The organism is Brevibacterium sediminis (assembly GCF_013623905.1).
Taxonomy (GTDB): domain Bacteria; phylum Actinomycetota; class Actinomycetes; order Actinomycetales; family Brevibacteriaceae; genus Brevibacterium; species Brevibacterium sediminis.
Genome location: NZ_JABKDD010000014.1, coordinates 1 through 57671 on the forward strand (window position 1 = coordinate 1; position 57671 = coordinate 57671).

General features: G+C 61.2%; 47 protein-coding genes (1 of these 47 running past the window's edge). 18 read left to right on the forward strand and 29 right to left on the reverse strand.

What is annotated here, in order from left to right; genetic code table 11:
• Positions 1–360 precede the first annotated feature (360 nt).
• A complete protein-coding gene (locus HK108_RS15175; protein ID WP_181272129.1) occupies positions 361–2163 on the reverse strand; it encodes a thiamine pyrophosphate-requiring protein in 1803 nt (600 codons plus the stop codon).
• Positions 2164–2386: 223 nt separating this feature from the next.
• Positions 2387–3076, reverse strand: a complete 690-nt coding sequence (locus tag HK108_RS15180) for an aminoacyl-tRNA hydrolase (protein ID WP_229664200.1) — start codon at positions 3074–3076, stop codon at positions 2387–2389.
• Positions 3077–3258: 182 nt separating this feature from the next.
• On the opposite strand from HK108_RS15180, the gene HK108_RS15185 reads away from it, so the two are divergent.
• Positions 3259–4320: an alpha/beta hydrolase fold domain-containing protein gene (locus HK108_RS15185; RefSeq protein ID WP_229664201.1), complete on the forward strand. Its 1062-nt coding sequence runs from the start codon at positions 3259–3261 to the stop codon at positions 4318–4320.
• Here HK108_RS15185 and HK108_RS15190 read toward each other — a convergent pair.
• Positions 4281–5165 (reverse strand): YihY/virulence factor BrkB family protein, encoded by an 885-nt coding sequence (locus HK108_RS15190; RefSeq protein WP_181272130.1) that lies wholly within the window; start codon positions 5163–5165, stop codon positions 4281–4283. The genes HK108_RS15185 and HK108_RS15190 overlap by 40 nt on opposite strands.
• Before the next feature lie 26 nt (positions 5166–5191).
• Positions 5192–6277, reverse strand: a complete 1086-nt coding sequence (locus tag HK108_RS15195; RefSeq protein ID WP_139468350.1) for an AI-2E family transporter — start codon at positions 6275–6277, stop codon at positions 5192–5194.
• 142 nt (positions 6278–6419) lie between these two features.
• Here HK108_RS15195 and HK108_RS15200 point away from each other — a divergent pair, with 142 nt between their 5' ends.
• From HK108_RS15200 to HK108_RS15215, 4 genes are all read left to right on the forward strand, one after another.
• Positions 6420–7505: a phosphatase PAP2 family protein gene (locus HK108_RS15200; RefSeq protein WP_229664202.1), complete on the forward strand. Its 1086-nt coding sequence runs from the start codon at positions 6420–6422 to the stop codon at positions 7503–7505.
• Between the two features lie 130 nt (positions 7506–7635).
• Positions 7636–9426: a DEAD/DEAH box helicase gene (locus HK108_RS15205; protein WP_181272131.1), complete on the forward strand. Its 1791-nt coding sequence runs from the start codon at positions 7636–7638 to the stop codon at positions 9424–9426.
• An 88-nt stretch (positions 9427–9514) separates the two neighbouring features.
• Positions 9515–10981: a cryptochrome/photolyase family protein gene (locus HK108_RS15210; RefSeq protein WP_139468348.1), complete on the forward strand. Its 1467-nt coding sequence runs from the start codon at positions 9515–9517 to the stop codon at positions 10979–10981.
• A complete protein-coding gene (locus tag HK108_RS15215) occupies positions 10978–11844 on the forward strand; it encodes a Rossmann-fold NAD(P)-binding domain-containing protein (RefSeq protein ID WP_139468347.1) in 867 nt (288 codons plus the stop codon). Before HK108_RS15210 ends, HK108_RS15215 begins: the two co-directional genes overlap by 4 nt.
• Positions 11845–11866: 22 nt before the next feature.
• On the opposite strand, the gene HK108_RS15220 is transcribed toward HK108_RS15215, so the two are convergent.
• Positions 11867–13411, reverse strand: coding sequence for an SDR family oxidoreductase (locus HK108_RS15220; RefSeq protein ID WP_181272132.1), 1545 nt, complete (start codon positions 13409–13411; stop codon positions 11867–11869).
• Between the two features lie 94 nt (positions 13412–13505).
• Positions 13506–14453 carry a baeRF2 domain-containing protein gene (locus HK108_RS15225; protein ID WP_181272133.1) on the reverse strand — a complete coding sequence of 316 codons (948 nt, stop codon included), beginning with the start codon at positions 14451–14453 and terminating at the stop codon, positions 13506–13508.
• A gap of 366 nt (positions 14454–14819) precedes the next feature.
• Between HK108_RS15225 and HK108_RS15230 the strand changes: the two genes are divergently transcribed.
• From HK108_RS15230 to HK108_RS18680, 3 genes are read left to right on the forward strand one after another with little or no spacing between them, the layout of a single operon-like run.
• Positions 14820–15278, forward strand: a complete 459-nt coding sequence (locus tag HK108_RS15230) for a DUF4383 domain-containing protein (RefSeq protein ID WP_139468344.1) — start codon at positions 14820–14822, stop codon at positions 15276–15278.
• A gap of 1 nt (position 15279) precedes the next feature.
• Positions 15280–15669, forward strand: a complete 390-nt coding sequence (locus HK108_RS18675) for an MBL fold metallo-hydrolase (RefSeq protein WP_219922482.1) — start codon at positions 15280–15282, stop codon at positions 15667–15669.
• Positions 15659–15985 carry an MBL fold metallo-hydrolase gene (locus tag HK108_RS18680; RefSeq protein ID WP_219922483.1) on the forward strand — a complete coding sequence of 109 codons (327 nt, stop codon included), beginning with the start codon at positions 15659–15661 and terminating at the stop codon, positions 15983–15985. The genes HK108_RS18675 and HK108_RS18680 overlap by 11 nt, the downstream gene beginning before the upstream one ends.
• 21 nt (positions 15986–16006) lie before the next feature.
• Here HK108_RS18680 and HK108_RS15240 read toward each other — a convergent pair whose 3' ends face one another.
• Positions 16007–16573 carry a hemerythrin domain-containing protein gene (locus tag HK108_RS15240; RefSeq protein WP_181272134.1) on the reverse strand — a complete coding sequence of 189 codons (567 nt, stop codon included), beginning with the start codon at positions 16571–16573 and terminating at the stop codon, positions 16007–16009.
• Positions 16574–16941: 368 nt separating this feature from the next.
• On the opposite strand from HK108_RS15240, the gene HK108_RS15245 reads away from it, so the two are divergent.
• Positions 16942–17217, forward strand: a complete 276-nt coding sequence (locus tag HK108_RS15245; protein ID WP_139468342.1) for a hypothetical protein — start codon at positions 16942–16944, stop codon at positions 17215–17217.
• A gap of 14 nt (positions 17218–17231) precedes the next feature.
• A complete protein-coding gene (locus HK108_RS15250) occupies positions 17232–17651 on the forward strand; it encodes a DUF6098 family protein (RefSeq protein ID WP_229664203.1) in 420 nt (139 codons plus the stop codon).
• A gap of 65 nt (positions 17652–17716) precedes the next feature.
• Here the strand turns inward: HK108_RS15250 and HK108_RS15255 are convergent, their stop codons facing one another.
• Positions 17717–17890, reverse strand: coding sequence for a hypothetical protein (locus HK108_RS15255; RefSeq protein WP_180345594.1), 174 nt, complete (start codon positions 17888–17890; stop codon positions 17717–17719).
• 290 nt (positions 17891–18180) lie between these two features.
• On the opposite strand from HK108_RS15255, the gene HK108_RS15260 reads away from it, so the two are divergent.
• Positions 18181–18927: a GAF and ANTAR domain-containing protein gene (locus HK108_RS15260; RefSeq protein WP_181272135.1), complete on the forward strand. Its 747-nt coding sequence runs from the start codon at positions 18181–18183 to the stop codon at positions 18925–18927.
• 103 nt (positions 18928–19030) lie between these two features.
• Positions 19031–19261, forward strand: a complete 231-nt coding sequence (locus HK108_RS15265; protein ID WP_139468339.1) for a hypothetical protein — start codon at positions 19031–19033, stop codon at positions 19259–19261.
• 12 nt (positions 19262–19273) lie between these two features.
• Here HK108_RS15265 and HK108_RS15270 read toward each other — a convergent pair whose 3' ends face one another.
• Entirely contained in the window at positions 19274–20275 is a 1002-nt protein-coding gene (locus HK108_RS15270) for an ABC transporter substrate-binding protein (RefSeq protein ID WP_181272136.1), read from the reverse strand.
• Positions 20276–20427: 152 nt separating this feature from the next.
• Here HK108_RS15270 and HK108_RS19140 point away from each other — a divergent pair, with 152 nt between their 5' ends.
• The gene (locus HK108_RS19140) at positions 20428–21153 is read left to right on the forward strand and encodes a helix-turn-helix domain-containing protein (protein ID WP_181272137.1); all 726 of its coding nucleotides are present in this window, start codon (positions 20428–20430) and stop codon (positions 21151–21153) included.
• A gap of 55 nt (positions 21154–21208) precedes the next feature.
• On the opposite strand, the gene HK108_RS15280 is transcribed toward HK108_RS19140, so the two are convergent.
• Genes HK108_RS15280 through HK108_RS15300 form a run of 5 tightly spaced genes read right to left on the reverse strand, consistent with a single transcriptional unit; the run spans position 21209 to position 27479 of the window.
• Entirely contained in the window at positions 21209–23008 is a 1800-nt protein-coding gene (locus HK108_RS15280) for an ABC transporter ATP-binding protein (RefSeq protein WP_181272138.1), read from the reverse strand.
• A complete protein-coding gene (locus tag HK108_RS15285; RefSeq protein ID WP_219922484.1) occupies positions 23008–23925 on the reverse strand; it encodes an ABC transporter permease in 918 nt (305 codons plus the stop codon). The genes HK108_RS15280 and HK108_RS15285 overlap by 1 nt, the downstream gene beginning before the upstream one ends.
• Positions 23922–24875 (reverse strand): ABC transporter permease, encoded by a 954-nt coding sequence (locus HK108_RS15290; RefSeq protein ID WP_181272139.1) that lies wholly within the window; start codon positions 24873–24875, stop codon positions 23922–23924. Before HK108_RS15290 ends, HK108_RS15285 begins: the two co-directional genes overlap by 4 nt.
• A 1-nt stretch (position 24876) precedes the next feature.
• Positions 24877–26424 carry an ABC transporter substrate-binding protein gene (locus tag HK108_RS15295; protein ID WP_181272140.1) on the reverse strand — a complete coding sequence of 516 codons (1548 nt, stop codon included), beginning with the start codon at positions 26422–26424 and terminating at the stop codon, positions 24877–24879.
• Between the two features lie 11 nt (positions 26425–26435).
• Positions 26436–27479, reverse strand: a complete 1044-nt coding sequence (locus HK108_RS15300; protein ID WP_229664204.1) for a TetR/AcrR family transcriptional regulator — start codon at positions 27477–27479, stop codon at positions 26436–26438.
• 698 nt (positions 27480–28177) lie between these two features.
• Here HK108_RS15300 and HK108_RS15305 point away from each other — a divergent pair.
• Positions 28178–29398 (forward strand): stealth family protein, encoded by a 1221-nt coding sequence (locus HK108_RS15305; protein ID WP_181272141.1) that lies wholly within the window; start codon positions 28178–28180, stop codon positions 29396–29398.
• A gap of 30 nt (positions 29399–29428) precedes the next feature.
• Here HK108_RS15305 and HK108_RS15310 read toward each other — a convergent pair whose 3' ends face one another.
• Entirely contained in the window at positions 29429–30895 is a 1467-nt protein-coding gene (locus tag HK108_RS15310; RefSeq protein ID WP_229664205.1) for a polysaccharide pyruvyl transferase family protein, read from the reverse strand.
• 215 nt (positions 30896–31110) lie between these two features.
• Between HK108_RS15310 and HK108_RS15315 the strand changes: the two genes are divergently transcribed.
• The 3 genes from HK108_RS15315 (at position 31111) to HK108_RS15325 (ending at position 37884) form a co-directional block, all read left to right on the forward strand.
• Entirely contained in the window at positions 31111–34524 is a 3414-nt protein-coding gene (locus HK108_RS15315; RefSeq protein WP_229664206.1) for a CDP-glycerol glycerophosphotransferase family protein, read from the forward strand.
• A 38-nt stretch (positions 34525–34562) separates the two neighbouring features.
• Entirely contained in the window at positions 34563–36374 is a 1812-nt protein-coding gene (locus HK108_RS15320; protein ID WP_181272142.1) for a glycosyltransferase, read from the forward strand.
• A 247-nt stretch (positions 36375–36621) separates the two neighbouring features.
• The gene (locus HK108_RS15325) at positions 36622–37884 is read left to right on the forward strand and encodes a tropomyosin (protein ID WP_181272143.1); all 1263 of its coding nucleotides are present in this window, start codon (positions 36622–36624) and stop codon (positions 37882–37884) included.
• 213 nt (positions 37885–38097) lie between these two features.
• Here the strand turns inward: HK108_RS15325 and HK108_RS15330 are convergent, their stop codons facing one another.
• The 5 genes from HK108_RS15330 to HK108_RS15350 all read right to left on the reverse strand — a co-directional run bounded on the left by HK108_RS15330 (position 38098) and on the right by HK108_RS15350 (position 44586).
• Positions 38098–39459, reverse strand: coding sequence for a polysaccharide pyruvyl transferase family protein (locus HK108_RS15330; protein ID WP_181272144.1), 1362 nt, complete (start codon positions 39457–39459; stop codon positions 38098–38100).
• A gap of 33 nt (positions 39460–39492) precedes the next feature.
• Complete coding sequence (locus HK108_RS15335) at positions 39493–40905, reverse strand: polysaccharide pyruvyl transferase family protein (protein WP_181272145.1); 1413 nt, start codon at positions 40903–40905, stop codon at positions 39493–39495.
• A 96-nt stretch (positions 40906–41001) separates the two neighbouring features.
• Positions 41002–42114 (reverse strand): NAD-dependent epimerase/dehydratase family protein, encoded by a 1113-nt coding sequence (locus HK108_RS15340; RefSeq protein ID WP_181272146.1) that lies wholly within the window; start codon positions 42112–42114, stop codon positions 41002–41004.
• On the reverse strand, positions 42104–42826 hold the full coding sequence (locus HK108_RS15345; protein ID WP_181272147.1) for an IspD/TarI family cytidylyltransferase: 723 nt from the start codon (positions 42824–42826) through the stop codon (positions 42104–42106). The genes HK108_RS15340 and HK108_RS15345 overlap by 11 nt, the downstream gene beginning before the upstream one ends.
• Positions 42808–44586: a CDP-glycerol glycerophosphotransferase family protein gene (locus HK108_RS15350; protein WP_229664207.1), complete on the reverse strand. Its 1779-nt coding sequence runs from the start codon at positions 44584–44586 to the stop codon at positions 42808–42810. The genes HK108_RS15345 and HK108_RS15350 overlap by 19 nt, the downstream gene beginning before the upstream one ends.
• Positions 44587–44836: 250 nt before the next feature.
• Here HK108_RS15350 and HK108_RS15355 point away from each other — a divergent pair, with 250 nt between their 5' ends.
• Positions 44837–46129, forward strand: coding sequence for a CDP-glycerol glycerophosphotransferase family protein (locus HK108_RS15355; RefSeq protein ID WP_181272148.1), 1293 nt, complete (start codon positions 44837–44839; stop codon positions 46127–46129).
• A gap of 60 nt (positions 46130–46189) precedes the next feature.
• On the opposite strand, the gene HK108_RS15360 is transcribed toward HK108_RS15355, so the two are convergent.
• The 9 genes from HK108_RS15360 to HK108_RS15400 all read right to left on the reverse strand — a co-directional run.
• Positions 46190–48076, reverse strand: coding sequence for a glycosyltransferase (locus tag HK108_RS15360; protein WP_229664212.1), 1887 nt, complete (start codon positions 48074–48076; stop codon positions 46190–46192).
• Positions 48077–48135: 59 nt separating this feature from the next.
• Positions 48136–50793: a glycosyltransferase family protein gene (locus HK108_RS15365; RefSeq protein ID WP_181272150.1), complete on the reverse strand. Its 2658-nt coding sequence runs from the start codon at positions 50791–50793 to the stop codon at positions 48136–48138.
• A 115-nt stretch (positions 50794–50908) separates the two neighbouring features.
• Complete coding sequence (locus tag HK108_RS15370) at positions 50909–52981, reverse strand: acyltransferase family protein (protein WP_181272151.1); 2073 nt, start codon at positions 52979–52981, stop codon at positions 50909–50911.
• A gap of 211 nt (positions 52982–53192) precedes the next feature.
• A complete protein-coding gene (locus tag HK108_RS15375) occupies positions 53193–54116 on the reverse strand; it encodes a glycosyltransferase family 2 protein (RefSeq protein WP_181272152.1) in 924 nt (307 codons plus the stop codon).
• On the reverse strand, positions 54113–54943 hold the full coding sequence (locus HK108_RS15380) for a CDP-alcohol phosphatidyltransferase family protein (RefSeq protein WP_229664208.1): 831 nt from the start codon (positions 54941–54943) through the stop codon (positions 54113–54115). The genes HK108_RS15375 and HK108_RS15380 overlap by 4 nt, the downstream gene beginning before the upstream one ends.
• Positions 54944–55008: 65 nt before the next feature.
• The gene (tagD, locus tag HK108_RS15385) at positions 55009–55398 is read right to left on the reverse strand and encodes a glycerol-3-phosphate cytidylyltransferase (RefSeq protein ID WP_181272154.1); all 390 of its coding nucleotides are present in this window, start codon (positions 55396–55398) and stop codon (positions 55009–55011) included.
• Between the two features lie 103 nt (positions 55399–55501).
• Positions 55502–56770, reverse strand: a complete 1269-nt coding sequence (locus tag HK108_RS15390) for a CDP-glycerol glycerophosphotransferase family protein (RefSeq protein WP_181272155.1) — start codon at positions 56768–56770, stop codon at positions 55502–55504.
• Between the two features lie 70 nt (positions 56771–56840).
• Positions 56841–57140: a hypothetical protein gene (locus HK108_RS15395; protein WP_181272156.1), complete on the reverse strand. Its 300-nt coding sequence runs from the start codon at positions 57138–57140 to the stop codon at positions 56841–56843.
• 184 nt (positions 57141–57324) lie between these two features.
• Positions 57325–57671, reverse strand: the 3' portion of a protein-coding gene (locus HK108_RS15400; RefSeq protein WP_181272157.1) for a DUF2267 domain-containing protein. It continues 37 nt past the right edge of the window; the window shows 347 of its 384 coding nt (coding positions 38–384); its start codon lies beyond the right edge, outside the window; its stop codon occupies positions 57325–57327.

The following is a 57671-nucleotide window of genomic DNA, read 5'->3' on the forward strand; positions in this document are numbered from 1 at the left end:
CCACCGCAGGTGCCGAAGCCGGCCGGTGTGGTCGGTATCAATCACGAACCAGTCCTAGTTGAAGTCCAAGAAATCACTGCTGAAGCAGCGTGAGTGACTCCAAACAGCTTGACACCCCGCGGTCAATGAAGATTTCTACCAGCCAGCGACCCAACCTGGTGACATCATCGAAGTCGAGGACGAAGAGACCGGCGAGATGGTCAAACACGTCATCTACCTCGACGAATTCGGCAACGGCACGAAGACGCGGCCGCTGTCCGAAGAAGAACTCGAAGACCTCGACGAGGCGCCCGAGACCTGATCGCGAACCAGCCGCCCACGATGGGTTCGGCAGCGTACTCGCAGCGCGCAGAGAACTCCTCAATCATCCGAGGTCAGGCCCATGCGTGCGAACAGCCGTGCGGCGGTGGCCCGTGAACTCTGCTTGACCACCTGCCCGAGCTCGGGGTCTCCGGCCAGCAGCGATTCCGCAAGGCCTTTGGCCTGCGCGAAAGCGATGTGGGCCGGCAGCGGCGGCGTGTTGCGGTCGCAGCGGACGTCGAGGACGACCGGCCGGTCGGCGGCGAAGGCCTCGTCGAGGCTCCCGTCGATCTTCTCCGAATCGTCGACGCGGATGCCTTTGAGCCCGAGCAGCTCCGCGTAGCCGGCGTAGTCCATCGACTCGACCAGCTGGGCCGTGTCCCACCTCGGGTCTCCGGCCTCCCGCATCTCCCAGGACACCTGGTTGAGGTCGCCGTTGTCGATGACGAGGACGACGAAGGTGGAGTTCGACCATTCCCGCCAGTGGCGTTTGACGGTGAGCAGACCGTTCATTCCCATCATCTGGAAGGCTCCGTCGCCGATGGTGCACACCACCGGGCGATCGGGATGCGCGAACTTGCCGGCCAGCGCATAGGGCATCGCGGCGAGCATCGAGGCCATCCGACCCGAGAGGTTGCCCATCTGGTTCGGCCCCAGTTCGACGTGGAAGCCGTACCAGTCGGCCGTGCTCCCGGCGTCGCAGGTGATGATCGCGTTCTCGGGCAGACGTTCGTTGAGGGAGACGAAGACCCGGCGGGGGTTGATCGGGTCGGCTTCGGTCATGGCGACCAGAGTGTTCTCCTTCATCCACGCCCGGTTCTCGTCGGCGATCTTCTCCTGCCACCCGGTCTCGTGCTGGCTCAGATGCGACTGCAGGGCAGCCAGCGTGGTCTTCGCGTCACCCCACAGGTTGACCTCGGTGGGATAGCGGATCCCCAGGTGACGCGGCGACAGGTCGATCTGCACGGCACGTGCCCGGCCGGTCGGCGGCATGAATTCGCCGTAGGGATAGTTCGTGCCGACCATGAGCAGGGTGTCGCATTTCTGCATCATGTCGTAGCTCGGCCGCGATCCCAGCAGACCCAGCTGCTGAGTGTGGAAGTCGACATCACCGGGCACCACCTGTTTGCCCAGCAGGGTGGTGATCACACCAGCACCGAGGCGCTTCGCCACGGCCATGACCTCATCGGTCGCTCCGATCGCGCCCTGTCCGACGAGCATGGCGACCTTCTCACCGCTGTTGAGGACTTCGGCCGCGCGGGCGAGCGCGTCGTCGTCGGGTCGCAGGCGGTCCTCGGCGTAGCCGATGCCGGTGCGGGAGACGAAATGCTCGACCGCCAGCTCTTCCATGTCCATCGTCTGGACGTCGGCGGGCAGGACGACGACGGCCGGACCGCGGTTGGCCTTGGCCATGCGGACGGCTTTGTCGACGACGAGCTGCGCGTGCATCGGCGCGGCCACTGTCTGCACGAACACCGCGGCGTCGGCGAAGAGTCGTTCGAGGTTGATCTCCTGTTGGAATTCGGAACCCAACGACACTCGTGCCTGCTGCCCGACGATGGCCACGACTGGGGCGTTGTCACCCTTGGCGTCGTAGAGGCCGTTCATGAGATGGATGGCGCCGGGGCCCGAGGTCGAGACGCACACGCCCACCTCACCGGTGAATTTCGCGTGGGCGGTGGCCATGAACGCCGCCTCCTCCTCGTGAGTGGGGCGCACATAGGTGAAGTCCTTGCCCTCGTCCTGCGCTCGGCCCATCGCCCCGTCGAAGCCGCCGATGCCGTCGCCGGGGTATCCGTACCAGTGGTGCAGATCCCAGGCGATGAGCCGATCGATGATGAAGTCGCTGACGGAGGTCGCCATGTGCCTTCTCCTCACGAATACTCGCGTGTCGAATGTGCCCAGCCGACGTGCTGCGACGTGCTGCGACGTGGCCCGGCCTGGCCCTCCAGGCTTGTCCTGGCACCGTCAGCTGTCAAGACTCCGAAGCCCCGGCGCCCGGGCCTCACCGACCATCGCCGCGGCATATCTCCCGGCGGAGGAGATCAGCACAGAAGGGGGTGTCTTGTCCTCGCGAGCAGCGGCCTCACCACGAGGCCCGCACCGTTTCCGTCGGCCCATCGACTTCCGTGAAGCCGGCGTCGACGACGCTGACCTGCTGCTCGTTCGCCGCCCACGCGTCCTTCGTCGCAGTCTGCACGCGCAGACTGAACCCCGACTCACGCCAACGGTCCCGCACATCGTCGGGCATCTGCTCGAATGCCAGCTGCGCGGCGTGTCCGCATTGCGCGGCGGCCTTCCCGGTCGTGAGCGTGAGTTCGGGAGAGAGCTCGATCGTCACGACCGCCTCGGCGGCGGGGATCGAGGATTCGCCCTCATCCGGGAATTCGGTGCCGCCGACCTGCAGCTTCTTCAGCTCCGGTGGCAGGGGTTCGACGGGGCCGGGTGCGAAGACGAACGCCTCGGCGGGGGCGAAATCGTCGGTGCCGCCGAAGGTCACGCTCACGCACCCGAGTGCCCGTGCGCCCTCGAGCTTCTTCCCGTCGCCACGGCGCACGACCTTGCGGATCGCTCCGTCACGCCAGTATTCGACGGCCTCGTTCCAGTCCCCGCCCGGCTGTGAGCGCGGATCGTCGAGGAAGGTCACGACAGCACGAGAGGTGGCCTCGAGGACGTCGATGTGGCGAGCGATGGCGGTCTTGGACCGGCGCACGACGATCGGCAGTGACCATGGGATTTCGTGATCGGTTTCGTGCCTGCGCATGTGTTCGGTCAAGGGTTCGCTCCTGCAGTGTCTTCGGCGGTGACGGGCTGGTGTCACAGTCCCCTTCTCATAACAGCGACGGTCGGCGGATATTCCGGATCTTCGCAGGTGAGTCCTACCGTGGCCACCGCCGCTGGCCTCGCTAAGCTGGGAATCATTGCCGCCGACCAAGAATGAGGCTGATGATTCCCGGCGTGACAGTCGACCCCGCGCTCACCGAAGCGCTGCTGGCCACCATTCCTGCCGACATCGTGGCATCGATGTCGCCACAGATGCGCGAGGTCATGGCCGTCCAGGCCACTCGGGCCGACGAGTGCCGCCGAGCCGGCGAGGACTTCGCCGCTGCCTCCGGTGACCTCTCCCCTGCCGCTCGATCCTTGGCCGCCAAACGCGCCGAATACCGGGCCGAACGCGCGCTGTGGAATGAGGGTGGGCCGACCATGGCCCGCACCGATGATCACCACATCCGCACCGCCGACGTCGACGTTCCGATCCGCATCCATCGCCCCACCGCCGAGGCGGTCCTGCCCGGTCTCGTGTTCCTGCACGGGGGTGGGTTCAGCCTCGGCGACCTCGATACACACGACCGGATCATGCGCGTGCTCGCCGCCGCCGGCGGCTTCGCCGTGATCGGAGTCGACTATTCGCTGTCGCCGGAGGTGAAGTTCCCGCAAGCGCTGCACGAGTGTGCCGGGGTCGTCGACCACCTCGCCCGTCACGGTGAGGAGTTCGGCATCGACGGAGAACGTCTGGCCATTGCCGGAGACTCCGCTGGGGCAGTCCTGACCCTCGGCGCCGGTCTGCTGCTGCGCGATGAGCCGGAGACCATCGGTGCGAACCCCGAGAGTTACTCGGCTCTGCGCGCCCTCCTGCCCATCTACGGCAGCCACGGGCTTGTCGACTCGGCCAGCCGCAGGCTCTACGGCGGCGATTGGGACGGCATGGGCATCCACGACCTCAGCAACCTCCTCGGCGACTATCTGCCCACCCCCGAGGATGAGCACTCACCACTCGTCGCACATCTGACTGCCGACTTAACCGGTCTGCCACCGGTGTTCGTCGCCGCCGCCGGACTCGACCCGCTGCGCGATGACAGCCGGGCACTGGCCACGACCCTGCAGCGGGCGGGTAACGACGTCAGGTTTGAGGAGTACCCGCACGTGCTCCACTCGTTCCTCCACTTCGGTCGGATCCTCGACGACACGAACACCGTGCTTCACAATGCCGCCGAGTTCGCCGCACGTCGTCTGAACTGATTCCTGCGGTCTGCGTCACCGTCGGACTGCCGTTGCCGCTCGCGTTCGATCTCAGCGTCGAACTCGGCGCCGAGGAGCAGCGAGAGGTTGACCATCCACACCCAGGCGAGCCCGACGATCACTCCCCCGATCGACCCATAGGTGACGTTGTAGCTGCTGAAATTGTTGATGTAGAGCACGAAGCAGGCCGACACGGCAAGCAGCACGAGCAGCGCGACGAACGCACCGAGGCTGACCCACCGGAACTTCGGCTGCCTGACGTTCGGGGTCACGTAGTAGAGCAGGGCGATGAGCACCATGACGAAGAAGACGAAGACCGGCCATCTGACCACGTTCCAGATCAGCAGGGCAACCGCGCCCATTCCGATGAGCTCGCCGAGCGTTTCGGCGATAGGCCCGGACAGCACGAGCAGCAGCCCCAGAGCGGCCAGGACAATAAGCGTGACCACGGTCATCAGGAGCATGAGCGGCTTGAACTTCCAATACGGCCTGGTCTCCTCGACCCGGTAGACAGCGTTCAGGGCACGACCGAGCGCGCCGATGTATTTCGAGGACGACCAGATCGCCAGCAGCAGGCTGCCGATGAGGGTGACTCCGGCCGAGGATGACTCGGTGAGTTCGACGATGAACGGGCGGATCGCCGCGGCCGCCTCGGCCGAGACTCCGTGGACCAGGGAGAGCACCGCCTTCGTAGTCGACTCGGCTTCCCCGACCACGCCGAGCAGCGACACCATGGCGAGGATCGCCGGGGCAGCAGAGAGCAGAGCGTAGAAGCTCAGCCCGGCTGCTCTGTCGAGGCACTCGTCGTCGAGCAGACGCCGAAGAGCGCCCTTGACGATTCGCACTCGATGCAACCGTGGCCCGGCCCGTCTCAACGCTGTCCCACTCTGTAGTCTTTGGCCGCGTGGATCATCGCATTGAGAGTCGCGATGACCGGCACGGAGAAGAAGGCCCCGGCGATGCCCGCCACCGCTGCTCCCGCTGTCACCCCGAGGATCACCGCCAAGGGGTGGATCTTCACTGTGGGTCCTGTCAGCCACGGCTGCAGGACGTGGCTTTCGAGCTGCTGGACGACGATGACGACCCCGAGCATGATCAGGCCGTGCACCCAGCCGTTGAAGAGCAGTGCCAAGCCCACTGCGACCGCTCCGCCCACGATCGCTCCGACGAACGGCACGAAGGCACCGAGGAAGACCACCATGGCGATCGGCACCGCCAAGGGGACGCCGAGGATCAGTGCACCGACTCCGATTCCGATCGCATCGCTGGCCGCGACGACGAGCTGGATCCGAATGAAGTTCGTCAGCGTCTTCCAACCGGCCTCACCGGCCGCGGAGATCCGCGCATGCGCCTTCTTCGGCCAGATGTTGACGACCCAGGTCCAGATGCCGCGTCCGTCGATGAGCGCGAAGAGGGTGACGAACAGGATGATGATGACGCCTTCGATGACATGCGCCGCCGTCGTGCCCACCTCGGCGGCACCGGAGCCGAGACCGGCGGCGTTGTCCTGCAGCCACTTCCCCGAGGAATCGACGAGGTCATTGAGTTTGGCTTCGGTGATTCCGAACGGCTGCGTGGCCAAGAGCTGCTTCGCCGCGTCCAGGGTCGTCGCCACCTGCTCCTGGATCTCAGGTATCTCACTTCTGATCTGAAAGGTGATGAGGAGGACGAGTCCGGCCAACAGGCCGAGGACGACGACCCAGACTGTGACCACCGCCAACCACTTCGGCCACCGATGCCGCTGCAGGAACGTCGACATGGGGACCAGGAGGGCAGAGAGGACGAGCCCAGCCAGGAATGGAACGACGATCTGTGCGACCTGCAGTGCTACGAAGATCGCGACTGTGATTCCCGCGATGATCACCAGCAGGTATCCGGTGAAGCGGGCACCGAGTCTGAGTCCCTCGGGTATCGGGTCATCGCGATTCGGAGGCGCGTTCAATGGACCTTCTGTCATGAACCAACACTAATGCCGCGAGCCGCACAGTGGGTGGACCATTCTGTTCTGCCCCGCCGGCGCGGGCGAGAACGGGGCTCCGGTCAGCCGCCTCCGAGGAAAATCCGAAGATGTACTAAAAGTGAATTACTACGGTGTTCCGATGACCAGATTGCGACGTTGGCCCTACACCTTTGCCATGGTGCTCGCTCTCCTCGTCGGAGCGGCCGCCGTGTTCTCCTCCCTCTTCCTCGATCTCCCGCTGCGGGACCCCGACGGATTCCTCGGCCCCTCATACATCCGTCTGCCTCTGCTGGTTCTCGGATTCATCGGCGCCGGGCTAGTCGTGGAAACGGTGAGGCGAAACGGGTGGCGAAATCTGCCGACGTCGGTCGTCGACATCGCAAAGAAGGAATGGAACACCCACCGGCTGCTGTGCATCGGCGCCGGACTGCTGAGCTTCTACGTCTGCTACGTCGCCTACCGCAATCTCAAGAGCGTGCTGCCGGTGTACCGCGAGGGCACCCTCTTCGATCAGCAGCTGTTCCGCCTCGACCATTGGCTCGCCGGCGGGAACACTCCGGCCGTGCTCCTGCACGAACTCCTGGGCACCGGCATCGCGGCGAACCTGCTGTCGATCGCCTACCTCGCTTACCTGCCGCTCATTCCGATCAGCCTCGGCGCGGTCCTCGTGCTCAATCGCAGACTCGCCGTCGGCGCTTGGTATACGACGATGCTGAGCCTCAATTGGGTACTCGGCACAGTCAGCTACTATCTCCTGCCGTCGGTCGGTCCCGTGTTCAGCCACCCGGAGGTCTTCCGGGCGCTGCCCGACACCGGAGTCAGCGAGCTCCAGGAATCCCTCATCGACACTCGCCTCGACTACCTCAGCAACCCGATCGGAAGCGATTCCATCCAGGGTGTCGCCGCATTCGCTTCGCTTCACGTCTCCGTCACCTTCGCCGCAGCACTGTTCATGACGCTGACGAAACAGCATCGCGCCGTCCAGGTGTTCACCTGGATCTTCTTCGGTGTGACGGTCGTCGCCACGCTCTACTTCGGATGGCACTACATCCTCGACGACATCGCGGGCATCGGCATCGGCTGGGCGTCGGTGGCGCTCTCCGCATGGGTGACCGGGCACCGCCGAGTTCGCCGACGGCCGGTCGCCGCAGTCTCCGAGCCTGATTCCGTGCCCGCCGCGAAGCCCGCGGATTCTGTCTCACGCGCCGCCGGGGCTATACTGTAATCACTTGCGAACCCGATTTCGGGTTCCCTGCGTCGTCAGGACGCCTCGACTCTGCAGCTGGGTGATAGCACCCGCGCATTTCCGAAGCCGTTTTCTCTCGGCGATCGAGAGCGCCGACAGCGCTCATTCCATGACCGGAAGCGGCTGCCTGCCACCTATTCACGGCACCGGCACGCCCTCCGGCACGTCGAAGGGCCACCCCATCACTACTTCACAGACACGCACCAATCCCCGCAGCACCCGCACCCGCGGAGGCAGCACACGCAACACCACCGCAGGCAGCACCGGCAATCGCGCGAAGAAAGCCACCCCGGCGCCCACCTCGTTCGCCGAACTCGGTGTTCCCGCCAAGCTCGTCGACTCCCTCGACCGTGAGGGCAAGACCCAGGCCTTCCCGATCCAGCAGGACACTCTGCCCGACACCCTGGCCGGCCGCGATGTGCTCGGCCGCGGAAAGACCGGGTCCGGCAAGACCCTGGCGTTCTCCATTCCGCTCGTCGCCCGCCTGGCCGAATCCGGCAAGGGTTCGCAGAAGTTCCGCCATCCGCGCGGGCTCGTCCTTGCTCCCACCCGTGAGCTCGCCACGCAGATCACCGAGGCCATCGATCCGTTGGCCAAGGCCGTGGGCCTGCGGACGACGACGATCTTCGGCGGCGTCAAGCAGCGTCGACAGGAGGTCGCGCTCAAGGCCGGAGTCGATATCCTCGTGGCCTGCCCGGGTCGCCTCGAGGACCTGCTCCAGCAGGACATCCTCACGCTCGAGAACATCGAGGTCACCATCCTCGACGAGGCCGACCACATGGCTGACCTCGGGTTCCTGCCCGGAGTCACCCGAATCCTCAACCAGACCCCGGCTGAGGGACAGCGGATGTTCTTCTCCGCCACCTTGGACAACGACGTCGACAAACTCGTCCGTCGTTTCCTCCACAACGAGGTCCTCCACTCCGTCGACGAGGCGACCTCCCACGTTTCGGCCATGACCCACCACGTGTTCGAGGTGTCGGTCGACGACAAGAACGAACTCGTACACAAGCTCGCCTCCGGCACGGGCCGCCGCATCCTCTTCACCCGCACGAAGCACCGGGCCAAACGCTTCGCCCGCCAACTCACGGCAGCCGGTATCCCCGCGGTCGACCTGCACGGCAATCTGTCGCAGGGTGCGCGCGACCGCAACCTCGCCGCGTTCACCGATGGCGAGGCGAAGGTGCTCGTGGCCACAGACATCGCCGCCCGCGGCGTCCACGTCGACTCCGTCGAGCTCGTCGTCCACGTCGATCCCCCGACCGAACACAAGGCTTACCTGCACCGCTCCGGTCGCACCGCACGTGCCGGCAGCGCCGGTGACGTCGTCACGGTGATGACCGCCGAAGAGCGCAAGGACACTCAGATCCTCCTGCGCAAGGCCGCCATCAAAGCGACCCCGCAGAAGGTCACCGCAGAGTCCCCCGAGGTGACCGAGCTCGTCGGTGAGATCGCCGAATACGTCGCCCCGCAGCCGAAGGAACCCGTCCAGCCGCGCAGGAAGACCGAACCTTCCACGTCGAATGGTCGTTCATCCCGCCGTCGCCGAGGTGGCCGTGGCGGACGCGGCGGAAGCTCGGGTCGCGGTGACGCCGGCAGCGACCGCAGCCGTGAGAACTCGGACGCCACCGGTGGCGGTCGCAGCGGCGAATCGCGTCGCAGCGAGAGCGGCGGCCGCGGCCGGGGCGCCGGGCACACCGGCGAGAGAAATCGTCGTCGCGAGAACTCCCGCGGCGGCCGCTCCGGCAATGGCCGCTCGGGCAGTCAGCGCGCGGAATCTTCGGGTCGTCAGCCGAGCAGCCACCGCGCGTCCGAATCCCGCGGCACCAGCCCCGAGACTCGTCGCCGCAACCGCACCCGTGCCGGAGGCTCGCAACAGGTCTACTCGACCAGCAGCTGACGTCCTCACAATCCAATAACCCTGCTTGGCTACTACACTTTGGTGTAAATGCCGACTGGGCGAACCAGCTGTGAGAGGAGTCTTGCCGATGAGCCACGACCGCGATTCCCTCACCCTCGTCTGGTTCCGCGACGACCTGCGCGTCGAGGACCACGAGGCCCTGACAGCGGCCTGCGGCGACGGGCAGGTGATCGGCCTCTGGATCAGAGAGTGCCGCAGCGACGACGGCCTGGGCCCACGCCCGTTAGGCGGGGCGGCCCGGTGGTGGGCGCACGAATCGCTGCGCGTCCTGGAGACCGAACTCGCACAGCTCGGCATCCCGCTGCTCTTCGCAGCAGGCTCGGCCGCCGACATCGTCCCGCAGGCGGCTGCGGACCTGAAAGTCGATGCTGTGCGCTGGTCGCGCCGTTATGCGCCGGCTGCACGTCGCCTCGACGCGCAGATCAAGACGGACCTGGCTGATGCCGGTCGTGCCGTGCACTCCCATACCGGCGCGCTGCTCGTCGAGCCTTGGACGGTCAGCCCTCAGGGCGGTGACTTCTACAAGGTCTTCACGCCGTTCTTCAACGCTGTGCGCGATCGCAGCGTCGGCGACAGCCTCCCGGCGCCGCGCACACAGAGTTCTCCGACGAAGGCCCAGCGACAGGCTTTTGCCGGGCACTCCTGGGTGCGCGACCTCGACGATCTCGGTCTTCTCGACGGGACCGACACGGGCTCGGGCAGCTTCGCCTCGGCGAGGACTCCACAGTGGTGGCGGACGACCGTGGCCGGGCATTGGAACCCCGGGTGCAGGGAAGCGGCCCGTGAGCTCGACTGCTTGAGCGACGGGCTCGACGGCTACGCAAATTCTCACGATGTCCCCGCAGACCCTGACAGCACGTCAGGCCTGTCGCCGCGACTGCGCTTCGGCGAACTCTCCCCCCGCCAGCTGCTGGCAGCGGCCCTGGACATACCGGAGGTGAGGGACGATGATCGGCAGGCATGGATCCGGCAGCTCTACTGGCGGGAGTTCTCCTGGCACCTGACCTTTCATCTGCCGGCCGTCGAATCCGAACCGATGCGACCTGAATTCGCGTCCTTCCCGTATGAGGACGACCCCGAGGCACTCGACCACTGGTGCAGCGGCACGACCGGGATCGACCTCGTCGACGCCGGCATGGCTCAGCTGTGGCAGACCGGATGGATGCACAATCGAGTGCGGATGGCCACGGCGAGCTTTCTCACGAAGAATCTGCTGCTCCACTGGTGGCACGGCGAGCAGTGGTTCTGGGACACGCTGGTCGACGCCGATGAAGCCAACAACCCGGTCTCGTGGCAATGGGTGGCCGGGTGCGGAGCCGATGCGGCTCCATATTTTCGGATCTTCAATCCCGAACGCCAACGTGAGCGTTTCGATCCCGACTGCGAGTACGTGGGCAGGTGGTTGGGCCGCGGTCCGGGCGGTCTCACTCGGGCGGAACGCTCGCAGGGTGATCGCGAGCCGATCGTCGATCTCAAGGCATCGCGTCAGGCGGCATTGGCCGCCTATGACCGGATGAAGAGTGAGGCGAAATGAGCACGACGAACGGTCGCAGGATTCTCATGGCCGGGTGCGGAGACCTGGGCACACGGCTGGGCCTGCGACTGGTCGACCAGGGGCACCGGGTGATCGGACTGCGCCGACGCGTCGCCGAACTGCCCGACGCCTTCGAGACGATCAGTATGGACCTCTCCGGATTCGGAGCTCCCGGTCGCGATAGGGTCGATGCCGCGGACCGCAGCGATCCGCGACTGGACGCACTCGATGCGGTCGTGATCACTCTGACTTCGGACGAACCGACTCGGACCGGATACGAACGGGCCTACCTCCACGGGCTGAGAGGTCTCGCCCGCGTGCTCGGGTCACAGCCGGGCCGAGTCGTCCTGGTCTCCTCCACGCGTGTCCTTGCGGAGGACCCGACGCGTGTGATCACCGAAGACGCTCCACTCGCCCCAGGGTCCGGGCCGGGTGAGGTCCTCGCTGCGGCCGAGTCCGAGGCGGCCGAGCTCTTCGACCACCTCACGATCGTCCGCCCGGCTGGTATCTACGGACCTGGCCGCACCCGCCTCATCGACTCCGTGCGACGCGGCCAGCGGTTCAACCATCAGCGGTGGACGAACCGCATCCACCGAGACGACCTCGTTCGCGGCCTCGAGCACTTGGCACTTGCCTCGGAACCGCCGGACCTGGTCCACGCTGTCGATTCGCTTCCTGCTCAGATGGGCGACGTCGCCGCCTTCATCGCCGGCCGCCTCGGCGTGCCCGTCCCCGGCCATGCCGACGACGAGAAGCCGAGCGGCAAACGGATCGACGGAACTCGCTTCGGCTCGCTCATGGGCGAACTCAGCTACCCCACGTACAGGCACGGATTCGCTTCGATGCTGACGACAGCCCCCTGATCATCAACAAAACCGGGAACGTTCAGGCTCGGCGCCGCGCCTCGGCTGCGATGTTCTTCGCCATGGCGGGAAAGATGAAGCGATGAAACGGGGCGACGAGGGCCCAGTAGATGCGGCCTCGCACTCCAGTGGGGATAAAGGTCGCCGTCTGGTGATACTCACAGCCTTCGACTGAGTCTGTCAGAGCGAATTCGAGCCACGCGTGACCGGAGACCTTCATCTCGGCGCGCAGCAGAAGACGAGAGTTCGGCTCCAGCTGTTCGACTCGCCACCAGTCGACGGGATCGCCGATGCGCAGGCTGTCGGGCAGCCGTCGGCCCCGGTTGAGGCCAGCGCCTCCGACTGCTTTGTCCCAGATCCCACGAATCTTCCATGCCAGCGGCCACGAGTACCAGCCGTTGGTCCCACCGATCCCCTCGATCACAGGCCACACCTCGGCGGCGCTGACACCGCTGATCGTCGTCGACCGTTCATCGGTGTAGATGCGCCGGCCGGACCACTTCGGATCACTGGGCGACGGCTGGGCCGCCTCGTCGAGCTCTCCGGCGTCGGCGTCCCAGTTCGTATCCACGGCACCTTCGATTTCACGGCGCAGGGCGAGTCGGACGGCGTCGGCGAACCCGATGAGCCCGGACTCGGGCGGCGGAATGACCGCGTCGACGTCCTGGTCCGAGGCCACAGCATCCTCCTGCAAGGATTGGACGAGCGGCAAGGTGAGGCTGAACGGCAGCGGGGTGACCAACCCGACCCAGATGCCTGACAGCGTCGGTGCGGGAAGAGGCAAAGCGATGACGTGGCGGGGCTTGAGCCCTGCGACGGCAGCAAAGGTACGCATCACGTTCGCATAAGTGAGGATCTGACGTGAACCGATATCGAAGGACCGGTTGACCGCCTCCTGCACATCGGTCGCGGAGAGAAGATAGTAGAGAGCGTCACGAACCGAGAGCGGCTCGACACGGTTGGACACCCAGTCTGGTGCCGGCATCCAGCGCAGGGTCATGGCGAGGTGGCGGATCATCTCGAACGAAGCCGATCCGGAGCCGATGATGATGCCGGCGTTGAAGACGATCGCGTCGACTTCGGAGTCGAGCAGAATCCGTCCGACGTTCGCTCGTGAACGCATGTGCTTCGAGAGCTCACGTCCCTCCGGATGGAGCCCTCCGAGGTAGACTATGCGGCGCACGCCGGCAGACGCGGCCGCGCTGGCGAAGCGCCTGGCCGCTTCGGCTTCGGCTGCCTCGAAGTCCCCGCCGGAGCCCATGGAATGCACCAGGTAATAGACGGTCTCGATGCCGCCGAGGCTGTCATCGAGACCGCCACCGGTGTCGAGGTCGACGGTTCTCACGTCGACGTCGGCTGCCCATGGAACCTGCTTGAGCTTCTCCGGCCGCCGCACCCCGACCCGAACCCGGTGCCCGGCCTGCAGCAGTCGGGGCACAAGGCGACCGCCGATGTAACCGGTCGCCCCGAGCACGAGCACGCGTCGCGGGGTGCGGGTTTGGCGGATGACTTCGTCGCCGAGCGACTTCGGGCCGGGCGGGGTCGAGCGTTCCGTCGGGCGATTCATCAGGAGATCCTTCCGGCCTGCCGAGATCGGCTGTCACTGACCAACCATACACATGTAACCCATTGACTACTGCCGACCATCGTATAGCTGCTGCTCAGTCCGCCAGCGCAGCGCCGACGTCGTAGCGGAGGATCGCAGCTATGCCGTCGCTCATCGGATCGTGACTGAGACCGACCTCAGCTGAGGACAGGATAGCCGCGGAGACGATCTCCGCTTCTCCTGCTGAGGCCTCGGCATCATCGAGCAGAAGGACCGCCGCTGCTCCGCGTTCCACTGCCTTTTCGACTTCTGCTCGCCCTTCGACCGCACGGCCGTGTGCTTTGCTTTCGCCCAGACGCTCCGAGTTCTCAGCCTCTCGTTCTTCGGCGAGCCTCGTCACCAACGTCCTGATGGCCACGTCAATCGCCTCTTCGGCACCTTCGTCTCCATCGCCGCCCTCGGAGATCTCATGAAGCATCTCCTCGGCTCGTGCCGACAGCTCAGCCTTGACGGCGGTTCTGCCCTGCACCTCTCCGGCCAGAACGAGTGCGTCCGACGCGTGGTCGGTGATGAGACCGTCGACGAAGTCGGCGACACTGCGTGCATTGTCCTTGATGATCTCGTCGACACGGCGCCGGATCTGGTTGTGCGAGTATGCTCCTCGCCGCGGCTTGTTGATGTCTTCGTCGTTGTCGCCGGTGACGTGGACCGACTCTTTCTCGGTGCGTTCGCGATCCGGGGTTACGCTCAGCTCACGAATGGCCGCTCCGTCCTGGCCGGCGATGACGAGGACGACATCGAACTGTCTGCACTCCTGTCGGAGAAAGGCTCCAAGCTCCGGCGCCTCGCCGTAGTGGGCCGAATCTCCTTCTCCCAGCGCCGCGTCCCAGTGTTCGTCCAGCAGAACTCCCTGTGAGTTCGCGACGATGGTCCGACCGTCTGTGTGCACCTCGGTGGGTTCGTCGGCGAGGATGATCGCATCGATGGACTCGAGGAAAGACTCCTCTTTCGGACAGCTGGTCTCGCAGCTCCGACCACCGCAGGCGCAGCTGCGTATCGGCATCGGCTGATGGGGTTCGTCCTTCAAGGTAGACGGTGGCATATGGCCCGCCGCTCTCGACGACCGTGCGCAAGTGATTGTGGTTCATCCCCTGTTCCTCCTCGGCATCAGTGTTCATCTGTCGGAATCCCGATGGATTCCGCCGCGTTCTGCGCGATCCTCTCAGCCTGGCATTGTGCGGAGACCCCTGTAAACAGTCTTGACAATCCGTGTCAGTCGCTTTAGCTGTCCGGGCCCTCTACTCGTGCACACGTCTGTTGTCTGTGAGTCACCTGCAGCTGTTGAGGGGTGTGGGGCCTCAATCTAACGTGGACCGCAATCTGACCAGTTCGTCAGCAATCTGATCACTTCGTCAGTCGAGGAGGCATCATGACCGCCGAAAAGCCAGGGCCAGACGTTCCCCATGAGCGTGGTCGCCCGATCCAGTGGGCGGCTCTCATCGTCACCATACTCTTCCTGGCAGCCGGCATTCTCGGGTTCATCCCGGGAGCGACGACGAACTTTATGTCGATGCGATTCGCCGGCCACCATTCGACCGCGCTGCTTCTGGGCCTGTTCCAGGTCTCGATCCTGCACAATATCGTCCACTTGCTGTTCGGCATCGTCGGGGCACTCGTCCGTCGGTCCCCCGCCGGGTCGTTCCATTACCTGCTGTGGGGCGGAATCGTCTACGCCGTCCTGTGGATCTACGGGCTCGTCATCGGTGCGGAATCCGCTGCGAATTTCGTTCCCCTCAACACTCCGGACAACTGGCTGCATTTCGGTCTGGCGATCGTGATGATCGGCAGCGCCCTCGTTCTCAACCGCCGACGCTTCAAGGATCGCTGATATGTCCCTCACCGAGGTTGCAGAAGGCATCCATCGCATCGACGACGCGTACGTCAATTGGTACATCGTCGAAGACGAGGAAGGCCTGACTGTCGTCGATGCCGGTGTTCCCACCTCATGGCGTTCGCTCAGGAGGGCCCTCGATCGACTCGGTCGCGGGCTGGAGGACATCCGAGCTCTGCTGCTCACGCACGGACACTTCGACCACATCGGCTTCGCCGAGCAGCTGCGCTCGGAGGCCTCCGTCCCCGTGTACGTGCACGACAACGATGTGCCCTTGACCCGGCATCCGCGTCAGTACGGCCGGAACCGCCCGCTGACGTGGTATCTGCTCACCCAGTTCAAGGCACTGCCCATGGTCACAGCTTTCGTGAAGAATCGTGCCTGGTGACCCCGCCCCATCGAAGAGGTCACGCGCATTCGCACCGCAGAGCTGGACGTGCCCGGTCGGCCACTGCGCCTTCCACTTCCCCGAGAGGGACACGGTCATCGCCGGTGATTCACTTGTCACGCTCAACCCGTATCGCGGGACAACAGGGGCCCAGATCGTCTCCAGTGCTGCCACCGCTGATCCCGACAGGGCTCTGGAATCGCTCGATGCCCTCGCCGAGACCGGCGCCCGCACCGTCCTCGTCGGACATGGCGAACCGTGGACCGGCGGAGTCGAACGCCTGGTGAGATCGGCTAAAGCCCGCGGCCCGTCGTGAGGGCTGAATCGTCGGCAGCCGTCAGGATTCGCGTCCGGTGAGCTTATCGCGCAGACGGTCGACCATTCCGATACCAGGGCCGACACTCTTGTGGAAGAGTTCCGAGTGCGGCGCGTTCGGGTGGGGTCTGGTCGGAGCCACTCTCTTGGCCGAAACCACCCTCTTGCCCATGTCGATGAGCTGATCCTGCGGAATGTGCTCCCTGAGTTTCGGGAACTGCTCGTCTTCTTCGTCCCGCGCGTGATGATCGAGCAACTGCTCGAACTCGATGACCTTTTCGAGGAAAGCACCCTCGGTGACGTCGAGGTCTTCGAGCTCCTTCATGACTCGGACAAGCTCTTCGTGCTCTTCTTTGTCGTGCTCGACCTCGTCTTTTCCGCCCGGAACGTGCTCTTCGATCGACGGGTAGACGATCATCTCTTCGGCCACGGAATGCCGCATCACCTCGGCGATGACGGTATCCGCGATTTCACGTCGCTCGTCCAGATCCTCGGTCCTCTCCACCTGCCGAAGCAGGTCGAGCATGTCCCTGTGATCGGCTGTGAGCATATCCACGACATCGTTGCCGCTGGTGTCGGCGAGAGTCATTGTGCCTTCTCCCTGTCAGATGTCCCCTCGGCAACCGGCGCGATGGCGTCATCGCAACCCGCGGCGCCGGGGAACCGGCGGTGTTCGGACCGTCCGGTCCGATGTGACTCGACCATATTGGCGCGACGGTCCCTCGTCCATAGGCCGCATCGCGAAAGACTCATCGTTCGGTGCATCAGATTCTCGTTCGCGAACGCACGGGCAGGTGAGGCATCGGTCCTATTGCCGTGTCACCGCACTGTACGTATAGTTCGAGCAGGTCAAGAAGTCGGCCCTCTCCTTTGTGAGGTACGGGTATGTCCAATAGTCTTGACGGTCGAAGCGAAACGCCGGTCGACCGTCTTCGAGTCGCCGAACTTCCGACGGGAATGGACGAAGCCGACTCCTACTCCGTCATCGATGATCGGGAAGCAGCCGCTTTTGAGCTTCGTCTCGCCGGTGACGTGGTTGCGGCGCTGCACTACACACTCGATGAAGAGAATCAGCAGGCCGTCTTCGTCTACTGCGAGATCGAGGAGACGCTGGCCGCCGCACAACATTGCAGGGTGCTCTTGACAACGGCAACCGAAGCCGTGGAAAGCCGAGGAATGTCGGTGTCAGTGACCTGGCCGGTGGCCCTCAAGGTGAGAGAGGTTTCGCACTGATGTCGGAGAGACTCATGCTTGACAGCCTGGACACGATCGAAGAGCTCGCAACGTCCGGACGACCGCTCTATGTCCGCTATTCGGAAGGCTATGAGAGTGACACTCAGGGCGGGAGCATCGACTTCGAGTCGGGTCTCGAGCTGCCCGGCCTGGCCGTCAATCCTCTGACCCCTGAAGACTGGTGGACCCGCCCGCTGGGCGATTGGCTGGCTCGCCAGCTCTGCCAGTACAAGCATCTCCAGGAGAAAAACCCCGACCGCTTCGCCTGGATACTCACCGGAGAGCAGGTCGGGCGTGGTCCTGACTGCGAACCGCTGCTCGTCGAGGTAGAACCGATCGCCCGCCTTTCCCCGAGGCTGCTCGACGAAGCGGAGAAGCGCTACCGGCGGAATTTCGACGCGGAGAAGGGTCCCGAGGACTCGGAACCCGCATAGGAGGATTCCTCAGCAGCGAGGGCCCGACACCTGGTCATCAGGTCTCGGGCCCTGACTTTCACCTCTCAGTAGTGTGCGGGCGGGTCGCTCGCGGGGAACGATTCTTCCTCCCACTCATCCACCAATTCATCCTCGTGCTGCTTCGACGCGGAATCCGTACCGGGCTTTTCCGCAACATCGTCTTTGGCTTCCTCGGGGACCTTTGTCGGTTCATTCTCGTCTTCGCTGTGAACACTCATCACGATCTTCCTTCCTCCATCGAGTGTATGAACCCATGCTGACACTGTTTCAGGCGGCTCGGTAGGGGTGTTGCCCGGTATGCCGATCGTGTCATCGTGTCCCAGCCTGACCGCCTGAACAATTGCCCGGAACCGATTTTGGGCATATCACCAGCCTTGAGTAAGATATTGCAAGGTCAAGCAGGCGGCCTCCAGATGTGAGGACCCCTGATTGTGTATCGCCTTCCCCTTCACCCGCAGATTCTCGCGCGGACCATCCATGCCAGCGGCTCAGAACTGAACCGCAGACGTTGAAGGACACCGTTGCTGCGTCCGACCCCCACCGCGAATCGGTCGCAGAACTCCTCATCAGACTCCTTGCCTCAGAAGACGAGCTCGGCAGCTTCGTGGATGAGCTCGCATTCATGGCCGCCGCCGAAATCGGTCAGGACTCTCAGGTCTCGTGCGGGATCATGTTGGTCCGCAACAGACGCAGCACCATTGTCTGCGGCAGCGACGACGCAGCGAGACGATTCGAAGACATCCACACCTACCTCGGAGCGGGACCGCGTGTGGAGGCGAAGAAGACCGGTGCGATCATCTGCGTCGAGGACGCCGAGGAAGAGAAGCGCTGGCGAGACTTCATGGAGATCGCTGTGCTTCACGATCTGCGAAGCTTGGTGGCGGTCCCGCTCGGCATCGACGACACTGCGCAAGCGGTCATAACCTTCTACGCCATGCAACCCCACAGCTTCGGGGAGCCGACGCTGTCGGCCGTGCAGAGATTCGTGGAACCGGTGAAGAGGTCGTTGCGAGTGGCGGTCCGAACCGCCCGCTTCGCCGAGGCAGCCGAACACCGACAGCGGGCGATGGAATCGCGCACCGTCATCGACGTGGCCATCGGAATCACGATGGCCCAGGCGGCCTGCAGCCAGGATGAAGCTGTCACCATTCTCAAGAGGGCCTCATCGCATCGCAATATCAAACTGCGCACGCTCGCCGGAGAACTCGTCAACTCACTCGGTCAGCCCGAGCCGATCACGCCGTTCACCGAGTGAGTGACCGGCCTTCCAGCGGATTGTCGAAATGTTCGGTCGACGCACTCGAGACCACCCCGTAGACTGATTCTTCATCCGCGCACTCCAGCGAAAGGTGATCCGAATGTCAACCGACGACAACAGCACCGACGGCAGCACCGCCGACAGCATGCGCAAGGCAACGGAGAATCTCGACCACGAAGCCGGAGGCGCACCTTCGTCCGAGTATCTCGACAAGGTCGACCCCGACGACTTCGGCCGGAAAGACGAGACCGGCGATGATGAGAATCGCGAGGACGAGGAGAACGCCGACGAGGAGGACGAGCCGGCTGATACGCCGCCGACAGATCGCTGAACGCCTTCGTCGTCACTGCGTCGCGGGGAACATCTCCTCAACGATGTCGAGCAGAGCCATCGCCTCGTCATAGTCGCCGCGCATCGACCAGTACGGGAGATCGTGGACCTGACCGGATTCGAAAGCTGGGATGCGATCGTACGGCGTTTCGTCCTTGAGGTCGTCGACGCCGATGCTCGCATTATTGAAGCCGACCACGAAGACCGTCTCGGAGCGAAGAACATCAGGCAGCACCTCGAGCGAGGGCCCGAACATGTCTCCGCCCGCAGTGTAGGGTTCGATGTCGTTCTCTTCGAACAGCGGAGCAGTCGTGAAGCCGAGCGGTTTCAGCTCCGCCGACAGGCTCTTGTCCTCGATGAGGATATAGGGAGTGTCCTTGCTGTCGAGCGTGAGGATGGAGATCTCTCCCTCGGGGATTGAGATGGTGTCCTTCACCTCGGCAACTCGGTCCTCATAGGCTGACTCGAACTTCTCATAGTCCGCCTGTCGGCCCAACACGTCGGAGGCAATGAAGGAGAACTGGTCCTGCCAGGTCTGCTTGTCTCCTGATACGAGTACCGTGGGCGCCACTTCCTGCAGTCTGTCGTAAGAGTCGGTCGCGTGCTTGAGTGGGAATCCGATCCCTCCGGCGATGATGAGGTCGGGCTCGGCCTCGATGATGGCTTCGAGATCGAATCCATCGTTGCTCCACGGCAGGAACTCAGTCCCCTGCGCCTCAGCCTTCTCAGCCCAGAACGGTGAGAACTCCCCGTCGGTTTCCGTGACCTCGGGAGTCGTTCCCACGACCGGCACGTCGAGGTCGAAGAGATAACCGGCGAGAGCGTAGTTGAGCACAACCACCCGCTGCGGATCGGCCGGGACCTCGACCCTGCCCTGTTCGGTCGCGACCGTACGGGTCTCCGATCCGTTCGCCGAGGGACCAGTCTCGGACGTATTCGTGGGACCTGCACAGGCGGTAATGAGCAGAAGACTTGCACCCATGAAGAGCGCACTGATTCGACGGAGCAGGGACATTGACTACCTCGATTGACGGGTACGGACTAGACTCGAAGAACATAGCCCAGCCTAACCAAAGTTCTCGTCTCACTTACGACAAAGGCGACATCATCACCCGACCAACACGACACGCTCGTCTGCGACGAGACGACAGCGGGACGGAACGACCAGTGCTCCTCACCGGGCATGATTGGCACAGCCATTCATACCCTCTGCTCATCCATGTCATCAGCGGGTCCGTCGACGTCCATCTGCGCGGGCGCAGGTTCGAACCGACGCATCTCGGCCTCGTCTCCGAATCCAGCCTGTGGCTGGGCTCAGGTGTCGACCACTTGGTCACAACGAGATCGGACTCCATCATGCTCGGCCCACGATTGTCACCGCAGACGGAACCGCCCGAAGGGTTCCTCCATATCCGCCGGTCAACCGCCATCCGCGAAACCGCCCTGCTCATCCTCGCCTCGTCTCCGAACAGCGAGGCCGAGCGCCGGCCGCTCAGGGAAGCCCTCGACGCAGAGCTGGGCACCTTCGCCGTCGATGACTTCCCGATTCCGGAACCGCAATACCGCGCAGTCCAAGCGATCGCGAACGACCCCATGAGCCTGATAGTGCCGTTGACCGCCGTCGCCGAGCGACATTCGATGAGCAAACGACACGTCGAACGGATCATCAAAGACGACCTGGGCATGTCTTTCGTGCAGTGGAGGACGCGGAGGCGACTCAACCTTGCTCTGCGCAGAATCCGCGCAGGATTCACAGTTGCGTCCGCTGCCCGATCCGTCGGCTACCTCGGATCCGATGGGCTCATCAGGGCGATCAGTCGCCTCACCCACCTCACCCGCGAAGAGCTCTCCGGCGACCTGGCGGGTGCGGTCGCGGACTCCCGCACAAGGTGACCGATACTCCGGCTATCGCCGCTCGTGGTGACCGCCGGCCTACCGGACAGCCCCCTCAGAACTTCGGCACGTCGGCGATCAGCGCCCGCGTGTACTCGTGCGATGGATCCTCGAGCACCGAGGCGGTTGGTCCGTAGTCGACGATCTTGCCCTTGTTGAGCACCGCGAGGTTGTCGGCGATATGCCGCGACAGCGCGATGTTGTGAGTGACGAAGAGCATCGCCAGCTGACGTTCCTCCCGCAGGGTGCGCAGCAGCGCCACGATCGACGCCTGCACGCTGACGTCGAGTGCCGAGGTGATCTCGTCACAGACCATCACCGACGGCGCGTTGACCAGCGCTCGAGCAATCGCGGCCCTCTGCCGCTCACCGCCGGAGAGGTCACCGGGACGCCGGTGATAGAACGACCGTCCCAGCCGCACCGAATCGAGTGCTTCCTCGACGGCGGCTTTCCGGCTGGCGGCCGTACCGTTACCGCTCATCTCCAACGGCACCGTCAACGACTGACCGATCGATCGCCGCGGGTTGAGCGAGGAGAAGGGCGACTGGAACACGTATTGGATGCCCACGCGCTGTTCGTTCGTGCGTTTGCGCGTCGACCGTGCAAGCTCCGTTCCCCGCAGCTTCACCGCTCCTTGGTAGTCGTCGTTGAGCCCGGCCACGCACTGTGACAGTGTCGTCTTGCCCGATCCCGATTCGCCGAGCAGCATCGTGCACTCCCCCGGCTCCAGGACCATATTGATCCCGTCGAGGATCTGCGCCTTCCCGTAGGCGAGCGCCACATCCTTGACCTCGAGCAGAGGCGCATTCGCCGAGGCAGACTTGCCCATCTCCTCCACATCGGAGACATCAGAATCAACCGCCGAGGCGGCCGCCACGTCAGCATCGGACCGATCCGATCCCGAGTCGGCGAGCTTCTCCCCCGTCGACACGAGGATATGTGTCTTCTCATCAGCCTCGGCGACGGCTTTCGCTTCCGCGGCCCCGTCGCCGATGGTCTTGCGTCCGGCAAGATCGGGCACAGCCGCCATAAGCATCTTCGTGTACTCATGCTGGGGGCGTTCGAGCACCGCCGACACCGGGCCTTCTTCGACGAGGTCGCCGCGCAGCATCACAGCCACCCGGTCGGAGATGTCCTTGATCACCGCAAGATCGTGGGTGATGTAGAGACCGGCGACGTTGTTCGCCACCGTCATCTGCCGGATCGTGTCGAGCACGACCGACTGCGTGGACACGTCCAGGCCGGTGGTCGGTTCGTCGAGGATGAGCACGTCCGGGTACATGGCGAAGGCCATGGCGATGCCGATGCGCTGCTGCTGACCGCCGGACAGCTGATGCGGCCACCTCTTCTGATAGGCACGATCCCCGGGGAGCCCGACGTCGACGAGCACCTCGGCGACGCGATCAGTTCGCTCACGATCCGAGGCTCCGAAGTCGTGGATGTCGAGGACCTCCCGGATCTGCTCGCCCACGCGCATGGCCGGGTTGAGCGAGAGCGCCGGGTCCTGAGGGATGTACGCGATTCGGGATCCGCGCAGATCGCGCAGGGCCACCTCGTCGAGGTCGCCGACCTCAAGGTGGGTGGCGTCGCCCCGCGGCCAGATGCTCACGGACCCGGACCCGAACTTCAGGCCCTCCCGGAAGTGCCCCATGCAGGCCAGACCAGCCGTGGTCTTACCGGAACCCGACTCCCCCACTAGCCCGAGGATCTCGCCTCGGGACAGGGCGAAGTCGACGCCGTGAAGGATCTCGTCGCCGGCGTTCGTGAGCACGCGCAGGTCGCTGACGCGCAGAACGATCTTCTCGTTCGGTTCGTTCGCATCATCGTGGCGAACGGTCTCTGTCTTCGGGCTCATCATGCCTCCACGGATGTCGATGCGGTGGCTCGGGCGAAGGAGTCCGCGAGCAGGTTGGTGCCGATGGTCAGCAGTGCGATCGCGATGACCGGCAGCAGCACACCCCAAGGTTGGATGGACAGGGCGATTCGGTTCTCGTTGATCATCAGACCCCAGTCGGCCGCGGGCGGCTGCAGACCGAGTCCGAGGAACGACAGCGACGCGATGTAGCCGATCGAATAGGTCAGACGCAGTCCTGCCTCCACGCTCAACGGACCGGTGATGTTAGGGAGCAGCTCACGGATGAGCACCTTCCACCGGGGCATCGCATACATCTCCGCGGCCTTGATGTAGTCCTCGGTGATGACGCCCAGGGTCGCGGACCTCGCGACACGGGCGATGCGTGGTGCGTGGGTGAGGCCGATGACGGTCACGAGCACCCACCCCTGCGGGCCCAACACGGTGATTGCCAGGAGGGCGAACACGAGCTGCGGGATGGCGAGTATGACGTCGTTGAGCCGCATGATCACGGCGTCGAAGGTTCCTCCGACATAGGCGGCGAGCATGCCGATGATCGCACCGACGACCATGCCGAGCGCCGTGGCGAGCACTCCGTAGACGATGAGTGTCACTCCGCCGGCGAGGAACCGGGAGAACACATCGCGGCCGAGGTTGTCCGAGCCGAACAGGCCGTAGGGACTGAACGGCTTCGTGACGAACTCGGTGGCGGTGTTGCCGGTCGCCCAGGGCAGCAGCAGCGGACCGCACAGGGCGAGCGCGACGACGACCACGGTGATGATCAGGCCGATCTTGCCCTGTTTCTGGGCGAGCACCCGCTTGTAGAAGGGAACGTAGGTGGTGGCGGATTCCTTGGGCACCTCAGCGGCATCCGTGGCCGCGGACTTGAGGTCATCAAGGCTGTTGGCGTCGGTGCTCATGCTGCGCTCCTGAGTTTCGGGTTGGTGAGGATGCCGACGACGTCGGCCGCCAGGTTCACCACGACGTAGACGGCGGCGACGAGCATGGAGATCGCCTGGACGACCTGCACGTCACGGTAGGTGACCGCATCGATGAGTGCTTGGCCGAGCCCCGGGTAGCGGAACAGGAACTCGACGACGACCACTCCGCCGGCCAGCCAGGCCAGCTGGATCGCGACGACCTGAGCGACCGGTCCGAGTGCGTGGGGCACGGCGTGGCGCATGATCACGCGCTTCTCCGGGACACCCTTGAGCCTGGCCATCTCGACGAAGCCGGAGTCGAGGACTTCGATCATCGTCGCTCGCATCATCCGCACGATGTAGGGGGTGACGACGAGGACGAGTGTCAGGGTCGGCAGGATGAGCTGCTCCGGCCGGTTCCACACGGGTTCTCCCGGCGGGGCCAGGGTGACGGCCGGCAGGATCTGGAATACCGAAGTGGCGAAGATGGCGATGAGGCCGATGCCGATGACGAACTCGGGCATGGCCGCCAGCACGAGGCTGACCCCGGTCATCGCTTGGTCGCGGCGCTTCCCGCGGTGCAGCGCCTGAAAGACGCCGAGTCCGATGCCCAAGGGGACGGAGATAATCGCGGCCAGTCCCATGAGGATGAAGGAGGCCCCGATCCGATCACCGAGGAGTGCCCCGACGGAACCTCCCGTCGCCGAGGAGGTTCCGAAGTCGCCGACGAAGAGTCCTCCCAGCCAGGTGAAGTACCGCTGCCAGGCGGGTTGGTCGAGTCCCAGCTGTTCGTTCAGGGCCGCGATGCGCTCCGGGGTGGCCTGTTGGCCGAGGATCGCCCGGGCGGCGTCGCCGGGCAGCAACAGGGTGGCGCCGAAGACGAGCAGGGAGACTGCGATGAGGATGAATGCGGAGAAGAGCAGCCGCTTACCGATGACTTTTCCGAACATGTCAGACCTCTCCGATCCATACGCGGTCGAATCTCCAACCGCTCAGGGGTCGTCCTGTTGAGTTGGGGACGAGCCCTCCGACGTACTTCTGGAAGGCGTCGACCTGGTTGGCGAAGCCCCAGACGATGTAGCCGCCTTCGTCGTAGAGCATCTTCTGCAGCTCGTGCTCCAAGTCCCGGCGCTCCCCGGCGTCAGGGATGGCCCGGGCCTTGTCGAAGACCCTGTTGAACTGCGGGTCGTCCCAGTGGGTTTCGTTGAACGGCGACTCCGCCAGGGAGCAGGAGATGACCTGCGGCATGAAGTCACGTGTGTACCAGAAGTCCTGTGCGAAGTCCCATTGGAGGTATCCGTCGCCGAAGAACGTGGTGGCGTCGACCTTGCGGATCTTGACCCGGATTCCGGCGTCGGCGGCCTGCTGGGCGAAGACCTGGGCGGCCTCGACTGCTCCGGATTGGATGGGGGCAGTGACGAGTTCGACGTCGAGTCCGTCAGGGTAGCCCGCCTCGGCGAGGAGCTTCTTCGCTTTGTCCAGGTCCTGTTTGCGCTGCGGGAATTTCGGGTAGTTCTCACTCAGCGGGCCGAACATGTCGTTGCCCAGGGTGCCGTAGCCGGAGAGCACCTGCTCGATCATCTGTTCGCGATCGACGACGAGCCGGAAGGCTTGTCGGACCTTGACGTCGTCGAAGGGCTTCTTGTCCACGCGCATGGTGAAGGGCAGCCACATGCCAGTCTTCGAGTTGAGGATGGACATGCGCTCATCGGCGGCGATGACTTCGACGAGGGCGAGTGGGATGCCGGCGATCGCGTCCACCTGGGTGGACAGTAAGGCGTTGATGAGGGCGTCGTCGTCGTTGAAATTGAGCACCTCCACCTCGTCGAGGTACATCTTGTCGAAGTCGAAATAGTGCTCGTTGGGCACGAGCACCGTCGACTGGGCGGCGGTGAAGGATTTGAGTTTGAACGGTCCCGAGCACACCGGGTTCTCCGGGTCGTAGCCGACGGGGACGATGGCGGCGGTGTATTCGGCGACGGCGTCCTTGAACAGGCCGTTGGGTTCGCTGAGTCGGAATTCGACGGTGCGGTCATCTTTGGCGACGACTTTCTCCAGCATGGAGAAGTTTGCGGCCGCAGTCTTCGGATCGTCGGGGTCATTGATCCGCTCGAAGGTGAACACGACGTCTTCGGAGGTGATCGGCTTGCCGTCGGAGAACTTGATGCCGTCCTTCAGCGTGCACGTCCACACGGTGGAGTCGGAGTTGGCTTTGATCGATTCGGCCAGCAGCGGCACGACCTGGGAGTCGTCGTCCCAGCCGTAGAGGGCGTTGTAGAGGTTGACGGCTCGGCAGACGTCGCCGTTGTTGACGGGGATGTGGGCGTCGACGGTGTCCGCGGAGTTGCCGCCGGTGACACCGACGCGCAGGGTTCCGCCTTTGACGGGCTTGCCGGCGTCGGCGGCACCGACTTCCCTGCCGCCGCAGGCGCTCAGCCCGGCGACTCCAGCCACGGCTAGGCCTGCGCCCAGCGCTTGTCTTCGGTTCGGTGTGTTCATGTGCCTTCTTCCTAGGACGTCGGGCCGAGTCGGCCGGCTGCGGCGGCCCGGTCTGACTTCGGGTGTCGGGTGTCGTCGGTGGACGCGTCGTTGTTGAGGATGTGAGCGGCGAGGTAGTTCTCGAGCATGGTCAGTGCCTCGTCATCGGTGATGGGCATGTGCTCGGTGGTGCGGGCAACGCCGAGGCCGTCGATGAAGATCGACAGGGATTTCACCATCAGTGCGGTGTTGCCTTTCCGGATCGTTCCCGTGCGCTGGCCGCCGTCGATGACGGTGGTGATCATGTCCATCCATTCGCCGTAGACGGCGGTGAGGTTCGCACGGGCGCTTTCGTCGGTGGCTGCACGGGCCCAGCATTGGAGCCAGATCGACCACACTCTCCGGATCTTCGGGTCGACTCCGGCATGGATGCGTGCGAAATGACGGAGCACGCCGATGGGGTCGGCGGAATCGTTGAGGTGGCGGGTCTCGGCGATGACATCGAGGGAGTGGCGCAGGGCCGCCTGCAGCAGCTGGTCTTTCGTCCGGAAGTGGTAGTTCACCGCCGAGGCGCTCACCCCGGCCGCATCTGCGACGTCTTCAGTGCGGACCTTGTCGATGCCGAGATCGGCATAGAGGCGCCAGGCCGCAGCAATGATCTTCAGCCGATTGCGAGTGCCCTTCGACATCCAGTCCTGTTCGGAGGCCGGCCCGAGGGCCGCTCCCCCATCGGCTTGCGCCATGCGCGCATCACGCGCGAGATCTTCTGCGGAATCGTCGGCAGGTGATTCGCTGAGAACAGGAGGAACGTCGGCGACCATTGTTCGCCGAGGCGGCCGTGCCGTTCGCCCGGTCGTCAGCCAATCCGTGGTGACCCCGGTGAGTTCGGCGATGTGAGAGATCTCCTCGACCCGGAATTTTCGTGTTCCGGCGAGGGATTTCGACAGTTTGCTCGCGTCGAGGCCGATCTGTCGGGCGACTTCGCTGTGGTTGATTCCCGCGTCTCTGATGGCGATGCGGACACGACTGACCAGCGATTTCGGTGCGCTCTCAGCGCCTTCGCTCGTCGTGACCACCCAAACAGTCTGCACATTAGTTGCGATTTTGGCAAGACTTACTGGGGTTTTGAGTAGTTGATTGTGATGCTCGGGTGTGCCGACGAAGAGCATTTCGCAGACAGCAATCTTGAGGTTCATCAGCAAGTTGATACCCATTTATCGAGCAGGGACGATAGAGTCACATTCAACGAACCTTGGCGGTATCCCCTTATCACTGCCGCCGATCCCCTGATTCCGGTATAACGCAAGGAGGCGTTACCAGGATGTGGTACTCACCGTCGTCGGTGCGTTCGTTTCTCGCCGACAGGTTGACTCCCGAACGCAAGGCCTGGTTCTCTCGAACTCGTCATGGTGAACAGCCCTGGCAGAAACCGGCGTCTCTCAGACGTCGAGATTCGATACCGAGCCGATCCCCGACAAAGCCGTCGACCTTTGACGCTCGTAGCGAACAGACCGAGGCGCTCTCAGCAGTGCGCTCTGCCTTGGCGGATTCCGACATCGAATTCGCTGAGATTCCCCGGCTGAGCCACTTCCGCCCGACTCTGGTCGTCGATGCAGAGAACACCAATGCAGTCGTGTCTGCCTTGCTCGGTCTTCCGAATGAGGGAAACGATGCGAGGGACGGGAATGAAACCTGGTCGGTCCGGTTCCGCAATGTCCGAGGCGCGATGCTGAGCCGACGAACTGCTCGCGAACGCCCGGCCCGGATCGGCAGCGTGACGTGCCTTCGGCGCCTCCGCGCAGTCAACGGCAGAGAACTCACCACCTCGGCGCTGACCATCACAATCGAACTGTGGAAGAAGGTGGGCGATAACGCGCCACGAGCCGACGGGGCCAATCACCTGCCGGGGACTCTGGTCCGACGCCAGAATGATCACTCTCTCACCGTCGACTACATCGAACCGACGGTCTGGCATGCTGCCGTCACCAACAACAGTCGGCTCAGACTGCCGGCACCTCATCTTCGAGTGCTCAGCGAACCGGTCGACGCCGTCTACACCTGGGTCGACGGCTCCGATCCCAAATGGCGCGCGCGGATGCAGGCCGCTCGAGACGGTGCTGACCTGAGAACGAACGCGCCGAGCTCCGTCTCTGACTCTCGGTTCACTTCACGCGATGAACTGCGCTTCTCTCTGCGTTCGCTCGAATACTATGCATCGTGGGTGCGTCGGATCTTCATCGTCACGGACGGGCAGATTCCATCGTGGCTGAACACCGACGATCCGAAGATCACTGTGGTCGACCACCGCGACATCTTCTCCGACCCCAGCGTGCTTCCCGTCTTCAATTCGCACGCCATCGAATCGCAGCTGCATCACATTCCGGGACTGGCCGACCACTACCTCTACCTCAATGACGACTGCTTCTTCCTCCGCCCGACCGACCCGGAGCTGTTCTTCACCGCGAACGGCCTGACCCGGCACTTTCCCTCGGCAGTGCCCGTCGATATCGGCAGTTGGACCCCCCGGGACCTCCCCATCATCTCAGCGGCGAAGCGAGGGAGGGACTACGTTCTCGAGAAGTACGGTCACACAATCACCCATCGGTTCAAACACACCCCTCACCCACAGCTGCGAACGGTTCTTGAGGCGATGGAATCCGAAGAGCCCGATCTGTTCGCCACTGTCGCGGCGTCACCTTTCCGTGCTCCGGAAGATGTCTCCATCCCGTCATCCCTGCACCACTTCGATGCGTTTGCAAGAGGCATGTCCGTGGAAGGACGCATCGGGTATCAGTTCGTCGACCTCGCCGAGGAGGACCTCGAGCTGCGGTTGCTCAGAGTCGCCCGACGTACCGATCTGGATGTCTTCTGCCTCAATGAGACCGACCTGCCGGAAGGCTCTGAGGAAAGAGTCGATCAGCTCGTGGCTCGTTTCTTCGATGATCGTTTCCCGGTACCGTCAAGCTTCGAGAACGACCGGCCCTCGAATAGTTAGAAGCCGTGAGGCCGCAGACCGGTAGTGGTCTCATCTGGGACGACGCCGACCGATCATATTCTTCACGCTGAGTGGAATTCCCAAAAGTTTGTTGAGCCTCCGGTCGGTCCGATTCGCCGTGGCGCGGACTTCTGCCGCCGACGCCTGTGACCTCTTCAAGGCGGCTTCGGTCCTCGCAAGTCGTTTCTCAAGGTCACGTACACGCTTCTCGAGCTCGGCAGACCAGCCTGACCCGGTCCCGGATTTCAGCCCTTTCTGGGTCTTCTTGAGGGCAAGGTAGCGCTGCTGCAGCACTACGGCCATACGGACGAACTCCGGTGGACGATCCTGCCACAGACTCGTCTGCGGTTCGGGGAACTCAGTGGCGTCGAGTCGGCGACCGTAGTCGGCCAGGGCCTCTTCCTGGCCGGGTTCGTAGATGTGCGAGAAACCGTTGGCGTGGATGAAGTCAGCCAGTCGGTCGAATCGTTCAGGCTGGCCGCGGTTGAATTCGGAGAAGTCGGCCCTCTCGTAGAGTTCGGCGACCGTCAGCGGTGCTTCCTCCACGGTCAGGTCGATGGCCGGAACACCGTGGTATCTCGACAGTTCAAGCGTCCGACCGTCATGAGCGAGGACGATTCCGGGAGTGCCGGCGAGGATGCCTGCGACGTTTCCGTGGATGCGGGGTCCGAACGAGAAGCTCAGCTCACCCATCCTGCGCATCCACTCTGGAGCATCCAGCTGGAACTGGGCCTTCTTCTCCGTGAACTGAGGATGGCTCCGGTCCAGCGGCAGGCTTCGATCATGCCCCTGGTAGGGGTCAGTGCCCCACAGCATGAACTCCAGCGTGGCGAGATCCTGTGGCATATACGTGGCGTCGTAGTTCGACTCTGCGTCGCGGATGAGTTCTCTGCCGAAGGGATTGTTCGTCTGCAGGTTGTAGGCGATCGGCGATCCCGACGGCAGCGCGTCGGGTTTGTCCACCCGATGCCCGCGACCGTTCATCGTCATGGAGGGACACCCGACCACGATGACGTCCTTGAAACCGAGGGACTTGAGGTACTCCGCGGTCAGCTCTCCCCGCACTGTCAGCGCGCTGGATTTCTCCAAAACCGCCTTGGCGAATCGTCTGACCGTCGGTTCGATCTTCTTCAGCGCGGCGGGGTCGCCGTCGAGCGGAAGCTGAGCTCCGCCGGAGAGCATCAGGAAAGGGATTGTCAGTTTTTCGATGAAGTCGGTGGTGCGAGCCAGCTCTGCCTCGAACCCCGGTCGGAAGGCGTTGGCAAGCGGCAGAATGAAACCGTCGTACTCGTCATTGACCTTCGGCGCCATCGCGCCGTTGATCTTGTAGCGATTCGCGTCGACCACGGTGTCTGCTGTCGAGAACAGTTTGTGAGCGGCCATGCCGAAGATCAGGTTGCCGTTGTTTCGCCCGATGGTATTGCGATCGAGCGTATCGAAACCGTCGAAGACCTCGAACGGAGTCTTGCCCAGACGCATCAGAAATCGCTTGCTCATGTGCACGCCACCATTGGTCGTCGGTTGAGAGACGTCTTTGCCCTCGAGGCACACCCTAGTCCCTACCGATGGCTCGGGCCACCGTGGTCGAAACTCAGAGCTCTCCCACTTCGGTCGAATGTATTCGGCATCGCCTCCTGCCGGATGGGACGATGTGGACCTAGACTGGGACTGCGTGGAACATACCCGACAACGATGTTTTGGAGGAATCCACAGTGGAGTTGAGGAACCTCTTCGCCCGCTCGGCGATCAGAGTTCTGGGGACAGCCAGACGGACATTGAAGAAGGCGACGCGTACCTCAGCACGAACTCCCGCCTCCGGACCGGTGAACTCTGCCGGACTGGCTTCGCTCGACCTCGTTCAGGCCCAGAACCTGCTCCACATCGACCTCGCACCAGCCTCACCCGTCGTCCCGAGCGGACTGTGGGTGGAACATGACGAGGATCTGCACCGCATCGGCTCGCTGGAAGAGGTGGACTCCGACGCCGACGATAGCGGTGGCGCGGCTGTTCGAACGGCGACCATCGACCTCGATTCACTCATTGAGAACCTGTCCGACTGGACTTCGCCTCCGCCGCCAGGCGCCGATGGTGATGAGACAGCCGGATTCGTCCTGCGACTCTACGTCGAATATGCCGACTACGACGTGGACGAGATGCCGAGTTCCACCCTCGAGACCTCAAACGACGGCACGACTGTCGCTTTGGTCCGGCTCGGACGAGCCACAAGCACTCGCACTGAGAATCTCGCCTACCGTCGAGTCGGTTACCGCGATTGCTATCCGCTGGTCAACCGCAATGGTCACATCGCCATCGAGGTGGATCGTCCTCACCGCCCCTTTGCCGACGTTCGGAATGAGGGGCTGACGATCCGTGACGGCAGGCTTGAAATCGAGGGCCGGGTCATCGCACGGGGAACCGAATACTCAGACGCAACCCTCGTCGTGGTGGGCCGAACCTCGGGATTCCGTGCCACTGCCGACGTCGAACTCGCTCCCAATGACGAGCTGTCGGAACGACGCTTTGGACTCAACTACTACAGGTTCTCCGCAGCTCTCGACTTCAACGACCTCGTCGACGAGATCAGCGACGACAATGCCGACTTGTACCTCGACCTCGCCCCGGTCCTCGGCGATGAGCCCAAGCGCGCGCGAATCGGGAAGAGCCGTTACCTGGTCCGCTTCGGCACCACCGGCAGCACAGTGTCCTCCGGCAACAAGACCGTTTCCATCATTCCGTACTACACGTTCAAGGCGAAGTATCCGTCACTCCACCTCGAGACTTTCAACGCCTCTGCCTTTGACTATATGCATCGTCTGGTGGCAAACCGGCGGTCCTGGAATCCTCCGAAGTCGTCTGATCGCAAACCCGTCTGGTTGATCGGCGAACTGCCGTATAAGGCACAGGACAACGGACTCCAGTTCTTCCGATACATGCGGGACGAACATCCCGAAGTCGATGCCTACTACGTCATCGAGCCGGACTCCCCCGAACGGGTCAACCTCGACGGCTACGACAACGTCATCGACTTCCGTTCACATGACCACATCCAAGTGGCGCTTGCCGCCGACAAGATCATCGGAACCCACCACCCAGACTTCCTCTACCCGACGAGGGAGCCACAATTCGAGAGAGCGCTGCGGGCCGATAAGGTCTTTCTGCAGCACGGAGTCACCGCCGCCAAGTGGATGGTGCCCAACTACGGACGATACGTGCGTGGGTTCGACGTCGATCTCATCACCGTCTGCTCCGAACGAGAGAAGGAATTCTTCGTCAAGGATTTCGGCTATGCCCCTGAGCAGGTGGCAGTGACCGGCTTTGCCCGGTTCGATGCACTATTGGCAGACGACGTCGACGTCAATCCCGACCAGCTGATGATCATGCCGACCTGGCGTCCGTGGTTGCAGGACCCAGAGCGTTTCGTCGAGTCCGACTATTTTCAGAGATGGAAGTCCCTGCTGACCAGTGACCGATTGCGCGCCCTGATCGAAAAGTACGATCTCACACCGATCTTCTGTCTGCACCCGAACATGCAGCAGTTCAGTTCGCACTTCGATGGCCTCGGCATCCGAATCGTCGTCCAAGGCGAGATCGACGTCCAGCTGCTGCTCAAACAGAGCTCGATGCTCGTCACCGACTATTCGAGCGTCGCATTCGACTTCGCGTTCCTCCACAAACCCGTCGTCTACTACCAATTCGACGACCACCGCTTCGCCCAACCGCATGCGGACCCGGTGGCAGAATTCCCCGGACCTGTTGTCGCCGAAGAGGCTCGGGTCCTCGACGCGGTCGAGAGTGCGTATGAGTCTGGTGGGGCAATGGCTCCCGATTTCCGCAGGCGCGCCGACAGGTTCTTGGCTCACAGAGACACCTCCAGCCGAGAGCGCATCTTCGAAGCGATTCAGAACTCGACGAAACCTGATATCACCATGGCCGATCGGGTCCAAAGCGAAACGGCACAGTCGGTCTACCGGGTCGCGCGGAGAAACAGGTACTACCTGCCGGTGATGAAGCGACTCTACAAGCTGATGCGTCTGGCTCCGCTCGACGAGCAGACGATCGTCTTCGAGACCGGGCAGGGGAAGCAGTACGCCGACAGTCCTCGGGCAATCCACGAGGAACTCATCCGACAGGGCGACACCCGACGAAAGGTGTGGATCTACCATAAGCGACTTCCCGTGACCGACCAGCACACAACGGTGGTCAAGCGTCACTCCCCCGCCTTCTTCTGGCATCTCGCGACGGCGAAGTACTGGATCAACAACCACAACTTCCCCAACTACATTCACCGCAGGGATCAAGGCGTGTACATCCAGACCTGGCACGGGACACCGCTGAAGCGGATGTTCCTCGACCAGGACAATTTCTACGGCCGCGATCCAGGGTATGTCGACCGTGTCAAAGAAGCATCGGCACAGTGGAATGCCTTGGTGTCTCCGTCGCCCTACGCCACCAAGGCAATGCGATCGTCCTATGGATACACAGGCGAGGTCTATGAACTGGGGTACCCGAGAAACGACGTCTTGAGAGGTCCGGACACGGATGAGATCAGGGCCGGCGTCCGCCGTCGTCTCTCGATACCCCGGGAGCGCACCGTCGTGCTCTACGCGCCGACCTTCCGCGATGACCAGCCCACAACCCGAGGCCGCTTCGCATTCCAGTGGCCCTTCGATCCGCAGGACTTCGTGGAACGATTCGGCGACGACGTCACCCTCCTCGTTCGCACCCACTTCCTCATTAATACGAAGCTCGAAATACCGGAGGAGCTGAAGGCCCACATCATCGATGTCAGCGGATTCCCCGACATCAATGAGCTCTTCCTGGCCAGCGACATGCTGGTCACCGACTACTCCTCGTCGTTCTTCGACTATTCGGTCCTCGAGCGTCCCATCATCTTCTTTGCCTATGATCTCGAGAACTACCGGGACAATCTGCGCGGTTTCTATCTCGACTACGAAACGGAGCTGCCTGGACCGGTGGCCACAACATCGGCAGCGCTGTTCGCCGAAATCGACAGAGCATCCTCGGTGACGGAAGAGGACAGAGAACGACTGCGATCGTTTGCGAAACAGTACGCCCCCAACGATGACGGACACGCGGCAGCGCGAGTCATCGATCAACTTCTGTAGGACCGCGGGCAACGGCCCGGGCACGATGTGGAGGAACGATGTTCTCACGGCGTAAGAAGTACCTGCCCGAGGCAACTGTCTACGGACTCATCGGCGGAATCCCGAAGACGTTCGGCGGCAGAACCGGTGTGTGTCTGCAGAGAGCTGATGCATTCGCAGAACTCGACGGTCGGCACGTCGAGATCCTGACGCTCTCCCCGCGGAACGACGATCCGGAGGCTCTGACCGCTCGGTTGCGCGGCGAAGGGAGGATCGGCAAGAAGGTCACTGTTCGCAGTGTGTGGGCCGACCTGAGGCGAGCCTCCCCGCACGACTTGGCGCAGATCGCGTCTCACTCGACGGAGTCAATCACCATCGATCCCGCCAAGCTTCCCGACTTCGACGGAAAGCCGGAGATCAAAGAACTGGATGATTCAGGAAAGACGCTTCGGTCCGATCGGTTCAGGGAGGACGGGTCCCGGTATTTCAGCTACCGCCTCGGCGGCGAAAACGAGACGAAGAGCGTTGCAATCTTCGACACACGTGGTCGACCCATCGCCCAGTGGAACGAGCAGTACGAACTCTACTTCGCATGGTTCGACTGGCTCATCGGCTCGGAGCAGGCGATCATCATCAACGACGGCCCTCCCCTGGCCCGCTACCTTCACCAGTACCAGCGGGAGAACGTCATCCTGGTGCAGACTATCCACAGCAAACATTCGGCTGACCCGACCAAGCGCTCGGAAAGGCTCGGATGGACCTATACGCCCGCGCTGAAGAATGTCGATCGCTTCGATCTCTTCGCCGTACTCACTCAGTCACAGCACTCTGACCTCACCGATCTGAACTACATCATGGACAATGCGGCGGTTCTTCCGAACATGACTGCCGCGACACCGATGCGCCGGATCAAGCCACGGTCACCGGGCACTGGTGTGATGCTTGCCCGAACCACGTTCCTCAAGCGGATCGACCACGCCATCACCGCTGTGCACAGTGCGAGGCAGTCGGGCACGGACGCTATCCTCGATATCTACGGAGTAGCGGACGAAGCGCAGGAGCCGCTGGAGACTCTCATCGAGGAATTGGACACGCATGGCACCATCGCTCTCAGAGGGTTCGACCCCCGCGCCAAGCAGAAGTTCGAGCAGGCGTCGTTTACTCTGCTCACCAGTGAATATGAAGGCCAGCCCTTGGTTCTTCTCGAAAGCATGGCTGCCGGGTGCATTCCCATCTCCTACAACATCAAATACGGACCTGCAGACATCATCACCGACGGCGTCGACGGATTCCTCGTCCCCGACGGTGATATCGATGCCATGGCCCGCCGAATCAAAGACCTCCACACCATGGACGAGCAGAAACTGATGCAGATGAGACAGGCCGCGATCCGGCGCGTCGGTGATTTCTCTCCGGAGAAGATCACCCAACTGTGGGGTGCCGCACTGACGCGTGCAGTATCGAACAAGCAACGACCGGCCGAAGTCGACGGGAACGCACGCCTGTCCAGCGTCAGAATCGTGGATGGAGAATTGGCTCTGCGGGTGGTGCTCGGCGGAGATGCTGCATCCGGTCCCGAATGGGCTCTGCTGTCGTGGACCGAGAGAAAGGGCGGACGATTCGGTCGACTGCCGGCCCGACTTGAGCAGGTCGGCGGCGAGACTCAGGTCGTCACGACTGCTCACGCGGATGACTTCGCCGCCGTCGACCATGGGCACATCGACTTCTGGATCGATCTGAGAGTCGCCGGCCATCCCTGCAGGCTCCGCATCAAGGGGGCCGGCGACCTCGAACCCCAGCCGTTGGGCCATTTGGAGGTGTATGCGACGAGGTTCGGCAGCCTCAGCCTCCGGTTTCCTGCGCTCGACTAGTTTGCCCACTATCCATCCGGTCTTCTGCCTGCGGGAACCGGATTTTGCACTCTTGTCAGCCTTCGGCCCGCTGCCCCTCGGATAATCCGAAGGAACCTGCGCGAGGCTGCAGCACAACAAGCCACGGGAACCCAAATGAACAATGAGAGGATGAACACTGGGTTAAACTCCCATGGGACTACTGAATAAGTGCGAATCCATCAGCACTGAAATGCAAAGCGAGGTCAGAGCGGTAAGTATCCGATCGGTGGCGGTTCAGGACAATGACGAGGGTGTCTACGTCTCCGCTGAAATCACCATGCCGGCGGCAGAGGGCGAAGCATGGCTTCAGCTTCCTGAGGACACGAAGACTGACGAAGAGGCCGCCGCAGACGCTTTTTTCATCATCGGTTTGATCCTGGCGATCGGCAGCGACGGCGTACTGGAGATGGATCAGCCTGTCTCGAGTCGGCTCATCTACAACTCACAAGCCGCACAGGACATTCTTCGCACCTGGTACCCCAAACAGTTGGTTTCTGCCCGTCTCGAAGTCACTCCACGAGCGCAGGACAAGGCTCCGTTGCTTGAGAAGACCGTCTCCTGTTTCACCGGCGGAGTCGACTCCTTCGATACTCTCATCCGGAACGAGTCCGACATCGACGCACTCGTGTACATGCACGGCTTCGACATCCCGCTTTCGCGGACAGATGTCCGTGAGCCGACATCCGCACACCTTCGACAAGTGGCCGATTTTACGGGCAAACAGCTCATCGAGGGCTCCACGAACATTCGCAGGTTCCTCAATCGCGCCGGCAAGTGGCCCACTCTGACTCATGGCGCAGCCTTGTCATCGATCGGACACCTTCTGAGTGGCCAGTTCGGGCGGTTGATGATCCCTGCCTCTCACACCTATTCCGACACTTTCGCCTGGGGTTCACATCCCCTGCTCGACCACCTGTGGTCGAGCAACCGACTTTCGGTTGTGCATGACGGTGCCGGATCCACAAGGGTCGACAAGACCAAACGTGTGGCCAAGTATCCGGCGGCCAAAGAACATCTGCGCGTGTGCTGGCAGAACACCGGAAAATACAATTGCGGAGTCTGCGACAAGTGTGTAAGAACTATGGTGGCACTTTCGCTGAGCGGAGACCTGCCCGAGTTCAAAACTTTTGATTCCGAGATTTCTACCGACGCGAGCCGCAATCTCAAGATATCGGGGGTGAACAGCCTTTCGTTCGTGAAGGAGAATCTCGAGTTCGCCAAGGAACAGGGCGATACCGAAATCGAAGCCGCGTTGAACTATCTCGTTACTGATTTCGAGACTCGAAAGAAGTCGAAGAACGCTTCGGCGGAAGTAGCTTCACTGGAGCGGAGAATTGCTCCTCTCGAACGCAAACTGGCTCGCATGGAAACTAGTGTGAAAGCAACCAAGACCCGAGCAATTGCCGCGGAGAAGTCGGCGAAGAAGCTTCAGAAGATGCTCCCGATCCGCACGTGGACAAAGATCTCCAATGCACGGCACGGCAAGTAGACTCGCCGGTTGCGGCTTGAGCTCGAAGACTGAGCCACATCAGGCAGTCTAGAGATTCGTTTCAGGTCGGCAAAGTGAGAAGAGTGGTCCGCTTCTCGAACACATCATTCGAGAAGCGGACCACGCTTTTACTTCGAGAATCGCTCGGCTGCATATCAGGTGGCAGCGCAAAGATGTCGATTCACCTGACCCCAGGTAGACGCCTTTTCGCGGTCACGATCGGGTGACGAGCTTCTGCACTTTTCTCAACCCACGGACTACGCGCTTCCCAATCGAGTCAGGCGTTTCCGTCTTCGTTGAAGTCTTCGCAACATCCATGCTGATCCGCTGCTGGTAATACTCGTAGGAGCGTCGCAGCTTGCGTCGCATCTTCTCTTGGTACTGTTTCCGAGACGTCCCGGCGTAGGTCGGCATTTTCTCTCTCAATTCAGAGAGCGAATAGGCATCAGCCTCTGAATTCGGGGCAACGATGCCTTTCATGCCAGTGAACAGTGTCCTGTAGACGGACATCAGCGTATCTGGGTCTTTCGCAACGCCTTCGCTCATGGCAACGTCCAGCGCTTCCAGAACCCTTGCGGAATTCCAATCTGAATCCTCGAGCGCTCGTTCGGGGTAGCCCATAGACCGATAGAAGTCTGGCACTTTGAAGTTCCAATTCAAACCTATCGAAGGAATTCCAAGTGCAAATGATGTGATGCTGGCATGCAGACGGTAAGCGATAACTCCGTCGCACTTCTGCAGTTCGGCGATCAGCTCTTCGGGAGCGTTGAGGGTGACAGCTGCCTTCTTATTCGGTACTCCGTGGTACCGAACGAGTGAGTCGAGAAATATCTCGTCGGAGAAGTGGCCCGTGGTAAAGATCCTATAGTCGTCTCCGCGGGACTCCAGCTGACTGATGATGTCGAGCCAGAATCGACGCTGATCGGCTTCATTGAAATCGATGCCGTTGTCTTTGAAGATTCCAGCGCGGGTCACCACCAGACCGATGCACCTGCCTGAATCTGTCTGAGAACTTTCAGCGGGCCGAGAATCGACGCCGAATACCGAGTCCGCCAGAACCGCAGGGTCGGAAACGAGCGCGGTGGGAGTCTGGGTCCCCTCCACATATTTTGTCGCTGACTCCAGGTCATCTCGGGTCGTCAGTTGCCGTACTACGGGCAGACGGAGAGCCTGCTTCAGCTGCTGTGATCGTTCGTTGGTCTCCGAATACGGCTCCACACCGATGCTTGAGAAGAGCACCGGAACATCGTATTCAGCCGCAAGCTCCAGGGTTCGAATCGTCCGGAGATAGAAGCTCTGATAGCGATAGTTGAACAGAGGAGCACCCCCGAATACGATCACGTCTGCGCGAGAAATGGCTCGTCTCGCGGGTTCGAGGAGAGACTCGTCTCGGGTGCTCATGTACTTACGGCTGATGATGCTCGCGGCTCGGCTCCGAATCGTCAGCGACTTCGGATCGATTCCAAGGTTGCTCCCGACCGCTTTCAGCAGACTGATCACCGATGCCTCGATGATCTGATCACCGATGTTGTCCGAGTCGCGGTTGGTCAGCAGCAGCACTTCAGTGTTGGGCATTGGAACGGACTTTCTATCTTGGAGCGACAGGGTTCAGGCCTTCTGGGCTTTGAGCGCGAGTTTTTGATAGTTCTCGTATGTGCGACGGAACTTCCGGTTGACGCGCTCCCTATAGCCTTTGGGCCCGATCGCGACCTGCCGAGGCAGGCCGTCCCAGAGATCGTCAAACGCAAATGGCTCGGCTCCGGATTCTGGGGCAACCACACTGCCGATTCCGGAGAAGAGCGTGTCGTACACGGATTTGAGGAATTCGTAGTCCTTATTAACGCCCTCAGCCATTGCTGCTTCGATCACAGGCACGACGTCGGCTGCAGTCCAGCGTTCCGATGCGATTGCTCTCTCCGGGTACCCAACGGACTCGTAGAAGTACGGCACCTTGAAATTCCATGACAGGCCGACTGAGGGGATGCCTAGGGCAAAGGAGGTGATACTGGCGTGCAACCTGTAAGCGATGACTCCGTCACAGGCCCTCAGCTCTCGCAATAGTTCATCAGGCGTATTCACCGTCACCGCAGCTCGTGCGATCGGAATGCCCTTGTCCTTGACAAGCGAGTCGAGGAACACCTCGTCAGAGAAGTGGCCGGTGGTGAAGAGCTTATAGTCGTAACCGCGCTCCTCGAGCATCGCCATGGTGTCCAACCAGAACCGGCGTTGATCCGATTCCGAGAACTCGATCCCGTTGTCGGCAAAGATACCGGCGCGGGTGACCACGAGCCCGATCCGCTTCGGTTTGGTTTCCGCGACCGTGGACTCCGTCGGTTTCGAGCTGCTCACCGCTGGGGCAGAATCAGCTGCCGACGGCTTTGCAGATGCGACAACACGACGGAGGATCCTCTTGAGCTTGCGTTTTGCTCGCACTGGTATAGACGGCACCGGTTTCGGCGCGGGAGCCGGCTCCGGTTTCTTCCGGTACACGATGTCGGCCAAGACTGCCGGGTCCGCCACATGTGCAACCGGGATATCAGTGCCTTCCACGTACTTTCTCAATGACTCGACGTCGTCTCGAGTGGTGATCTGCCGGACGACGGGGACCGCCAAAGCTTCTTTGAGTGCGATACATTTCTTGTTTGTCGGATCGAACGCCTCGACGCCAATGCTCGAGAAGATGACGGGCACACCGTACTCCTGCGCTAGCTCAAGAGTCCTGATAGTGCGCAGATAGAAATTCTGATACTTGTAGTTGAACAGCGGAGCGCCGCCGAAGATGATCAGATCGGCAGCAGAGATGGCGTCTCGCGCCGGTTTGAGCAACTCTTCATCTCTGGTCTTCATATATCTCTTCGAGATGATGCCTGCAGCGCGACTGGAGATCACAAAATCGTCAGCGGTGAATCCGAGATTCTTCATCACCCCTTTGACAATCGAAATCACCGTGGCCTCGATGATCTGATCTCCGACATTGTCGGAATCACGATTCGTCAACAGCAGGATTCGAGTTGGGCTCATTGTGGTTCAGGTCTCCTCATCACCGGGGCGAACTTCGCCATTATCGAGATTGTGGCATGAAACGCCATCCAAAGTTCGGACCGTGCGTCCGCAAACTCATCTGCGGACGAGGGGCCCATCCTCGAACGATCTGATTGTCCGGGAGACTCCTTCGGACAACGACGTCGTGGCAGCCCAGCCGAGCATCTTGAGCCGACGCGAGTCCAAACCGAGTGAAGCCACTGGAGAGTAGGAACGGCCGTCCTCTGGATTGGCGAAGTCCAGTTCGAGATTCATCTCAGGTCGAGCCCCGGCAAAAGTCTCGGCGAGCTCACGGATACTGATATTCCCTGAGGGATCGGCGACGTTGTAGACCTGTTCTTCGCCCAGCAGATGCGCAAAGAACAGCCCCTCCACTGCGTCGGCGACATAGGTATAAGTCCGCGTCGCAGCGCCAGCGCTCATCATCCGGACATTGCGTCCACGGACGACATCTGCCAAGAAGTCAGCCTGTACCCGGCCGTCGTCGAGTGCCATGCCTGGGCCGTAGATGTGCCCGAAGCGCAGGCTGAGGCCCCGAATGCCGAACTCGTCCGCATATGCGGCGAGAGCGGTCTCAGCGATTCGCTTGCCCTCCGAGTAACTGGCCCGGGGAGCGAAATGCTGGAGTGTTCCCTCGTCGTCCTCACCTATGAGTTCGCTGCCCGCGACCGCACCATAGACCTCCGACGAGGAAAGGAAAGCGAATGACTTTCCGCCTGCTTCGACTAGTGCGTCAAGAAGGTTGATCGTACCGAGGGTGTTCGCCTTCAGCGTGGTCACCGGCGATGATTTGTGCAGACTCGGACGAGCCGGAGAGGCTCCGTGGAAGACAATTGAGAACTTCCGTTCGAAACGGCGAGTGTCGATGACGTCGCCTGCTAGCAATGTGAAGTCAGAACGGTCAGGGGCAGATCCGAAGCGCTTCTCCGCCTTGGCCGGGTTCCGGACCATTCCTGTGACGTGGAGTCCGAGGTCATAAGCGTCGTTCGCGGCCAGCAACGAACCCACTATGTACATCGGGATCATGCCTGAGGCCCCGGTGACGAGAATCTCTGCCTTCCGGAACTTCTCCCATGGCAACTCTGCAGCAGCGATTCGGGCGACGTCGTCAGCGAATACAGGTGTATCGAAGAGAACGACGTCCGTGGAGTCTGCGTCGGAAGCGATTGTGCGGTCCTCACTCGCCACCGAAAGCCTCCCTGTCTTCGATGAGGGTGAGGAACGTCCGGCAGACATAGTAGTCCGAGGCCGTGGTGATCTTGATGTTAGTCCGCGGACCTTCCACTCGATGAACGTCATAACCAAAGCCGTTCATCAAGGTACAGGTATCGATGGAATCGTTCTCACCTTCGGCGACAGCACGATCGTATCCGGCAAGGACATCCTTGAGCGGGAATGTCTGAGGAGCCTGGGCCGTCCACAGCGGGTCCCGCGGAATGACCTCTTTGACTCCCTCGCCCTCTTCGACGACGACGGTTTCCGTCATCTTGGTGCATGTGACGGCCGAACCGAACTCGCGTGCACTGGCGATGTTCCTCGAGACAAGATCAGCGTCGATGAGCGGACGTACACCATCGTGGATGAGCACGATGCTGTCCGGGTCGTTGTGTTCGGCGACGACCTTGAGAGCGTTATGTCGTGATTCCTGACCGGTCGATCCGCCGTCCACGATCCATTTCACTTTGTCGAGCTCGTACCGCTTGACGAGGCGTTCCAGGTGTTCCCGAAACTGCGGAAGAATGGCCACGGCAATGGCATCGATCTCGGGATGCTGCTCAAAGATGTCGAGCGTGTGCACGATCACGGGTCGGCCATGAATCTCCAGGAACTGCTTCGGACGGGAGCTGTGCGCCATACGAGCTCCGACGCCTCCTGCGAAGACTACTGCGATGTTTGCCATTGGTTCTCTTCGTCCTCTTCCTCGGTCTTGTAGCTGCTCTCGGAGTCGTTGTCTGTCGGCTCGTTCAGCTGGTCCTCTTGGCCGGGCGCACCCGGATCTTCCTCACCGACACGTTCGGTGATCTCTTGCTCTTCGCCTTCGGTGGGCACCTGCGGTTCCGAAGCAGGCTCGCTGAGGATGAGGGAGTCGATCACCCGGTCGGAATTGTGAGTGTCCACATAGTCGAAATTCTCTTTGACGAATTCCTTCGTCTCCTTGTTGCTCAGTTCAGGCGCGCGGATGAGCTCGGCCAGTTCATCGAATGTAGTGGCGATCTGTCCGGGAGCAGCTTCGCGATAGTCTTTGTGCATGCCTCGGGTTGCCGAATACGTGTCGAGGTCGTAGGCGAAGAAGATCATCGGACGCTCAAGCAGCGAGTACTCGTAGATAACAGAGGAATAATCCGTGATGAGTACATCGGAGATCAGCATCAGGTCATTCGTATCGGGATATGCGGCGACGTCGATCAACCGGTCGCTGAACTCCTCCGGAATGGGTGCTGGATCCGGCACGAAATGGTGCTGACGGAACAGAACGACCGTATCCTGACCGCAAGAATTGTAAAGTTCGCGGAAATCGATCTGTTCATAATCGTAGTGAGCATCGCCTGAACCACGGCCCCGGAATGTGGGAGCGAAGAGGATCTTTCGCTTGTCCTTTGCCGCCGGGAAATCAGTCTCGAAGTCGACGAGGACTTCCTCGGCACGCCCCTCGCGCAGGAACCCGTCGATCCTCGGAAGTCCGGTTGCGATGACAGCCTCTCGCTCGATTCCAAACGCTTCGCTGTACACGTCGCGCAGATGCTGGGATCCGCAGATCGCGTAGGAATAGAGACGATGCGCGTTCTTCAGATTCGGCGATCCATATTGCCCGAATCGGCTGTAACCCACTGATTTGAACCCGCTGCCAGCGTGCCAGAGCTGGATGATCTTCTGCTCGTCTCGATTCCCCAGATCTTTGAGGATGGCGAAGTAGTCGTCGATGAGGATCGTGTTGGCTTTGCCCATTTCCCAAGCAAGGGCGAAAGCGCTCTGGCGGCTGCTCGTTCGCCCCGTACGGAACGAATAGCCGAACTTGAACTGAGAGTCGAGACCCCGTTCGAGCATACGATCGTGGACAGCTTTGAGATTGCCCTGCATATTAGGACGGGCTTCGGACGCGAACAGGATATTGCTTCCGTCAGACGGCCGTTTGTGCGCGGAAATGGCGAACACTGTCCGAAGAGCCTTCCGTTTGGTCTTCGTCCACCTTTTCCGAGCCTTCGACTTCAAACGTGCCATGGTCGAAGACGGCTTCTTTCCGGAACGACCGAATGAGTAGGTTCGCATGAGGAAGTAGGGAGCAGCTTCGTCGTCCGAAATGCCAAACGTCACGGTGTAAGCAGAAAAGTTCTTGTTGTAGACGAAAGCTCGAGACGCGTCGCCGAGTTCTTCGGCTCTTCTCAGCGGATACGAGGCCGGGTGGTTCTCCTCGCCTCGGCGAGCGATGAGGTAGTAGGTTCCGTTGGGAACCTGTGCTCGTCGATTGAACTGCGTGACATTGATGGTCAGCCGATAGCGCCCCTCCCCCATCGGCTCGGACCGGACCGGAAGCTCCACTTCGTAAGGACGCGAGTTCGGTGTAAGAAAGAAGGAGTCAGGCGCTTCGCCGGAAAACCTGACGACAAATGTCAGAATCACTCGTTCCCACGAGATTCTTTCAATAGTCAGATCATCTATCACGAATGCCCCTCACGCGCCCCGGCATTGCACTACCGACGTGCTCCATTTACCACCAGTTAACGTTGGTAGCCTAGCAGTTCGCTCAGCAGCCACAGAACTTGCTGGCGCGCTCGGCCGCTGTCATCCGTGTCCGAGCTGAAAAGTTCCTACCATCGGGAGGATCACGATAGTCTGGATCGGTCTGCCACTGACGCCTGCGGGGTCACGCCGGCACCTCCGTTCCCCCAAGACACGAGGAGTTCGAACCGTAATGAACCCCCTCCGCACAGTTGCTCGCAACGCACTTCGCTCACGTGCTTGGAAGAGCACAAGTCAATGGATTCGAGGCACGGAGCGATGGAACCGACTCGAGGACGAGTACGACGGCAGCTACGTCAAGGCCGAGGTGGTGGTCTATTTCGGTGATCGGAGCTCGAAGTTCTATCAGCTTGAGCAGTGGATTCCCGTGCTTGAGGAGCTCCACAAAACGCATAGGGTCGTCTTGGTCATGCGTAAAGGCTCCGCTCTGCTTCGGACACTTGAGACCACGAACCTTCCCGTGGTGTTCAAACGCAAATTCGACCCGTTGCACACCTTTTATCACGCCAACGACTTCACGTTGGCGCTCTATGTCAACAACGGAATGACGAACTTCCAGTCGCTGGCCTTCGCCCCGATGGTGCATGTACACGTCAATCACGGTGAATCGGACAAGCTGAGCATGGTCTCCAACCAAGCCAAGTCCTACGACAAGGTGTTCGTCGCCGGCGACGCCGCCATCGAACGGCACCGCAGAGCACTCATCGATTTCGACGAGTCCGCCCTCGTCAAAGTCGGACGACCACAGCTCGACATCGAGCGTACCGTGGAGCTGGAGCCCTCAAACGCGCGAACCATAATGTATGCGCCCACGTGGGAGGGTGAGAACGAATCCAACAACTACACGTCCGTCGATCTTTTCGGTCCGCAGATCGTCGAAGCGGCATTGCAGTTTCCCAATGCCCGAGTGATCTACAAACCGCATCCCCGAGTTGAGACATCCAACGACCCGGCAATGACTGAAGCGAACGCTCGGATCCTTGAACTCCTCGAGGCGGCTAACGATTCGATCTCAGACGAGTCCATGCAACATCAGGTGCTCATGCAGGGCGATATTCTCGCGATGTTCGACGCGGTCGATCTGCTCGTCACCGATATCTCCAGTGTCGGGCTCGACTTTCTCTACCTGCACCCCGAGAAGCCGCTTGTACTGACGGATCGCCGCAATGACACCATTTCGCTCAACGCCGAAGCGCCGATCAGTCGCGCCACTCCGATCATCGACCGAACGACGGCCGACGGTTTGGACCTGATGTTCCAAGCGATTCTGTCCGAGGATTCGGCTGCGGAGGCCCGTCTCGATCTTCGTCGTCACTACTTCGGCGAAGGAGGGAAGGGAACATCGACAGTCCTGTTCACCGAAGCAGTGTCGAAACTGATCGCCGCTCGTACAGTCGACCTGGAGCACTTCCATTCCGATGACAGCATCAACGCCGAGTCCGAGGACGAATCCACCAGCGAATAGAAGGCGGCGGTAAGCAGCTCCACCTGGCGGCGGTTTCCCAGTTCAGGGTGGTTGTTCTTGCTACGCTGATTTCACAGGTCGTACCGAGAGGTTCCCGTACTTCGTGGAATACCATTCCCACTGCCCTGTCCGCATTGCACGGAATCCTTTAGGGAGTCGAATCCTTCGCTTCGACTCCCACGGGCTGCGGGGCATTCGGAGATAGACGTCAAAAGTCTCCCCCATCGCTTCAGAGAAACTTTCGAAGTCGACGTCGAATGACACCGCATGTCGTCTGCCCAACCGGCCAGTGGACGTCAAAGAGCCTCCACACACGAAGAAGGTATTGACGTCGCGTGCAGACACGACCATCTCCACGTTTTCTCTGACGTCTCGACGGAGGTCGGCGAATTCGAGTTCGATCCGACAGCCTTCAGACAAGCTCTCACACGTCGCTCTTTTCACTGCGACAGGAGAGCCCGATGATTGGATGAGATCATCATAGACCTGCGCCACCGGCAATTCCTCGATGACCGATTTCCAGCGCCGGTACCCGGCTTCAGGCAGATAATTCTCGACTGTATCCATGGCAGAGCTGCGCATCACCGAAACGGAATCTGCGCTCAGAGAGAGAAATTCCTCGATCTGATCGGCCAGGGCCTCGACATCGCTCATCGGCGTGATGAAACCATTGCGCCCCTGCTCGATCAAGTCACGCGGCCCGTAAGTGATGTCGTAGACAATCGGAATGCACCCGGCGCCCATCGACTCCATCATCGACAGCGGAAGCCCTTCACTCGTGCTCGTCAGCATGGAGAATGAAGCAGACTTTAACCTGTCGGGGACATCGTTGACGTAGCCAGCCAATTCCACTCGATCGCGAACATCGAGAGCATCGACGAGGCGTTCCAGTCGGTCTCGCTCCGGTCCCTCCCCCAAAATGGTCAAAAAGACGTCGACTCCGCGGTCACGCAGTTTCGCCACCGCCCGTATAGGATGGTCCACACGTTTGAGCTCGATGAGGTTGGCGATCATCACCGCCTTGTTGATCGGCCGTTCTTTCGGGGCCTGCGTCAGCACCGACCCGGCCGGCAGTTCACCGGTCAGAAGTCTGATGTTGTCGTCAGTGAAACCGATGGCGCGAACGGCATTCGCCTGCTGACGTGTCTGAACACCCACCACGTCGAAGCGGTCGAAGTTGCGCACAGTTTCAACTCTGCGAGGAAGCACCTGGCCATGGTCGCCATTCCACGGATGGCGAAGATGAGTGCCGTGGAGGAACAGAACGAGCGCGAAATTCCGATTCGAGATCTCGTGGATGAACTCGCTGACCTTCTTGTCATCAACGATGACGACAGCGGGTTCTTTGTTCACAACTGACTTGATCCAGGAGTTGTAGAAATCTCGTGGACGTCGCCACTCTGTCATCGGCGTTCCGTCCAGCGAATGGAGGATGAACCTTCTGCCCAGTTTCGGATCCCGGATGTCCGCGACAAGAAGACTTCCGTCTTCCCTGTAGTAGTGACGACGGATGATCTTGCCGCTGCGCGCGTCACGGACCGCATCGTAGAAAGAGGTGATGTTCTCGATTTCACCGTCCACATCCGGAATCGGACTCCGCGGCTGCTCGCCCGCGAGCTGCGAGAGTTCGTGGTCGGACCTGTTGCGCAGATCCTGCCAGATGTTCACCAGATCGACGTCATCGCGCATGCGTCCCGACGAAATCAATCCATCTCGGATCTCATCTGTGTCCATTCGAGGGCTGAACGTCAGGATGGTCTGCGACAAGGTCTTCCCGAAGCTCTGGAAGCTGCGAATACGGCGAAGCGCCGCAGTCGTCATCCCACCCATAGATTCAGGGATCCACCACAAGACGTTGTAGACGTGCACTTCATCGGTTCCGAGCTTGTGGTCGGACTCATTCCGGACCCGAAGGTTGTCGTTGGCGTCATACGCCTGTCGAGCCATGAACTTCACAAGTGGTACCCTTCTCAGCTCTGGTCGTGCGTCGGTCTCAGCGGCACTGATCAACGTGAAAGTGCCATACGACCATAGTGGCGTGTCTGACGACGCCAGTTGACGAGCTTAGGGCTGTCCGAAGTCTCCCACTGTGCACGTACGTTCCACTCGTCGCCGATGTCAGAGTACCGCCCACAGATGATCATCTGCATTGCATCAACATAGCTCAGCTTGAGGTCATCCATCAGACCGATGATCTTGCTGACGAGATCTTCGCTGCGCAGCTGGCTGAGGTTGAGTACGGCAATCTGCGGGTCGAAGGGAACGAAATCTTCGGTGAGGCCGGCATGACTTGCGAAGACGAAGTTGAGTGCTCCGACATGATCGTCGCCGAATGAGCTTGCGATCCTCCTCATCAGAGTGAGACCGCTGGAGCGGTTCTTCCTCACATCATGTTTAGCGGCGATCAGTGCTGTCCCGAGGTCAGCCTTCGAGAGCTCCACGATGTCTGCGGAGAACTCGCCGGCTGCGGGAACAACTACGAGGCGTTCATGGTCCGGGAACAGCACCGGAAGCAGAGCCTGTGCCAGGTCGTTCTCGTTCGTGATGTCTGCATAGGACAAAGCGCCCAAGCTCTCGACGGTTCCCAGCGAGAGCTGTGCCTGGATCTCGGCGACGACTTCTGCACTCGCTGCTCCTGACGGCAGCCAGATGCGGTACCGTCCGGAGGCATGGGCGTCGATGGACTTGATGGCCGTAGAGACCAGAGATTCTTCGCCTTTCTCGACGGTCATGAAGACGTCTGCGACCTGTGCTTCGGGAGTTGCCTTGTTCACCTTGCTCACTGCCGCATCGATCGCAGTGCTGTCTCCGATGGGAAGCTCAGCTGTTGCCAGATACTCATCGGCGGCGGCCATGTCGTCCGCAGTGATCTCTGACCACTTCGAGTAGACCTCGTCTTCCGAAGCTCCAGTCGCGATGAGCGGGATCATTACGGACAGTTTGTCCAGGATCCCGTCCCGGATGGCGTCGAACTCGTTCTCGTCGATGCCGATCAGCCCACCGAAACGTGAATCCGATTTGTTCTTCGGTTCGAAATCGACCTCAGCACCCACCGACCGCGCGGGCAGGTTCGCATGGAGCCGCGAGGTGAGAACTCGCTTGTATTTGTAGGCGTAGTCGGCGACCCAGTTGCGAGCAAGTTCCAGGTTCTCGGGGAAGCTCTTGTCACGGATCGCAGTGACTGTCTGCTTCTTCTTCGGACCTTTTCCACCCTTGGTCCAATCGATTCGCAGCGTGCCGGACCGGCGGTCAGTCGGCGGAGCAGGAAACAGAGTATCGACCGTGGTGGTGAGGCAACCGGAGAAGAATGCCGGTACACCGACCGCTCTGAGCACCGCGACCGACTGCCAGTCACGGCATCCCACCGGGCCGTACTTCTTCAGGTAGTCGATGGCGTCGGGGGTGAGCATCTCCGGGTACCGGACGAAGACTGAGAGCAGAATCGGCCGCAGGTTCGGGTGGAACGGGATGTTGAATGACTTTCCGAAGATGTCGTGCATGTACCAGCCGAAGGCGATGTACCAGGTGTCTTCCGGAATGTCCTGATAGACGTTGCCGTCCCTGTAGACCTCGACGAGGTTGAGTTCAGCTTCAGGTCCAGCGTACTTTCGTTCCTCTTTGACTGATTTGCGGAACTTCTTGAAAAGCTCGGTCAGCCCCTGGTCACCCGAGAAGCTGAGGTTTTTGTACCGCAGAAGATGACCGATCGACGCAATCGTTTGGATGTAGTCGCCGATGTTGCGTGAACGGATCCCCGGCTGGTCATAGCTGAGCACACCGAAGTTGCGCTTGCCGACTGTGGTCGGGAGAGGCTCGAGGTGCTTTCCGCCCGGAAGCCAAGCGAGCATTCGGTTGAGCTCGTAGCGTACCGCCGAGTCCATCTGATCCGACGGCCTATCGAGACGTGCCTCGACGAGGGTGCGCACATGGTCGAAGGCTCCGATGCAGAATGCCGATTCAGCGGTGCGCAGCACTGCTTTGTCGCTCCAACGGTCGGTTTCGCCGGTTTGATTCGAGTGGTCGAGAAGCGGCAGAGCCTCCTGCCCGAGTGTGTCGATCGCAGTAGGAAAGTATTCTTCGGCTGCGGAGACGATGATGTCGCGGTCGTCGATCTTCTCAAACTCGGCCCACGCCACTTCCGGGTCTGATGATCGCTGATACGCCATTCCGAGGATCACTCTGCCTGCTTCCTCGGTCGACACGTGACTGCGCAGATTCAGTCCGATGGACACAGCCTCCGCCAGGTATCCCTCTCCGACGATCACTCTCCCCGCGTCAACAACTGATTCCCCGAGAGCTTCACCCTGTGCCAGTGCTTCCGAGAGCGTCGCGTGAGCCTTGACGCGAGCCAATTGGCGCGATTTTGCGTCGACCTCTCGAGCTGAGGGTGCAACGGTCCAACCGTTCGTGTCTTCCGCCGTCTTGCCTTTGAGCCCTGAGGCCAGCGTCTGATACGCGCGAGCGGTGTCCGTCGCAATCTTCTTCGCAGAACCGCCAGACTTCCCCGCTCCAGCTCCCCCGGCGGCACGTTCACGCACGTATTTCGTCCCCGAGGCGCGCTCCACCACGGGCAGGGCTCTACGGGCGATTCCGTGGACGACTGGCTTCACCAGTTCGCGTCCCTTGCTGAAGTATCGGTCGGCGGCGTTTCGTCCAGTGGTCACTCGTTCGTTCCTTTGCAGAGGTTTCGGTGATCGGTCGTTCGTAGCAGTCGGTGGTCAATAGCAATCAGGCACACGGTATACGACTTGACTGTCAGTTCGTTGAACCGCAGCGGTCTCAGTTGAAGGTGCCGAGGCCCGTCTTGCGGAGGCTTGCGTCGAATTGCGGGGCAAGAGTCTGAGCATAGGTCGCAGTAATGTGCGCGGTGTCGAAATAGGTGATGACGCCGCCGATGACAGGCTCGCAGCGCCCCTCGGGGCAGAACCAGTCTTGGGGGTAGATGACCGACATTTTCTTCGAGTCTATGGTCTTCGCAGAGGCGGCGAGCGGGTCCATCCAGTGCCATGATTCCGGAGTTCCAGAGCACTCTTCGAGGTCGTCTTCGTGCTTGGCAACGCAATCCGGCACGGTGACACCTGCCCCGCCTGGGTATGGGGTATCCCGAATGACAACAACATCCAAATCAGCATCGACCCAGCGCTGCAGGATCTCACGATGTCCTTCAGGCGCCTTCTTCTCTGTTTCCTCCCAGTCCATACCCTCCAGCGGCGTGGACTGCCGCTCGGAGGTGATGACTGCGTCGAAGCCTCCTTCGGTCGTTCTCTTCGATACCCAATCGGCGTATTCCTGACACCCCTTGGTTTCGTCCGGCGTCGAAAGGTCCTGAGGCAGGGTAGAAATGCTGCAGTTCGAGGCGAGGAAAGTGGTGATCGTCAGATCATGCTCGTCCGCCAAGCGCTCGAGTGTCGGCAGCCAATGACCGGCATGCGAATTTCCAACCAGCGCGACATGTTTCGACCCGTCTCCATAGGTGCACTCCGGTTTGCTCGCATATGGTGCACTGGCCCAGCAGCCATCGGCATAGGCTTTTGACTTGTCTTTCTTCGCCGCAGCGGGCTCCATCTGCAGCGAGTCCTTGTCTTGGCAATTGGGGTTGTCCTTGGCGCTGGGAAGGAGAATCCCGGCGCCAAGGCAGGAGTCGGGATCGTCCAACTGGGCCTGCAGTTTGTCTTCGTTCTGCTCGACGATGGTGTTGGCGATGACCATCTGGCTGAGCCCCAGGGCCGCGACGAGAGCCATAGCAAGTGCCGCGAACGCGAAGGTCTTCTTCGAACTGCTGAAGAACGACGACTTGCGGAATCGGTTCTCGACCCAGGTTGTCGAGGCCCAGGCAGCGATGATCGAGACCAAGATGATGGCGATATTGTCCAGGACGCCGAGACTCTCCGAGCGTCCAAGCTTGGCCGAGAGGTATGGCACGAGGACGATGAGGGGCCAATGCCAGAGATAGACGGAATACGAGATGTCACCGAGGAAGCGCACCGGACGCAGTGACAACAGTGGAAGCACAGACGCCCGGCCCCGGGAGTCGGCGAGGATGACGAGTGCAGTCGATACCACCGGGACCAACGCGATGTAGCCGGGGAACGGCATGTCCGCGCGGACGAGGAAGGTGGCCGCCACAATTCCGGCGAGACCGATCCACCCGAGCACTGAACTGAATGGAATCCGCTCGGGTCGAACATAGAGCACAAAGACGGCGACGAGGCCGCCGGTGGCCAGTTCCCACATCCGGGTCGGAGTGATGAAGTAGGCCATTGCAGGTTCGTTGGCGGTGTACCAGACAGAGAAGACGAACGAGGCAAGGAAGATCCCGAGGACGGTGAATCCGACGAACTCTTTGGACCGTCCGAGTTTCGTCCCTACGAGAAAAGCCAAGCCGATGATCATCGGCCAGACGAAATAGAACTGTTCCTCGACCGACAGCGACCAGAAATGCTGAACGGGCGACGGAGCATTGTCCGCAGCCAGGTAGTCGACGCTGGATACGGCAAAGTCCCAATTGACGACGTAAAGCCCCGCGGAAAGGATCTGGCGTCCGGTATCGGCCCAAATCGATTGTGGAGCAACGAAGAAGGTTGCGATGCCGACGAGGAACAGGACGAGCAGCGACGCCGGCAGCAACCGCCGGACCCGCCGTGCCCAGAACTTTGCCACGTCTCCCCAACTCTGTGGCGGAGACTTGATGAGGTGGCTAGTGATCAGGAAGCCGGAGATGACAAAGAAAACGTCGACACCGACGAACCCGCCGACGAACCGATCGGGCCACAGGTGATAGAGCAGAACGATTCCCACGGCCAGGGCTCGCAGCCCCTGGATATCGGAACGGAATCCCGAGGTTTTGGGCACGCTCGACCTCTGTGGGGAGTTTTCAGCGACGGGGGCTGTCGACTGCATCAATCGGCTCCACTCAGTTTCTCAGCCGGTTGGTTCGGACCCGACTGCGGTCCCTGTCATTACTCGCTTCTTTCGTACGCGGCAGTCAGCATGTTCCCCGGAGGCTCCTCCAATTTGATTGCTGCTGTATCGGGGCGCACCGTTCCGCCGTAGCGGCGTGAGGTCACACGATGGGCGGCCGGCCGTGCCGGGACATTCGAAGTACACCTCTTCTTGACAGCTTCTGCCGGTCTTCGTCCTGACCCCACGGGTCGAGACGCCATCCGGCACGCCATCCTTCCATCCACGCTTTGAGTTGGTGTGGCTTGTTGGCCCACTTGAAGAACTGCATCAATGTCCATGAACCCACATAGGCCCAGCTGAACGGCCACGGCAGATTACGCCGCGCCAGCCAAACTCGGTTTCTCGCATTCATGTAGAAGTATTCGTCGTGGCGCCTCGGGTCGATCACCGGGTGGGCGACGGCGAGGTCACCCATGTACCAGACGATGTAGCCGGCGTCCCAGACTCGCCACGCGAGTTCGATTCCCTCGTGTGCGTACCAGAATGGTGCCGGCCATCCTCCGCACTCGTCGAAGGCTCGACGCTGCATGCAGACTGCGCCTTCCCACACCGAGAACACATTCGATGAATGGTCGGCGCTTCCTTTCTTCAGTCTGGGAATCCATCGTTTCGGTGCATCTGGCCCACCGGGTTCCTCGACCCTTGGCTGGATCAGCCCGATACGCGGTTTTGTCCGCATCAGTTGGGCCATACGCATCAGCGACGTGTCGTCCGGCAGCCATGCGTCATCGTCGAGAAAGAACAGGAACTCGCCGTCGACGTGGGGGACTCCGGCATTGCGACCTGCAGGGATGCCAAGGTTCTCCGGGAGCCCCAACTTCTTGACTTGGTCCGGGATGCCTTCCGGCTCCCAGCCGTTTCCTACGCAGACGATATCGAGATCGACGCCCTTCTGCGCCAGCAACGACTCGAATCCTCGGTTGAGATCGTCCAGTCGTTTGCCCTGGCTGAGAACGACAACGCCGAATGTGTAGCGCCTATTGTCTTCGAATCGCTGGGAAAGGATCCGCGATGACTCGCTCATGACAGCCTCCTCGATGCCATGATCGACATGAAATGCCCGATAACGGAGAGCAGGCACAGCGGAGCCATGATGAGGACGAGACAACGTTCACCGAATAAGGGCTCAGATCCTGCCGATGCTGCTATTGCTGTGACAATGCTCGAAGCCAGTGCCATCAAAGACATCTCTACCGAGTGGAAGATTCGGTGGAAAGGCACGAACCGAGCGATTCGTTTGAGTGTGGAAATGACTCCCGGGTTGAGCGCGGTGGCTTCCTTCGAGTCCGCGAGCTTATCGAGTCCATTGAATGCACGGGAGACATGAACCATGTCGTTGAGTGCTTTGTTCAGAAGCACCAACCCGGCAAGGACCGTTCCGGCAAGCAGGAGCGGGTAGGACCCAGCGGGGTCGTCGATGAGATTGTTCCACTCCCCCACAGCTCGGATTCCGAGTGCAACTGCGACCAGCCCCTCTGTCGTATAGTGGCCGACCTTATCCAGAAACACACCTTTGGCGCCGCTGGTTCCGCGCCATCGGGCGACTTCACCGTCACAGCAGTCAATGTACATCTGGACTTGAGAAAAGAAGACAGCAAGGATCGCTCCCCAGATGCCCGGAATCAGAAGGCTGAAGGCGATGCACCAACCGGCCAAGATCATCAGGCCGGTGACACCATTTGCGCTGATCCTCGTGCGCACGAGCAGCATCGTGAAGTAGATCGAGATATGGCGGAGGTAGAGTTGCGCCGACCAGTGTTCCGCGTTCTTGCGACTGCGGACCTCTATCGGCTGTGCTTTCGCCCGAAGCTCCGACAATGTCGGATGTTTAGCCGAAGACTTTTCGGGCACGTCCGTTCCTCTCAGATCCATCGATGATGTCCAGCAACGATAGCGCGAAGTTCGCGCCGTTGCTGTCAGGACTTGCCCAGCTCGCTCTTGATCCGCGTCGTCGAGATCTCGGGAGTGCGCGGCAGATAGACGACTTCGCATTTCTCCTTGAGGAAGTCGAACTCTCCTTCCCAATCGTCACCCATGACAAAGGTGTCGATGTGGTATTTCTCCACGTCGGTCGACTTCTGCTCCCAATTGTCTTCAGGAATGACGAGATCGACATAGCGGATCGCTTCGAGCATGTGCTTGCGCTCTTCATAAGAGAAGTACGACTTCTTGCCCTTACCCGCATTGAACTCATCGCTCGACAGCGCAACGACCAGGTAATCGCCCTGTTCCTTGCATCGTTGAAGCAGCCGAATATGCCCATAATGGAGCAGGTCGAAAGTTCCGTACGTGATGACTCGTTTCATTGCTGATTCCGTCCAGAGGTCAAAGCTCACCTCGTGAGCCGCAGAATTAGTTCCGCGTTAGTTTATCATTCTGTTACTTAAAGTTAAGAAAATGTCACACGGCTCACTTGGCGTGCTTCAAGTGGTGTTCTTCCGAACGGTTTCTGATCACTTGTTCGCTTGATTTGATGAAGCGCGAAGTCTGCCGGCCGATTGCAGTATCCCCAAGATAGAACTGAGCCAATTCAGCGACCGATCCGGTTCGTGCATCGGCTTCCTCAATGAGGTCGACAACTCCTTGTCGGCTCCTTGGGTCGACTGCCGGGCATTGGTCTAGAAGCCCGCCTTCTAGCACCTCCGCAGCTGGTTCATGGGGTTTGACCATCACAAGGGGTTTCCCGGAGGCGAGCCAATCGAAGGCCACCGAGGTCATTTCGACGACGGCAAGATCGGCTTCGTCCAACTGCCATGACACGTCCGGGCTCTTGTCGACGAATCCACGGGGATCCGATTCGACGATCTCCGCTACGTCTTCTACAGCCTTCTCGAACTCATGACGCATCACTCCGGTACGTGGATGCGGTCGGAAGATCACTCGGTAACCTGCTTCGAGAAGAGATGTGACGATCTCCTCTCCGTTATAGGCGATGGTTCCATACGCCATCGACGGAGAGTCGCCTTCCCACGTCGGTGCATAGAACACCGCCCGACCATTGGGGTTCGTCTTCTTGAACTCTTCCCATTCGGACGGGACGGATCGGGGGCGGTCCAGTTGGGGGCGCCCAACATCGAACATGCGGTCCTCCGGCATTCCGTACAGTGCCTGCTCAATCCGGTCTCTCGCCGCCTGCCCGGCAGTGAACACGTAGTCATATCCCTTGAGCTGATTGGAGATCATCGAGATCTTCTCGCTCTCGCCATGGCTGAGATGGACGTGCGCTGGTTCCGGATATCGAAGTGCTTGAAAGTTGCTGGTCCCCTGGTTGACGTAGAACACCGCCCGCAGGCTCGGCGAGTGCATGAACTTGTCCAACCCGCTGGTCAGACGTGAGAACCGAACAGGAAAATCGGTAACTCCTTTGAGGTACTTTGCGACCATGGCATTCCGGACGATGATGCCGATGGGCCGATCTCCGTGGCCAAGCTCGATGAGCCGTGCCTCCAGCTGTTCGAAGGGCCACAGCCACTGTTCCAGCTGATAGACCGAGCTGAGATCCCCTGCAAAGTAAGCAGCTGCCACGAACTCGTCGTCGTCGTGAGGATGGAATTCATCAGACAGCCGAGACTCGCGAACACGCTCACGGAGTCTGAGCGCAGCGAGTTTTGCCACCGATTGTGCAAAGTTGGCACCACGGACTGCGGTGTGCGGCAGATCTGCCGGTAGGAAGGTCATGCCCACTATTGTGCATGCCTATCTGTGTTCGACCTGAACTCGACCTCCGTTCCTAGTTAATCGAGGTCAGCTACGCCCCGAAGTCGTCATCCGGAGCCAGCGGCTCAACCTCGTCGAGATCGGGTTCGGTGCTGAAGGATGCCCGAGGCGGATCCGGCAACATGTCGATGAGTTCATTGACGGCCTGCGCAATGATGTCGTGCTGATAGCCGGAGAGCCCGAAGACTCCGTGGAGATAGGCATCGATTTCCAGCTCGCTCAGCTCACTGCCCAAACTGGCGCTGTGCAGCCAGACTCCTTCGAGGGACAGCTTCCAGTAGTCGATCACCTCGGCCAGCTTTGCCCCTCTTAGTTGAATGGCTCTGTCCATACTCTCGTATTCGTAGCCCTCGAAAGATCGGATGGGTGCCGTTGGCGGCCAATGGGCCCCAGGATTCATTCATCTCGACGGTGTTCGCGCCGCCGGTTTCAGGGGCGGCCATGTCGCCAGAGACAGATCGCCCCTCACTCCTGCGAAGACCGAGCCTTCACCAGAATGAGGGGCGAAGCAAAGATCAACCTTCGAACAGCGGTGCGAAGCCTGCGGGCAGCTGTGAGCGGAGATCGTCGACCTCGCCCTCGGAGGCTGCGGCGTCAAGCGTCGAGATCACCGCACGCGCGTAGGCACGGGCGGTATCAGGATCGATCCCCTCGCCCAGCTGAACAGCCAGACGACGGAGGAAATCATCGACGTCGTCGGTCAGCGGCGCTTCCGAGCCGTGCCGTTGGAGCGGCTCCTGCAGTTCGGCAGGAAGCTGGGCGGCCAGATCCGCCGCCTCTCCGCCATTGAGCTGTTTGCCGAGGTTATCCAATACCGTCCTGGTCACGACGGCGGCGCTTTCAGGATCGCCGGGTCCGCCGA

Bases quoted from the DNA above. Each gene is read 5' to 3' on its own strand.
- HK108_RS15175 (WP_181272129.1), bottom strand. From the start codon at position 2,163: ATGGCGACCTCCGTCAGCGACTTCATCATCGATCGGCTCATCGCCTGG.
- HK108_RS15195 (WP_139468350.1), bottom strand. From the start codon at position 6,277: ATGACAGAAGGTCCATTGAACGCGCCTCCGAATCGCGATGACCCGATA.
- HK108_RS15200 (WP_229664202.1), top strand. From the start codon at position 6,420: ATGACCAGATTGCGACGTTGGCCCTACACCTTTGCCATGGTGCTCGCT.
- HK108_RS15205 (WP_181272131.1), top strand. From the start codon at position 7,636: ATGACCGGAAGCGGCTGCCTGCCACCTATTCACGGCACCGGCACGCCC.
- HK108_RS15210 (WP_139468348.1), top strand. From the start codon at position 9,515: ATGAGCCACGACCGCGATTCCCTCACCCTCGTCTGGTTCCGCGACGAC.
- HK108_RS15215 (WP_139468347.1), top strand. From the start codon at position 10,978: ATGAGCACGACGAACGGTCGCAGGATTCTCATGGCCGGGTGCGGAGAC.
- HK108_RS15220 (WP_181272132.1), bottom strand. From the start codon at position 13,411: ATGAATCGCCCGACGGAACGCTCGACCCCGCCCGGCCCGAAGTCGCTC.
- HK108_RS15225 (WP_181272133.1), bottom strand. From the start codon at position 14,453: ATGCCGATACGCAGCTGCGCCTGCGGTGGTCGGAGCTGCGAGACCAGC.
- HK108_RS15230 (WP_139468344.1), top strand. From the start codon at position 14,820: ATGACCGCCGAAAAGCCAGGGCCAGACGTTCCCCATGAGCGTGGTCGC.
- HK108_RS18675 (WP_219922482.1), top strand. From the start codon at position 15,280: ATGTCCCTCACCGAGGTTGCAGAAGGCATCCATCGCATCGACGACGCG.
- HK108_RS15240 (WP_181272134.1), bottom strand. From the start codon at position 16,573: ATGACTCTCGCCGACACCAGCGGCAACGATGTCGTGGATATGCTCACA.
- HK108_RS15245 (WP_139468342.1), top strand. From the start codon at position 16,942: ATGGACGAAGCCGACTCCTACTCCGTCATCGATGATCGGGAAGCAGCC.
- HK108_RS15250 (WP_229664203.1), top strand. From the start codon at position 17,232: ATGCTTGACAGCCTGGACACGATCGAAGAGCTCGCAACGTCCGGACGA.
- HK108_RS15255 (WP_180345594.1), bottom strand. From the start codon at position 17,890: ATGAGTGTTCACAGCGAAGACGAGAATGAACCGACAAAGGTCCCCGAG.
- HK108_RS15265 (WP_139468339.1), top strand. From the start codon at position 19,031: ATGTCAACCGACGACAACAGCACCGACGGCAGCACCGCCGACAGCATG.
- HK108_RS15270 (WP_181272136.1), bottom strand. From the start codon at position 20,275: ATGTCCCTGCTCCGTCGAATCAGTGCGCTCTTCATGGGTGCAAGTCTT.
- HK108_RS15280 (WP_181272138.1), bottom strand. From the start codon at position 23,008: ATGAGCCCGAAGACAGAGACCGTTCGCCACGATGATGCGAACGAACCG.
- HK108_RS15285 (WP_219922484.1), bottom strand. From the start codon at position 23,925: ATGAGCACCGACGCCAACAGCCTTGATGACCTCAAGTCCGCGGCCACG.
- HK108_RS15290 (WP_181272139.1), bottom strand. From the start codon at position 24,875: ATGTTCGGAAAAGTCATCGGTAAGCGGCTGCTCTTCTCCGCATTCATC.
- HK108_RS15295 (WP_181272140.1), bottom strand. From the start codon at position 26,424: ATGAACACACCGAACCGAAGACAAGCGCTGGGCGCAGGCCTAGCCGTG.
- HK108_RS15310 (WP_229664205.1), bottom strand. From the start codon at position 30,895: ATGAGCAAGCGATTTCTGATGCGTCTGGGCAAGACTCCGTTCGAGGTC.
- HK108_RS15320 (WP_181272142.1), top strand. From the start codon at position 34,563: ATGTTCTCACGGCGTAAGAAGTACCTGCCCGAGGCAACTGTCTACGGA.
- HK108_RS15330 (WP_181272144.1), bottom strand. From the start codon at position 39,459: ATGCCCAACACTGAAGTGCTGCTGCTGACCAACCGCGACTCGGACAAC.
- HK108_RS15335 (WP_181272145.1), bottom strand. From the start codon at position 40,905: ATGAGCCCAACTCGAATCCTGCTGTTGACGAATCGTGATTCCGACAAT.
- HK108_RS15345 (WP_181272147.1), bottom strand. From the start codon at position 42,826: ATGGCAAACATCGCAGTAGTCTTCGCAGGAGGCGTCGGAGCTCGTATG.
- HK108_RS15355 (WP_181272148.1), top strand. From the start codon at position 44,837: ATGAACCCCCTCCGCACAGTTGCTCGCAACGCACTTCGCTCACGTGCT.
- HK108_RS15360 (WP_229664212.1), bottom strand. From the start codon at position 48,076: ATGGCTCGACAGGCGTATGACGCCAACGACAACCTTCGGGTCCGGAAT.
- HK108_RS15375 (WP_181272152.1), bottom strand. From the start codon at position 54,116: ATGAGCGAGTCATCGCGGATCCTTTCCCAGCGATTCGAAGACAATAGG.
- tagD (WP_181272154.1), bottom strand. From the start codon at position 55,398: ATGAAACGAGTCATCACGTACGGAACTTTCGACCTGCTCCATTATGGG.
- HK108_RS15390 (WP_181272155.1), bottom strand. From the start codon at position 56,770: ATGACCTTCCTACCGGCAGATCTGCCGCACACCGCAGTCCGTGGTGCC.
- HK108_RS15395 (WP_181272156.1), bottom strand. From the start codon at position 57,140: ATGGACAGAGCCATTCAACTAAGAGGGGCAAAGCTGGCCGAGGTGATC.